Origin of the sequence: Acinetobacter sp. SWAC5 (assembly GCF_003419885.1) — a bacterium.
In the GTDB taxonomy this organism is placed as follows: Bacteria; Pseudomonadota; Gammaproteobacteria; order Pseudomonadales; family Moraxellaceae; genus Acinetobacter; species Acinetobacter cumulans.
In genome coordinates this window covers 57672-113261 of the sequence record NZ_QUWR01000011.1, presented here as the reverse complement: position 1 = coordinate 113261, position 55590 = coordinate 57672, and the positions used below count along the sequence as shown (strand labels likewise).

Below are 55590 nucleotides of genomic sequence, written 5' to 3'. Positions count from 1 at the left end.
AGGCAAAGTTATAGGTTTTAGCCCACCAGCTTTTGTACTACTTGTGCCAAACGTTTACCTTGCTCTTCACACAAGATTTTTTCATCTTGACTGATAGATAAATCATGACGTGGCCCACTCACATGACTTGCCCCATACGGCGTACCACCAGTTTTCGTATTCGACAGCGCTGGGGCTGAATTGCTTAAGCCTAAAATCATCATGCCGTGGTGGAATAATGGTGGAAGCATAGTTAACAGCGTGCTTTCTTGACCACCATGCATTGAACCTGACGACGTAAAGACACACGCGGGCTTGCCATGCAATGCGCCATTTAACCAAAGGCTGGTGGTTTGATCGAGGAAGTATTTCATTTCCGATGCCATATTGCCAAAACGGGTTGGTGAACCCAAAGCCAACCCAGCACAATTGGCCAAATCATCCAAGCTACAATAAATATCCCCTTCTTCTGGAATGCTGGCTGCAGCTACAGTCACCACGGTGGACAATTGAGGAACTGTGCGAATTTTTACTTGCATGCCTGTAGACTCAATACCATTTGCAATCAAGTGTGCCATTTCTTTGGTTGCGCCATTTTTACTGTAATACAGAACTAAAATATAAGGTTGCATGGTGATTTAGGCGGTGTAATTAAAAAATAAACTATACGGTATTTTGTCCAGTTTTTGGTTAAGCTTAGAGCCGAATATTGAAAAATGATGATTAGAACAATTGAGGCTGTAATTTATGATTGCCGAATATTTCAAGAAACTTCCCTTTTATGACAAAAAATGGTTTCAGTTTGTTTTATTCGTTATACGGCGTTTTGAAGCCGATCGTTGTCGTGAACAAGCAGGTTCTTTGACCTATACCACGCTGTTTGCTGTCGTGCCGATGCTGACAGTATTTTTGGTGATTATCTCTTCCATTAAAGCACTTGAACCTGCGCGCCAACAGCTCCAGCAACTGATTTATAGTAATTTTTTACCTAAAACAACCATTGCCTTTGATAAAGCACTCAATGCATTCACTGATAAATCGAGTAATTTAACCGTTATTGGTATTCTATTTTTATTCATCACTACCGTGATGATGTTGACCAGCATTGAAACTGTGTTTAACCGCATTTGGCGTGTAACCGAAACCCGTGGTGGTATTTTAGGCTTTATGCGCTACTGGACCATTATTTCACTAGGCCCAATCTTGTTGGGCAGCGCATTTGTCATTTCGTCTACCATGGCCTCGCTAAATGTTCTTAACAATAACTTTGCAGGCTATGAACTTGATGGTGAGTTTATATTGTGGCTCATCTCATTTGGTTTAACCATTTTAGGATTTTTCATCTTAAATTGGACCATTCCCAATCGGAATGTACCTCTAAAAGCAGCCTTAATTGCAGGCTTATTTAGCGCAACCGTATTTGAACTCCTCAAAAATCTATTTGGGTTTGTAATGAGTAACTTCACCAGCTATGAACTCATTTATGGTGCATTTGCAGCGATTCCTATTTTCCTGCTGTGGATTTTTTTATCTTGGAATATCGTGTTGTTGGGGGTAGAAATCAGTTATGCACTTACCGCCTTTGATGCCGATGCAAGTCGTGACCGCAAACGCCATCCAGTAATTATGTTGCTGGATCTGCTCGAGCTGTTCTATCAAAAGCAAAAAGTTGGTCTGAGCGTTAGTGAGTCCGAAGCTTTGGAAGTGTTAGGTCGTGATGAAATTGGTCGCTGGCCGAGCTATGTCAAATTACTCGAAAAACAAAATTTGATTACCCGTACAGATACCAATAACTTTGTACTCGCACGTAATCTGGCACAAATTGATTTTTGGACTTTTTACTCACAGCTTCCTTATCCACTGCCACATCGTAAAGATATTGGCAATATTCATGCAGATGATGAATGGATGGAAAAAATTGGCCCAGCTTTGATTGAGTCCGATGATTATTTAGCGGCTAAATTGGCCATTCCGTTATCGACGATTTTGGAATCTAAATAAATACTCAGCCTATTGAATCAAAAAGCCTCATGGATTGAGGCTTTTTGATTATTTCGTAGCTTTACATCACTTTTTAGCAACTTGGCTGTTTTGCGCGCCCAGATAAACTCACAATCAGCACGCCAAGCATTACCATACTGGTACCAATAATAAAGGCGCGTTCTAAAGGCTCATTTAAAATAACTACACCAAACAGAATACCAAATAGAGGGGTTAAAAAAGAAAAGACCCCTAAACGTGAAGCTAAATATTTTTTAAGCAACCAAAACCAAATTAAATAGCTTGCAAATGAAATCAATACTGCATGAAACAGTAGACTCGTGAGAGTCAGCATCGACCAACGGATTTCGCTTTGTCCCAATATAAATGTCATAGGTAGCAAGCAAATAAAGCCACCGAATAATTGATAAAACAAAGTTTGTGTAGCAGGTGCTTCAGACAAATTTGTTAATCGCACGGCAAGCGTTGTGGAGGCCCAAAATATACCAGCGCATAGGGCCAGTAAGTCACCCAAAATCACATGACTTAAGCTTTGCATTGATGATTCACGCTCACCTCCCAAAAAGGTGGTCACAATGCCTAAAAATGCAATTGCAATACCGCTCCACTGTTTCCAAGTCAGACGTTCTGCGGGTAATTTCCAATGTAAGCCCAATGCCACAAAGATAGGCGCTGTATATAACAAAACAACCGTATGTGAGGCTGTCGTAAAGCGCAAAGCTTCGGCCAATAAACAAAATTCCGTGGCAAATAGACCTGCAACCAATGCCCCTGAAAACCAATACTGGCGTGACCACAAGGACTGCCCCTGCGCTAACTTAATCAGTGGAAAAACCAGCAATGCAGATAAACCTGAACGCAAAGCTATTTGCATCAAAGGTGAAATATCTGCTGCAGCCAATTTCACAACAATCTGTTGTAGCCCCCACAATATACATAAGCCAAACATGATTGATGAAGCTTTGGCATCCAATGCCTGACGTTCTTGCACACCATTTACTCTTTGCTCTAAACCGCAACACAGTAGCACTGTCGTACCTAAAAAACACGAGCCAACACTGACTTTTTAATTTTTTATCACGCGAGCTTTTATTGATAGATCAAATACTTCCGAGCAGATAACGCTTACATAAAACTGTGAACTACCTGAGCAGACCAAGCTGGCTTATTTTATAAAATGAATATGCGCCCATGTACGTGCAATTTGGCGATGCAAACTTACAGTCATCACACCCAACATCACAAAGCCCGTACCCATCAGAAAATTCAGCTCAATCTGTTCATGCAAAAAAACCACACCAAACAGCATGCCAAAAATAGGCGTAAGAAATGAAAATACCCCTAAGCTATTGGCCAAATATTGGCGTAATAACCAAAACCACAGCATGAGGCTAAAAAACGACATGATCAGCACATTAAATAATGTGCTCCCCAAAACCACCCAGCTCCAATGAATCGTACTTTGGCCTGTGATATATGCCAATGGGAGTAAAATTAAAAAACTACCCAGCAATTGATAAAACAGCGTTTGAGTTGCTGGCGCATCTGCCAATTTTGTTAAGCGTAGTGAAATGGTGGTTAAAGCCCACATCATACCCGCCATTAGGGCCAAAAAATCTCCCCAAAGCGCATGTGTTAAATCACCTGCTGTGTCACCACGCCCCATAAAGGACAACACAATGCCTGAAAAAGCGAGGAAAATACCGCCCCATTGAATCAAATTCAATTGTTCTGCTGGCAATTTCCAATGTAAACCCAGCGCAACAAAAATAGGCGCGGTATACAGCAACACGACCGTATGTGAAGCCGTGGTATAGCGTAGCGCTTCAGCCACAAAAAGAAATTCGGCTGAGAATAAAATAGCCAGCCACAGACCAGGAAGCAGATAGTCTTTATGATATAAATCTGAAAAGTGCTTCAGACGAAGTAGTGGAATCACCAACAGAACGGATAAACCTGAACGAAGCGCAATTTGCATAATCGGGCTAATATCGGGCGCGGCCCACTTCAGCACGACCTGCTGAATTCCCCAAATCATACACAATAAAATCATCCAACCCGATGCTTGTGCATCGAGTGCTTTACGCTGTTCCACGGCCATTGCTCAAAACTAAAAGAGCCTGCTACTATAGACCTGTCACAAATCAAATATATAGTTTAAAACAGACAAGTCATTATTGAATTCAGGCAATTTCCAACATGCCAAATCGCACTAATGCATCACGCCCTTTGGGCATGCAACTCAAAACCAATGACCATATAGACGCTGCACTTTGGATTAGCTTCCGAGATGACCCAGCGCAATCCATTTACCCCACACATGGCCATGCATGGGGTGAGTTTATTTATGCCTTTGACGGCATTATGGAACTCAATATTGATCAAATTGATTATATCACCCCACCACCGCACGGCATTTGGTTGCCTCCAAACGTCAAACATAGTGGCTTAAATCGTACGGCGGTGTCTCATGGCACACTGTATATCCATGAAAGCCTATGTCAGGACTTACCCCAACAAGCAGGTATTTTACTGAGCTCACCTTTGGTTTCTGCCCTATTTGAACATTTAAGACAAACACCAAATGCTGTATCCAACGCCGAACACCAACGCTTACTCACTGTACTGGTTGACCAACTCAAACATGCCCAATTGGTCAGCAGTTATTTGCCTCATTCTGAGCATCCAACACTGCAAGCCTTACTCAATGATTTACACCAAGCCCCTGCCAATCATCTGTCTTTGGCTATACTTGCCAAACAATACAATATGACTGAGCGTACCCTTGCCCGACTCAGTCAAAAAGAATTAGGCATGTCATTGCATGAGTGGCGCCAGCGCCTAAAAGTGATTAAGGCCATGAGCTTACTGAACCGAGGTCATACGGTAGAAAGTATTGCCTTCGACTTAGGTTATGCTAATGCATCTGCTTTTATTAATATGTTTAAACGCTGGATGCATATTAGCCCCGATCAGTTTCGTAAAAAATTTTCCAGATAAAAACCGCTCTCTGTTTGCTCAAATTAACTGTTCTAAAGTAAATTTCGCTGTGCCTTACATTCACGCAGACATAAAAAAAGGACTGTCTCTACAGTCCCTTTTGATGAATTCAATTACTTTACAAAGGTCGTCCAAACATAATCTTGTTGCTGACCCTGTAAAGTCATACTCAACTGATCACCAGCCTGTAAGGCCGCGACACCTGCAGGTGTTCCTGTCATCACAACATCACCAGCTTCTAAGGTAAACACTTGGCTAATGTCTGCCAGCAACGTTCCTACATCAAAAATCAGCAATGCCGTATCACCCTTTTGACGGAGTTCATCATTAACTTGCAAAGTGTAATGCACATCTTTCCAGTCACTGACAACCGATGAAACATCTACCCAATCTGCCAACATGCATGAACCGTCATACGCTTTTGCACGTTCCCAAGGCTGACCTTTCTTTTTCAAATCATCTTGCAAATCACGCAAAGTTAAATCCAAACCTAAAGTTACCGCATCTACCGCTTGCAATGCCTTTTGTGGATCAGTTTCTGCTTTTAAAGTCTGCCCAATACGCAAAGTCAACTCACACTCGTAATGACAACTACCCAGGGTTTTATTCCAGTCAATTCCAGCATCTAAAGTAGATAAAGCACTCGGTGGCTTCATAAACAAAACAGGACGATCAGGTACTGCATTTCCTAACTCTTTTGCATGATCAGCATAGCTGCGGCCGACACATATAATTTTTGATGGACGTGTAGTCATGATCTTCCCTTCTGTTTTAAGCTCAATTATTTCTTAAATGTATTTTCAAAAATGCTTTGATCTGCTGGATTGCTAAACGCGCGCTTGGGAATAATCACCACTGTACGGTTTTTCATTTCCAACATATACGTCAGTTTACCTGAAGCAAAAGTTGCGACTTCGGCATAGTTGAAAATATTTTTGCGCTCATTGGCAAAAATTTCACCATGATCTTGATACAGATCAATGCCTTGCTCACTCTTACCAAATTGATACTTAATAAACTGACGCTTAAACATCATTGGTAAAAACCAATAGCGCATGAGCAATTGCATGATTAAAAAGAATGCGCCTAAAGCCACGTAATAGCGACCTACACCACTGAAACCTAAAGAAAAACCCCAAATAATAATACCAATGCTAATCAATGGCGTAATAAAGCGTGTGAACTGCCTCTTACCAAAAGTAGCTAAGGCAAAACCATCTTGAGATTCTTCTAAATTCAAGGTGTAACGTAACGACAATGCGGGTTGAGTCTCTGACATCTGCTCACATACATATTTTAAAATATAAATTGAACTAGATATTACACCAGAATAGGGTGATTTCTTATTCTTTTTAGCATCAGAAATACACACTTCGGCGCTGTTCTTTTGCTTTAAAATACGCTAAAACTGCCAACAAATAAAAAATGCATATTACAGGATGTCCTATGCAGCAGATTCAAATAAAAACATGGCTGATGCTGACGAGTCTTATCTTTGCAGGAAATGTATCTGCAAAAATTTTGCCTTGGAAAGCTCAAATTCCAAGTGCATTAACTGAATTTAATCATGATCCTCAAGCCTTAGCTTCACTCACAGGAGAGCGCATTTTGATTTATGCGCATCCTACGCAGTCCATACAATTACCCACCATGCCAGCAGGCAAAAAAACGACGGGGAAATACTACAGTGCCTCGGTGGTGATTCCAGCCAATGTCCAGCAAGTCAGCCGTTTACTGCTCAACTACACCAATTATGCAGGCTTATTTCCAACACTTAAATCGGCCAAAGTGGTTGAGCAACAAGGCTCCATTAGCCAAGTTAAATACAATATTCATATTCCAACGCCTATTCCTGTGCTGAATTTCCGTGAAACAGTACTTATGCAGCATCAGGCCGATGCCAATAGCATTTCCACGCTGATTTTGGATGCACCCGTGCCATACGCGGCGGGTAAAATTGAATGGTTTGAACTCGCGCCGAATCAGACCTTAGTAACCCTCACGCAATGGGGAGACTTAAGCCAACCCAAAGGTTTTTTATTTAGTAAAATTTTGAATGCCATACCCGATGCAAAGCTTGGCATACCTGCGGGTACCAATGCATTTTTGCTCGAATCCTTACAAAAACGCTTTAAGACCAGCCAAGCACAGCCTTTAGGCACTAGTGTATTCCCCACCGTCGGCTTAGACCGAAATGAACAACTCAAAGTGGCACAGCTCAGCCAAAACTCACAAGAGCCGGTCAGTTTTGTGCTCACGGCCAAAAATGTGCCCTACCCACACGGCACAGAGAAATTACGTTTTAGTACCAGCTATCAGTACTATGCCCATAGCCCTGCCCAGCTTCAGCAATGGCTCACACCTAATAGCTATCAACAATTATTCCCCAATCAAATTAAGCAAGTCCGTGTCCGTAAACTAGATAATAAGCAAATGGATGCGAGCTATAAGATCTCGGTGGGCCTCGGTGTCATTAACATTCCTTTTGATTTTAAAATGCGCTTTAACTACGCCACAGATTGGCAAAATGAATTTTATGCCAATGGTGGCGATTTAAAATTTGTCCGCGGTGGCATGCAGTTGACGCCAATGAATCAAGGAACGTTATTAAGTGTGACCAGTGCAATGAAAATTGATCAGGATGCCCCATTTTTATTACGTGCCATGCGAAGCATGCCTTATTCCGATATGCTACCTGCTTTAGGGGGCAATACGGTTTTTGTGCTGAAAGTAAAACAAAAGGCTGGCGCTTAAATTTTGAATTTTATTTAGAGTTATTTTAAATAATTCAGACACAAAAAAACCGCAATAAATGCGGTTTTTTCAATTTAAATCAAGTTGGTGCGCCCAGAGAGATTCGAACTCCCGACCCCTTAGTTCGTAGCCAAGTGCTCTATCCAGCTGAGCTATGGGCGCGACGTCTTGATGTGGTGCATTATACGTGAAATTTCAGCTTTGTTAAGCCCTAATTTGTATTAACACGATCAACTGCCTAGTTATTAGGCATTAATAGCTTTATTCTATTAAAAACCAAGCAAATTTAAATGATTTTATACTTTGGGATTCACTGTGGTTTTAGCCCTAAAATTGGTTTTGAGTGTAGTAGCAATACTTAGTGTTTAAGCAGTTTTTGGTTTTGCTTCGTGACTAAGCACGATTCTAATCATAAAACCGCACACAATGCAGCGGTGGATTTAAAGTCTCAGCTTAAAACATACAGCAGGATTAAACGCCTATGCTCAATTCTCAAAGCTCTATATTCTTGGTGATTATGCTTGATGCTAAAATAGTAGTGAATCTGGCTTTTGAACTGACTTTTAGTTTACGCTCCTGCGACCAACATACCGACAAGAGTTTAGATGCATAAATAGCAGGCACAAAAAAACCGCAATAAATGCGGTTCATTGTTCAAGTTGGTGCGCCCAGAGAGATTCGAACTCCCGACCCCTTAGTTCGTAGCCAAGTGCTCTATCCAGCTGAGCTATGGGCGCTTCACTTGTGTCGTCTTAAAAGACTGCGTTATGTACTTTACTTATTGGTGCGCCCAGAGAGATTCGAACTCCCGACCCCTTAGTTCGTAGCCAAGTGCTCTATCCAGCTGAGCTATGGGCGCGACATAAGTAAAGTTGGCGGTGAGAGAGGGATTCGAACCCTCGATACAGTTGCCCGTATGCATCCTTAGCAGGGATGTGGTTTCAGCCACTCACCCATCTCACCGTAACGTGGCGCCATAATACAAATTTAACCCCATACGTGCAAGCACTATCCCCCACTTTTTTTCATATTTTCGTTCAATTAAATATTTTTTATACAATTTTTCAAATTTAAGCCCAAAAATCACTTTAAAAATGCCACATTAAGCACATTAATTCAGCATTCGTTATAAAATGCCTGTCAAACACACAATATTGCAATCATTTACGTGCAGTCTGCTGTCGCATGACTTATGCTAAACCTATCTTCTGACATGAAGCCAAAGACATTATGAAAAATTGGGTCGATCCTGAAGCAAAAGCTGAAGCCGAACGTTACGAAAATCCGATTCCGAGCCGTACGCTCATTTTAGACATTATTGAACAGCGTGCGCCGTTGTCACATGCAGACTTGGTTGAGCATTTTGAAATTGCCGATCAAAAAAGTATTGATGCCCTGAGCCATCGCCTCATTGCAATGGTGCGTGATGGGCAATTAATGAAAGATGGATTTAAGTTTCAATTGGCCACTGAACAGCCGACTCATGATGCGACGGTTTATGTCAACTCAAAAGGTATGGGCAGTGCCAATATTAAAGGTGAAGACGACCTTTTATTGCCTGAGCGTGAATTACGTCAGGTCTTTAATGGTGACCGCGTTAAAGTACGTCAGACTTCAGTTGATCGCAAAGGTAAAGCATGGGGCTTTATTACTGAAGTTGTAGAGCGTCGCGTTAAACAAATTATTGGTAAAGTCTCAATCCACGATGGTGAATACTTTATTCAACCGTCTAATCCAAATGCGCATCAGCCGATTACCTTAGAAAAAGAACTGATTGAGCATGCCAAAGTAAAATTAGGCGATTCAGTCCGTGTTGAAATTGACGACTACCCAACCAAAGAAGAATTTGCGACGGGTCATATCATTCAGTCTATGGCCGATAAAGCCGATACCGAAATTATTATTCCCCAAACTATTTTAGAATTTGGTTTACCTTACGAATTCCCAGAAGAAGTTGTAAAAGAAGCAGAAAGCTTTAAAGAACCATCTGCAAAAGACCGTGAAGGCCGTATTGACCTACGCGATTTACCATTAGTGACTATTGATGGTGAAGATGCACGTGACTTTGACGATGCGGTTTATGCCGAAAAACGTCCAGGTGGTGGCTACCGTGTAGTGGTTGCGATTGCCGATGTGAGCCATTATGTGCGTATTGGTAAGCCTTTGGATGACGAAGCACAAGCGCGTGGTACTTCGGTGTACTTCCCGCATTTTGTCTTGCCAATGCTTCCTGAAGCACTGTCCAATGGTTTGTGCTCACTCAATCCAAACGTCGACCGTTTGTGTATGGTGTGTGACCTGAACCTTTCACGTGCAGGTCGTGTGACCAGTTACGAGTTCTACCCTTCGGTAATGCACTCTAAAGCACGTTTAACCTACACCCAAGTGGCACAATATTTTGATGGCGATAGTCAGGCGGTGCCTGAAGATCGTAATGTGCGTAAATCGCTCAACACTTTATTCCAGCTTTATCATGTATTAAAAGATCTACGCGCGCAACGCCATGCAATGGAATTCGAAACTGTCGAAACCTACATGACCTTCGATGAGCTTGGCGGTATTAATGAAATTTTACCGCGTACACGTAATGATGCACATAAACTGATTGAAGAATGCATGTTATTGGCCAACGTAGCTACGGCTGAATATGCATTAAAAAATGAAGTACCAATGCTTTACCGTGTACATGAGCCACCAGAGTTTTCACGCATTCAAAAAGTCCGTGATTTTGTGAAGTTATTGGGTCTTAAGTTCCCTGAGCAACCCACACAAGCTGACTATCAAGCAGTGATTGAAGCGACCAAAGACCGTATTGATGCACCAAGCATTCATGCCGTGTTATTACGTTCGATGATGCAAGCTTATTACGGCGCGAAAAATGCAGGTCATTATGGTCTAGCTTATGAGGCGTATACGCACTTCACTTCACCAATTCGTCGTTACCCTGACTTACTGTTGCACCGCGCAATTAAAGCCAGTCTCACACACAAAAAGTATCCACTTTCAGGTGCCTCATTGGATGATGCAGGTCAGCACTTCTCTGCTACTGAACGTCGTGCAGATGAAGCATCGCGCTCTGTAACCACATGGCTAAAATGTCATTATATGCAACAACATTTAGGCGCAGAGTTTGTCGGTACGATTTCTGCAGTGGCTGAATTTGGTTTATTCGTAACCCTCAAAGACCTTTATGTCGATGGTATGGTACACGTGAGCCAATTGGGTGATGACTTCTTTGTGTTTGATCAATCAAGTCAAAGCTTAGTAGGCCAAAACCGTGGCCAAAGTTTTAGTTTAGGCGATGAAGTTCGTATTAAAGTGGCTGGTGTTAATCTTGAAGAGCGTAAAATCGACTTTGAACTGATTCAACAGCTGAGCCATGCTGGTCGCCCGATTCGCAGCAAAGCACCACGTGTGACTAAAGCTAAAGTAACACGCGAAGCAACTGAAGAAGTTTTTAGCGAGCGCCCAAAAAATCATGAAGCGCCAGCTGTGAGTGAAGACGGAGAACGTCCCATTCGAAAGAAAAAGCCAAAATCAAAACCCAGCACCTACGGCAAAAAGCCTGCTAAAAAATCTACAGCAAAATCTGAAGCAAAGGCTAAAGATAAAGTAAAGAAAAAGACCAAATTAAAAAAGAAAAAGTCAAATGCGAAAGCAAAGACTGAGTAATTTTTACTTGGATTAAAAAGAGCGCTTCGGCGCTCTTTTTTATTGACTCTTTGGTCTACTAAGCTTGACTAATCTTTTGAAAACGCTATCTTTTAGCACTTTACCAGGGGGTAATATATGAAAAAAATTTCAACTTCACTACTCATCGCCAGCATGCTTTTCAGTACAGGTTGTGCGACGATGTTTAATGGTTCAAGCCAAACCATTAATATTAGAAGTAATGACACAGATGCTAAGCTTTATGTCAATGAAGAGTATATGGGCAAAAACCAAGCTGTTTATACATTCAAGAAAAAAGAAAATTATGTCATCAAAGCAGAGAAGCAAGGCTGTAAAACAACAGCCATTACACCGCAAAAAAGTTTTGATCCAACGACACTTTTAGGTCTCTTAATTGACTGGGGAATTATCTCTATTCTCGTTGTAGATGGTGCAGCGACAGGTTCTTGGCAAAAATTTGCGCAAACCAGTTATGTCGTAGATCCTGATTGTCAGTAAAATATTTAATCCAAAGAGCGCTTCGGCGCTCTTTTTCTTTTAATATATTCATATAAAAAATAAGTTACTTAAAAATAATGAATCCACAGAAGATCTCGAAATATGATTATCACAATTATGTGTTGTTCGCATTTTTCTTACTGACCATCACAGCGCTCTTTGCCATTTTTAGTTTAGATTTCACCCCAAAGGATCACGTCAAAATATGTGCTTTCATTTTAGCCATATTCATTTATTTTGTGATTTTGCTCTACTTTTATGTGCTTCATCGACAAGGTGAATGGGTCATTCCACGTACATGGAAAAATGTACAGAACAGACCAAAATTCTATTTCTTACTGCTACTGCCTCTTTTTGCTGTTTTGATTTTTTATTTAAATTTTGTGTTTTATCCCCCTCTACTGCATACCGTACTGTTAGGTACACCGACTGTTGTGACCGTTGAAGCAAGTGCTGTCAAAGGACATGGTAAAAAAGGAAGTGTCTACCATTCCATCCAAACACCTTATGACTCTACTCGTATATTTCGAATCAGTGCAGATGAATATGAACACTACAAAAATCAAAATCTGTTCATGAAGGTATCTGTCATTCAGGGGCACTTTGGCACTTACATCCAAAAGATCGAATCCATCCAAATTGTCAAACCAACACAGAATAAATAGCCACAAAGCCTTGATTTATTTATTTCAAACCCCTACATCTACTTATAACATCAGAAATTACTACGGCATTTCACAATGACATTAGAAAAGGCAACTTTGCCTGTTCCTCAATTTGATCAAATCACTTTAGATCAACTTAAAACGCAAATTGAGCAAGCGATTCAATCAGGCCAAACCTTTTTAGATGAATTAACTGCAGTTCCAGACAGTATTCAGCAACAATTAGCTGTACTCGAACAGATCGATACCCTAGAAAATAATATGAGCGAAGCATGGGGCGTACTATCACACCTCAATGCAGTCATGAACAATGCAGAAACACGTGAAGTTTATCAATCGCTATTGCCAGCACTCAGTGAATACTATACCGCTCTAGGCCAACATACCGTGTTGTATCAAACTTATCAGCACGTACGTGACGGTGCCTTGTTTGAAACACTCCCTGCCGCACAGCAAAGTGCGATCAAGTTATCTCTACGAGACTTTAAACTTTCAGGCGTGGCTTTAGAAGGTGATGCTAAAAAGCGCTATGCTGATATTTCTGCACGTTTATCACAATTATCATCAGACTTTTCCAATCATGTACTAGATGCAACCCAAGCTTTTGTACTTCCTTTAGAAGAGGCACAGCTTAAAGGCTTACCAGACAGTAGCGTGGAATTGCTAAAACAATACGGTCAGCAGCGTGAATTGCAACAGCCTGCAGCAACTTTAGATATTCCCTCTTATTTGGCCATTATGACTTATGCTGAGGATCGCGCATTACGTGAAACTTTGTATAAGGCCTATACCACACGTGCGTCTGACCAAGCCAATGCATCTGAATTTGATAACACACCAGTAATGGAGGAAATTCTCAGTTTACGTCAGGAAATGGCACAGCTCTTGGGTTTTGGCAATTATGCCGAACTTTCACTGGCCAGCAAAATGGCACCTAATGTAGAAACAGTACATCAATTTTTAGTTGACCTTGCAGAACATGCACGCCAGCCTGCACTCAAAGAAGTTGCAGAACTAAAAAGCATTGCCAGCGCAGATGGTATTCAAGACTTACAACCTTGGGATACAGGCTTCTACTCAGAAAAGCTCAAAATGCAACAGTTTAATCTGTCACAAGAAGCACTTAAGCCCTACTTCCCTGCGCCTAAAATCTTGCAAGGCCTATTTAGCATTGTCAACCGCTTATACGGCGTACAGGTTGTCGAGCGCGAAGCACCTGTATGGCATCCAGATGCACGTTATTTTGAACTTGAAGATCAAGGCACTGTGATTGGTGGTTTTTACTTTGACCTTTATGCACGTACGGGCAAACGCGGTGGCGCATGGATGAGCGGTTTCCGTTCACGCATGCAAACTGAGCATGGCCTACAGAAGCCAATTTGCTATATGGTGTGCAACTTCACCCCACCTGTTGGTGACCAACCTGCATTATTAACACATGATGAAGTGAACACCTTATTCCATGAATTTGGCCATGGTTTACATCACATGCTAACCGAAGTCGATAATATCTCTGTGGCTGGTACTCATGGTGTAGCATGGGATGCTGTTGAATTACCAAGTCAGTTTATGGAGTTTTGGACATGGGATACAGAAAGTCTAGACCTACTGAGTGAACATATCGAAACCAAGCAAGCCCTACCCGCTGATTTACTTCAAGCATTACTGAATGCACGGTTTTTCCAATCGGGTATGCAAACACTGCGTCAAATTGAATTTGCTCTATTTGATCTCAACATTCACAGCCGAACACCTGCACTCAATGCCACTCAAATTCAGGCAGAATTAGATCAAATTCGTCGCCAATTTGCTGTGGTGCCAACCGTTGCCTATAACCGCTTCCAACACGGCTTTAGCCACATTTTTGCAGGTGGTTATGCTGCAGGCTATTACTCATACAAATGGGCTGAAGTTTTAGCCAGTGACGCTTTTGATCGCTTCGAAAAAGAAGGCATTTTCAATACGCAAACAGGGCATGATTTCCGTAAAGCCATTTTAGCTGTCGGTGGAAAAGATGCTGCACTCGACGCTTTTGTAAATTTCCGTGGACGCGAGCCGAAAATAGATGCACTGCTTCGTCACCAAGGTTGGACGAACGCTTCATAAACTCTTAAACTAAGGACCTTAATTTTATAGTAGGTAAGTATGATGACCATTAAACGCCGATTTATTGCTGGCGCCAAATGTCCGAAGTGTCAAGCGATGGACCGTGTTGTCATGCTTAGCTCAAATGATGATGAATGGATTGAATGCATTGATTGCGGTTATACCGAAAACCGTCCGACGCATGTAGAAGAGCCTGAGACTCCGGCAGTGCCCGATGAAATTGGTGTCATTCAATTCAAACCTCGTCAGCCAAAATAACAATTTAGGTCTATGTATGGCAGAAGATCAAAGAAATAGCCCGAAACTTTTAATCGGGATTATTGGGGGACTCGGCGTACTGGTTGCGCTTTTTTTTGCTTATCAGTGGTTCACTTCTCCAGTAGAAGAGCTAGCGCCAGTTTATGATACGGTTGCGAGCGAAGCCTCAAGTCAGCCAACAAGTGAGGCAAGTACTGAAGAAACCGCTGCTTCTGAAATCAACCTTCAAGAAGCAAGTGCAGTAGAAGCGAATCATGCAACTCAGTCAAAGTCGCTGGTCACTGACGATATTTTAACAGCGCCTATTCCTGAAAATGCTTCTTTAGCAAAAGAGGAACAGGCACGGCTTGCCGATTTGCAAGAACAACTCGCAGAGCAAGAAAAGACCCTAAAGGCACAGCATGCTGATGCTGATCAGCTGATTAAATTAAAAGAAGAGCAACTTAAGCTACTTGAGCAACAACTGGCACAAGAACACTAAGTCATTCAATACTTAGTTTTGCATCTAAATCAGGCTAGAATATCATCAGATTTTCTGGCCTATTATTTATGTCTTCACTCCCCTCATCCAATACCACCGTTAAAGCAATTGGCTTTTTAATGCTGTCCGCCTTTTTATTTTCAATTATGGGCGTCTGTATTCGTTTAGCCTCACAGAGTGTAGACAATGCCGCGATTGTATTTTTTCGCAATGTAGTAGGCCTATTCATTTTCCTGCCCCTTATCCTCAAAAAAGGTACTGGCTTTTTTAAAACTCAAAAACTCTGGATGCATACTTGGCGCTCCATAGTCGGGCTGATCGCAATGTATGGTTTTTTCTATGCAATTGCCCATTTAAAACTATCCAATGCGATGGTGTTTACGTATTCATCCCCCATTTTTATTCCTTTAATTGCATGGTTATTTCTCAAAGAGCAAATCACTGCAAAAATGCTGATTGCGGCATTGGTCGGACTCATTGGGGTACTGTGCGTTGCAAAGCCAGATTCTGGCATGTTCAATCAATTGTCGCTCATTGGTTTAGGTGCAAGTTTTTTAGCAGCCATGGCCTTTGTGACCGTACGCGCCCTTACAGCAACTGAACCACCTGAACGCATCGTGTTTTATTTTTGCTTTTTTGGCACGCTCATTTCAGCCATTCCAATGTTTTGGTCATGGCGTCTATATACATTCACTGAATTAATGTACCTCATTTGTGCTGGGCTATTGGCCAATATCAGTCAGCTCTTTATGTCGAATGCCTATAAACTCGCACCTGCTGGCGAAATTGGACCAGTCAATTATATTGCGATTATTTTTGCGGGTGCTTGGGGTTACTTCATGTGGCATGAGCTTCCAGATCTTTATAGTCTAATTGGATTTGCATTTATTTTTATGGCAATTGTCCTCTGTAATCCTTTATTCAAACGACCGCAGTGGTTGAAGGCACGTCGCTAAAATAAAAACGTTTAAATGTCTATCTCCCATAAAAAAATGCACCCGAAGGTGCATTTTTTTATGCTGTTACTTGTACCAGCCAAATAACTTCAATACATACGGCGCATAAGTCACAATCAGTAATGATGGGAACAACACCAAAATTGGTAAGATCCAACGTTCATAACGATAGTAGAAATTGGTGTACATCGCTTTTGCTTCGGCATCCGCTTCACGAACCTCATCATCACCAACGGACAATCGTGTCAGCAAATGATTCAGCGCAACAGGTGGTGAGACATAACCCAACTCGAATGCGACCAGTACAATCATCCAGAAATGAATTGGATGGATGCCATTTTCATACGCTACAGGTGCAACTGTAGCCGCAACCAAAATAACTGCACCAAATGGGTCTGTGGTCATACCAATAATTGCCAATAGCAATGCAATAAAGGCCAATGAAATATAGATATTGCCCAAATGTGTCGGTAATAGTTCTACAACTTCAGTACGTTCAATTAAGCCACCTACACTTGCAGAGAGTGCCATAAGGATAATCAGCGCACCAATATGACCAACTGTTTCTGATGATGCAAACCAAATCGAGCTACCAAAGCCACGACGCTGTCCATCATGCTCACGCATAAATGTTGAGCTTTGAGCATGCTGTTCTGCCAAATGTGCATGTTGATCGACAGGTGTTGGAGTAAAACGATCCGCAAACCAACGGTCAAACATAATGTAAGCAATTAAAATAATTGGTAACACTACAGGTGCAGTGAACTCATCCATCTTGGTGTCTAGACCATATTTGTAGAATGCAATCACAATCAATGTGATCACAATATATGGAATGACTGGAATAAATGCGCGAAGCATGCCTGGAATTGCAACTTTCGGTGAATTCACACGGAAACGTGTTTCCGCCAAGAACAAAGAAATGCCTAAGAAAATAAATGCAGTTAACCAGAATACATAAATACCATGATCAAATAACTCATCTGAAGTGACATGACGACTGTCGAGCATTGAAATCAAAATAATTAATAAACATGGACGAATCACCACGCCGAGCGAGCCCGACATTGCAGACACGGCCAAAGCAAATTGACGACGTGAGCCAGAATTCCAAACTTCTTTATAAATAATGGCACCCGCAGCCACAACGAAGATACCAGATGCACCTGTATAAGCTGTTGGAATAGCAGCTGCAATCAAAATTAACCAAGTCAGTGTTTCAGGGGCCAAGTTCCATGGGCGTAAAATCCCCAAGAACAGATCCATCACCCGTGTTTGCGTGAGTAACATACCTGCCCAAATGAATAACGCTAGGTTTAAGAAAATACCTGAGAACTCAACCAACTGTCCCAAATAAATCCCTTGCCCCATTGGATAGTCCATGAAGAAAGTAAATGCTACGCCTGTAATAATGGCCATATAGGCATACAGTGGTACACTCAGTAATGCAAAACCAATATTCCCTGGGCCTTGTTCTTTTACCGCTGGGGTTTTAAAGAACTGGAAAATACTGATCAGCATAACTAAACCAAATAGCGCCAACCACAACCAATAGACAGCTAAGGTTTCAGTGGTCGATTTCACCCCTGAATTTAAAACCGAATTAAATTGGCTATATACAGAGAAAGTTAATAAACCATTACCTATCGCCATAAACAACGCGTATACACGGTAATCTAATTTGGTTGTTGGTGCACGTAGACCAATATGGTGGAATTTTATTGATGCAGTAATTGCAGAGACTAAAACCATCAACAATAAAATCAAGACACGGTTTTCAGAACCGAATTTGAAAATACCGAAGAATGTTGTTTCAACTGCACGATAAGTACGAATACTTGAATGATCATCCAAATATTTTTTAGCTTTGTCATAAAATTGGAATTTTTCTTCACACTGCTGCACACCCGCCATGATTGATGCACGTACATCAGACTCAGAGGCACTACCGAAGATATCTGCAAACTCATCATTTGCATTTTGCTTCATTTGGGTCTGCACCATTGCATCAACATTCGGATGACGATCACAATCAGGTGCAACAGGTTCAGCGCGTAAAAACGAGTACTGCATCCCAATCGCTTCATTGCCATACAGCTTTTCACCTGTACGCAATAATTGGCCATGAATCATTTCGCCCGTGCCAATGATTAAAGTCAACAGCAGTAAAAGCAGAACGATAAAGGTCGAGATCCAGTTGTTCCATATATAACTTAACAGTCCGAGTCCGGATCTGCTGTTTTGATCATTTTGCATGAATCTTCCTATTTTTATTTTGGGTGTGAGCGCTTTGCTTCACCCTTGTCCTTCTTTCCAAAAAATTCCTTTTTCGGTATTTCTGTTTGTTATTCCGATTTTCTTTCAATGTGCAACAATTAGGCAGATATTAAAATGACAATATGTATTTTCTTTTATGAAAAAAATGTCAACTCGATCACTTCTCTACTTATCATTTCTCTGCAATGAAATAACTCCCAATTACATAGATAACGGCCAGTACAATACCCCAAATCACCCCCAATAAATGGGCTTCGACCAATACAGGACTTCCTATAAGTTGAGCTGTCCCCATACTGCCAAAGGTATTTTCCCAAACCAATTTTGACAAAATTAATAACAGTACAAATGCAGCAAAGCGTCGCTCACGCTTATATAACAAGTGTACACAAGCAATAGATGCATAAGCCCCATGCAGCACCCCAGAAAGCCCCGCATAAGCTTCTATATCGGGTAGAAAAAAGTAAAAACTGAGACTAATTAAAGGCGGAAGTGCCAAGAGCAAGGCTACAAAGTGCCAGAGCGATGCGCGTGGAAATATAAATGGCAAACAGATAAATGCCAGCATATTCAAAAAATAATGCATCCATCCCACATGAACCCAATGAGCTGTCCATAAGCGCCAAAATTCGCTAAACAGCCCATCTTGCCAGTAGATGAATGCATCTTTATACACTTGCAAACAGGCAGAAAAAGACACAAATACTGCTAAAAAAACAATTTTTCGAATTAAAAATTGATCTTGCATGTACCTTACTCCGTTATGTTTGCGCTAAGGTCTTACACTTAGCAATTCACTTCGGTTCTATTTCTGAGGCTCATATTTACTGTGACTTACCCTCTTCAAATAAATCATCTAAATCAGAAGAAGAGCCACTATCATCCCAGAAACGTTGCATGCCATCATCTGCTGTACGTGTACCTGTATGCTCAGTCCAATAGCGATCTGAAATACCTTTCACCATCAACTCAGCCATACTATCAATCAGTTTAAACTGTGGATTGACTGGTTTTTCATCTGAACGTGCCTGTGCAAAACTCTTCAAAGCATCACGAATTTTAGCATCGTCACCACTGGCTTGTGCTGCAACGGCATACATCGCATGCGGTAAGCGGACGCCTTTTTGCTCACCAATCGTCATTGATTGTTTTAAAGTTTGGTATGGATCTGGCTTATCATCGCCCGCCCCGGGTAATAAGGTCCAAATCACAGCACGCGTTGCATTAGGCGCACCCCAAAATTTTTCATTATTTAAGCAGGTCATCCCACGCTCAACCACGGCCGCAATATCTTTAGGTACATTCACTGCACCACCAGAGTTAATATCATTGGTCATGGCCTGTAAGCCACTTAACATGCCCAATAAATAAACAGTCTGCTCTATATCACTGTTCATTTTGGCACAGCCATCACCCAATGTTTTTTTGTATTTCTTTTCATAGCGTGATTGGAACAATTGATAGCCTGTATATTGACGCTGTGCCGCTAAACCCGCCCAACGTTTTTGCTCTATACGTGCATCCTGTGCTTCAGTCACTTGATTTGATTTAGATGCTCGAAGATAACGTAACTCTGCATCTAAAGCTTTTTGCTCTGCGCACATACCAGAAGCTGAGTACATAAGTACAGCCACACGTGTTGGATCTGCACCCATATCTTTAGTCGCCATAATCGCAGGCGTCAAAGAGTTGCCGGTGTTGCAGATCATTTCTGCATCATCCATGGCTAAAATTGGCGGTACGATATGATTTTCTGTAAAACCTAATGCCACATTGGCACCTGTCTTGATCACTTGTGAACAGCCAGATAATAAAAATGTAGTTGTTATTGCGACTGCCACACCTTGGCAAATGCGTTGGACGTTCGACATATTCCTGTCCTCTATAATTTTGTTTATGTCCATCTCGACAAACATATCAGAAGCGTTTTCTGTTTAAAAGAGTATTTACTCTAATTTGAGTCTACACTGTGCCATTATTTTAATGCGTTGCAATTGACTGGAATGAAGAGGATGCCAAATTTTAGGCAAAAAAAAGCAGCATTGCGACGGTTCAGCACATGCTACTTATTAAGGGTCTAGCGCCTAAACGCTAATCATGTTGTGCAATTCGTTCCTTCAGCACCGTTCCTAGCCGTCCTACTACAATTGCCATAACAATCGCAGCTGCCAGAAGCATCCAAGTTGGATAGTCCATAAGAGACTCCTCATTTCGCTGTTGGTAGAGTTAATGTACATGTATCAAAAAATAGACAGCACAATAATTGTCAGACAATTTATATTTTCTGCCAACTATTCAGCAGTCTGTCTGACAACATTGTGAGAGATGCATTATATTCAATTGATTTTTATTGTTTTTATGATTTTTTAAAAATTTAGTCTGTCTAACAATTAGATCATTTTGGCCAATACTTTCAATGACTTCCACTGTTTGAAGGCGACTTGATCACACCAAATAATCATTGGTTTTGTACGTGCATGCTGAAAATACACCACGATATACACTTGATGATCAATAATATGACTGATTTGCACACGCTGTGGCTGACCGTACTTGGTCAAGGTCCAATCACGACCATCCAGATATTCCAGCGCACTAATATTGGGGCGCCGGCGATAAAATAAAGCATAGATGACCAAGCCCAATAGCAGAAACACACACCAAAGCCAGATGGCTAAAACCTGATAGAGCAAGGTCATTAAAACCGCAAAAATGGCAAACTGAAACACTAGCGCTATCAGACTAGGTTTCAGCTGAAAATGACGCTTATCCATGAACGTAGTGTTTTAACTTCTGAATAAAATCACGTAATTCTGGGCGTGGCGGTTCACTTACTTCCATAAACCAATCCAATAAATCTGGATCTTCCTGCGCAACCAACTCTGCAAACATGTCTTTTTCAAATTGATCTGCTTGCAAGTAGTAATTTTTTACGTAGGGATCAAAATACACATCAATTTCTTTTAAACCGCGTCGCGCACGGTAAATTACTTTGCGTTCTTCCAAGCTGATGTCATCAGTCATCGCATTCCCCAATGTTAGATTTAAACGCCGTTATTTTACCTTATTCAGCCCTGTTAATTGACACCTTTTCACAAGATTGACCGAAAGCATCAGTAAATTTTCTGCAATTGAGCATTCAGCACATTGCTGACAACTGTACATTCTTATAATTTTCAAATACACGCACACACAATAAGGATAATTCACATGCAATCTGGAGCGATTCGCCCTATTCTCAATATGCTACCGCGCAAACTGTTTAATGCTGATCATGAAGCATTCCGCGATACTGTACGCAAATTTTATGAAAAAGAAGTTGTGCCAAATATTGAAAAATATGAACAACAACAACATGTGGATCGCGATATATGGAATAAAGCAGGTGCGCTAGGTTTATTGTGTACCACCATGCCTGAAGCCTATGGTGGCTCTGGGGTAGACCGTCTGTACAGCATGATCTTAATTGAAGAACAAGCCTATGCCATGGATTCTTCAACAGGTTTTTCTCTGCATTCAGATATTGTGGCCAATTACATTTATAATTTTGGTAATGAACAACAGAAGCAATTTTGGTTACCTAAAATGACCACTGGCGAAACAGTTACCGCCATTGCGATGACTGAACCAGGCACAGGTTCAGATTTACAAGCTGTACGTACAACCGCCGTACTAGATGGCGACGACTATGTTATTAATGGCTCTAAGATTTTTATTACCAATGGTTATCTATGTGATATGGCCATTGTGGTATGTAAAACAGGTCACTCTGAAAAAGGTTCTGCAAACTTATCCTTAATTTTAGTTGAAGCAGATCGCGTAGGCTTTAGCAAAGGCAAGCCACTCAACAAAATCGGCATGAAAGGTCAAGATACCTGCGAACTGTTTTTTGATAACGTGCGTGTACCTAAAGAAAACTTACTGGGTATGGAAGGCATGGGCTTTATGATGCTAATGAAAGAGCTGGCTTGGGAGCGCATGTTGGTCGCAATTATTTGCCAAGCAGGTGCAGAAGCGTCTTTTGCACATACCGTCAAGTACACCAAAGAGCGTAAAGCTTTTGGCAAAGCAATTGGGAGCTTCCAAAACAGTCGTTTTACACTCGCTGAATTGCGTACTGAAATTGACTTCTGTCGTGCCTACTTAGACCGATGCATGGAGTTACAACTCAAAGAAGAACTCGGCATTGATGCAGCAGCAGCGGCCAAATACAAAATTTCAGAAATGTTCTCAAAGGTTGTAGATGAGTGCCTACAGCTCCATGGTGGCTATGGCTATATGCTTGAATATCCAATTGCACGTGCCTATATCGACAACCGTGCAAATCGAATCTACGCAGGAACCAATGAAATTATGAAAGAATTAATTTCACGTACGCTCTAATCTCTAAACCCCTAGCCTATCCTGCTACAGCAACGCAATTCGTTCAGCGTTGCTGTTCTCATTTTACAAGTAACTATGATTAAAACAGCTCATTGAGAAATTCTTGAATAATCTGCAAAACCAGCTCAGGTTGCTCTTTATGCGGTAAATGATGCAACCCTTCTAAAATATGCATTTCAGCGCGACCATCAACACCATCAAATAATTGCTGTGCTTGATTTATACTGCCGTATTCGTCTAATTCACCATGAATAATCAAGCTTGGACAGCTTACTTTTGGCAAGACTGTGGCCAAATTCCAGCTTTGAAACTCAGGTGCAAGCCAGGTTTCCGTCCATGCATCTAATACCCACTGTGCCTTCTGTGGATGGTATTTCTCTAAGCGTTCCAATTGACCTGCTTGTTGAAAACCTTTTTTTGCAAGCATGATCCCCTGCACTGTTTGCTCTTCTACTTCAAACTGGGCTGCAATACTCACTAAACTTACACAGCGCTCTGCTTCTTGAGCCGCAATGGCAAATGCCATAGCACCACCCACACTATGCCCCATCACCACAAAATGTGAGAGCTGAAAATAGTCAATCACAGCCTGAAAAGCCTGCTGTGCTTCACTGAGCACAAAGTCCAGTGCAGGTAAGGCCATACATGCATCAGACAATCCAAAGCCTAAACGATCATAGGCATAGACTTTACGCTTTGAAAGATGTGCCAATTGCGCAGGTAAATCTCGCCATAAATCCACACTTCCTAAAGAATCGTGTAACAAAATTATGGGTGCCAATTCAGCATTTACATCAACCGATTGCCAAGAACGAGCGTTTAATAACAAAGTGCCAAAAGGCACTTGATATTGCTGTGTTTGAATATCCATTACACTACTTCGATTTATGTCCTACACACATCTTGTCCGAATCTACAGATAAGGCAAAGTTAAATTATTGAACGCAGAATTCATAAAAAAAGGAGCTCTTAGAGCTCCTTCTCATATCCAGCTTATAATGAAGTGATGTTAATACCTCATAAAATTATCTTAAGAGACTAAACGAGGCTTTGTCACTGAAGCTGCTGATTTCTTACTAAATTTGAGCACACTATCTTCAAATCCAGCTTTTTTCAATGCTTTACGATCTGCCAAATAGTTATTGGTTACACGCCATGGCCCACTCTTACCTTGTTTCGGCATGACATCCGCAGCACGCGCAATATAACCAGAGCTGAGACTTCCCATCACCGTATCTTGCTCAATTTGTGTTGCATCGCCTTGTGGTAAAACTTCGTTATAGCCTTTCTCATCCATATAGTTCAGCAAACGACAGATATATTCAGCAGCAATATCCACTTTTAAAGTCCAAGACGCATTAATATAGCCAATAATTAGCGCCATATTTGGCACATCACTGACCATCACACCTTGATATAGCATATGCTGAGAAGTGTTCAATGGCTTACCATCAATCGTCGCTTTAATTCCACCTAAAATTTGAATATTTAAACCTGTCGCAGAAATTACAATATCTGCATCTAAATGTTTACCAGACTTCAACTGAACACCTTTGGCAGTAAACTTCTCAATTTGATCCGTTTCTACACTTGCACGGCCTTCACGCAAAATCTTAAATAAGTCACCATCTGGAACAACACATAAACGCTGATCCCAAGGATTATATTTAGGCGTAAAGTGTTTCATATCCACCTTACCCTTTAACTGCATTTTAATAGATTGCAATAAGAATTTGCGAAGCAACTCAGGCTGCTTTTGAGCGACTGCATATACAGCACGCTGCACACCAATATTACGTGCACGTGTTAATTTATAAGCCAAATCTTCAGGCAACACTTTACGCATTTTGTCATAGATCATATCCACCGAAGGAATAGATGCAATATAGGTTGGCGAACGTTGTAGCATCGTTACATGACCAGCCCCACCCTTCGACATCGCTGGTACGAGGGTAATTGCAGTTGCACCACTACCAATGATGACTACTTTTTTGCCTTTGTAATCTAAATTTTCAGGCCAATGTTGTGGGTGAATAAACTGACCTTTAAATGCACTTTGATTTGGAAAATCAGGTTGGAAACCTTTGTCATAGTTGTAATAGCCCGTACAGCCCACGACAAAATTTGCAATCCAAGTTTCTTTTTTATTGTCCGCATTTTCAATTTCAACCGACCATTTTTTCGTGTTCGAGTCATAATTTGCACTCAACACACGATGCTGAAAATGAATTTTCTGTGCCAACTGATTTTCGTCAATAACTTCAGACAAATAGCCTTTAATTGAAGCACCATCAGCCAAAACACTGGCCTTTTGCCAAGGTTTAAAATTAAAACCAAAAGTTGACATGTCCGAATCTGAACGAATACCAGGATATTTAAATAAGTCCCACGTACCACCAAAACTTTCACGACGTTCAATAATTTCAAATGAACGTTGCGGGCAATTCTTTAATAAATGCGCTGCAATACCAATACCAGAAATACCAGCACCAACAATCAGAATATCAACTTGCTTTTCCATATTGTTCTTTTAACCTATCTCAGTTTTATGGTTTTATTAAAGCACATATTTGACAATACGCAATGTCAAGTTTGATAAAATTTGATAAATTCCGTGTCATTTAAGGACAACACTTATTTTTGTCTAACAATTTTTAGGCAAAAAAAAAGACCGGCTAAAAGCCGGTCTTTCTTAGAACAACTAACGCTATTCTTGTGCGAAATTATTTAACTTCGCGATCTACAAGCTCAACGTAAGCCATCGGTGCAGCATCACCCGCACGGAAGCCCGCTTTAAGAACACGTAGATAACCGCCGTTACGTTCTTTGTAACGAGGGCCAAGAACGGTAAACAATTTACCAACAGTTGCTGCTGAACGAGTACGAGCAAACGCTAAACGGCGGTTTGCAACAGTATCGTTTTTAGCTAAAGTGATTAAAGGCTCAGCAACACGGCGAAGTTCTTTCGCTTTAGGCAAAGTTGTTTTAATTAACTCATGCTCAACTAAAGCATTTGTTAAGTTTTGGAACAACGCCTTACGGTGACTGCTTGTACGGCCTAATTTCACACCACTATTACGATGACGCATGGTGATAGTCCTACTTAATTAACGGCTACGATAGGCAAAGCGGTCGTCCATGCGTAAACTAGCTGGTGGCCAGTTTTCTAAACGCATGCCAAGCTGCAAGCCTTTCGAAGCTAGAACATCTTTAATCTCAGTCAACGATTTTTTACCTAAGTTAGGAGTTTTTAACAACTCAACTTCAGTACGTTGAACAAGATCGCCAATGTAGTAAATATTTTCTGCTTTCAAACAGTTAGCAGAACGAACAGTAAGCTCTAGATCATCTACTGGACGAAGCAAGATTGGATCAACTTCTTCACGAGGTTCTTGAGCAACTGGCGCTTGATCTTTCTGAAGATCAACAAAGATTGCAATTTGTTGTTGCAAGATTGTTGCCGCTTTGCGGATCGCTTCTTCTGGATCTACAGTACCATTTGTTTCAAGATCAATGATCAGTTTATCAAGATCTGTACGTTGTTCTACACGAGCGTTTTCCACTGTGTAAGACACACGTTTAATAGGGCTATAAGAAGCATCTAATTGTAAACGACCCACTGGGCGAGTTTCGCCTTCTGGGAAGCGTGAATCAGAAGTCTCGTAACCACGACCTTGAGAAACTTTCAGGCGCATCTTAAGATTGCCTGTAGCACTTAGAGTGCCGATCAAGTGTTCAGGGTTAACCACTTCAACATTATGAGGTAAACGAAGGTCAGCGGCAGTTACGTCGCCAGGACCTTGTTTCTCTAATGTCAAATAAGCTTCATTTTGATCGAACAGCTTAATAGACAATCCTTTTAGGTTCAGCAAGAGCTCGACGATGTCCTGCTGCAAGCCTTCCAAAGTACTGTACTCGTGCTCGACACCTTCAATTTCAACTTCAACCACAGCAGCGCCAGGTAAAGAAGAAAGTAGGATGCGACGTAAAGCATTACCAAGAGTATGACCAAAGCCACGCTCTAAGGGTTCTAGAATAACTTTTGCCGAGGTCCCGCTTGCCGCTTCGACCTTAATCGCTTGCGGAGTTAGAAACTCATTTGCAGTACGCGTCATTATTGCTACCTCAAGGATTATTTAGAATACAATTCTACAATCAAGCTTTCGTTGATTTCAGCAGGTAAATCAGAACGATCTGGAGCAGCTTTGAACGTACCTTCCAATTTAGAATGGTCAATTTCCATCCAAGAAGGAATGCCACGTTGAGCAGCTAATTCAACTGCGTTTTTGATACGCAATTGTTGTTTAGCGCCTTCGTGAACTGCAATCACGTCACCAGCTTTAACTTGGATAGACGCGATGTTAACGCGACGGCCATTTAAAGTGATAGAACGGTGAGATACAAGCTGACGAGCTTCTGCACGTGTAGAACCAAAACCCATGCGATAAACAACGTTATCTAGACGGCTTTCAAGCAATTTCAACAAGTTTTCACCTGTTGCGCCTTTAACACGAGCAGCTTCTTTGTAGTAGTTACTAAATTGACGTTCTAAAACACCGTACATACGACGTACTTTTTGTTTTTCACGTAATTGTAGTGAATACTCAGATTGTTTGCCACCACGAGCGCCGCCATGTTGGCCAGGTGCTTTAGCAGCTTTTTTTGTTTTGACGTCAAATGGTTTAACGCCAGATTTTAATTGCAGGTCTGTCCCTTCGCGGCGAGAGAGTTTGCATTTTGGACCAATATAACGAGCCATGAATGTTTCTCCTTACACGCGACGTTTTTTAGGTGGACGGCAACCGTTGTGCGGGATTGGCGTCACATCGGTAATGCTGTTAATTTTATAACCCACTGCACCTAAAGCACGAACCGCAGATTCACGACCTGGACCAGGACCTTTTACAAGGACGTCCAAGTTTTTCAAACCGTAGTCTAAAGCTGCTTTACCAGCAACTTCAGCAGCTACCTGAGCAGCGAACGGAGTTGATTTACGTGATCCACGGAAGCCTTGTCCACCAGAGGTAGCCCAAGCCAGTGCATTACCTTGACGATCGGTAATAGTCACAATGGTGTTATTAAAAGAAGCGTGAATGTGTGCAACACCTTCAGAGACGGTACGAGTGACCTTCTTGCGTGTGCGAGTATCTTTAGCCATCTTTTAGCTTCCAGAAATCTTATTTCTTAATAGGTTTGCGCGGACCTTTACGGGTACGTGCGTTAGTTTTGGTGCGTTGACCGCGGACAGGCAAGCTGCGACGATGACGAAGACCGCGGTAGCAGCCTAAATCCATTAAACGTTTAATGTTCATGGAAATTTCGCGACGTAAGTCACCTTCGGTAGGAACCTTAGCAACTTCTGCACGAATCGCATCAAGCTGAGCGTCATCTAATTCACGAATCTTAGTTGTAGTAGCGATACCTACAGTAGCTAAGATGTTCTTAGCAGTGTGGCGACCTACACCAAAGATGTACGTTAGAGAGATAACAGCATGCTTGTTATCCGGAATGTTTACACCGGCAATACGAGCCATTCAATTTTCTCCAAAAAGGCAGTTAAGATAATCAACCGCCCCACAAAAATCTTGAGGGGCGGATAATAACCTAATTAGCCTACTGAAATCAACAGGTCTTGATCAGATTAACCTTGACGCTGCTTATGACGAGGTTCAGCGCTACAAATTACGCGAATAACCCCATTACGACGGATAACTTTACAGCTACCACAAATTTTCTTTACAGAAGCTTGTACTTTCATGATGAAACCTCAAGTGCGCTTATCCCTTAGGATGAGCAGTCGTTTTTCTCATTAATGATTGATTATCGTACTGATGCGATGTGAGATGAGCTTGTAGCTGAGCCATAAAGTCCATCACAACAACCACTACGATCAGTAAAGACGTACCACCTAAGCTGAATGGAATACCAAACGAACTTTGTAGAATCATCGGCATTAAACAGATGATTGTGATATAAATCGCGCCGATAAAGGTCAATCGATTGAGAATATGATCTAAGTAACGAGCAGTTTGCTCACCTGGACGAATACCAGGCACATAAGCTCCGCTGCGTTTTAGGTTTTCTGAAACTTCTTTAGGGCTAAATACTAGCGCAGTATAGAAATAACAGAAAAAGATAATTAACGCACCAAAGAGCACCAAATACAACGGCTGTCCAGGCGACAAAACGAGTGCCAAATCTTGTAGGCCACGCTTAATAAAACCAGCATCAACATCATGACTACCTACCCACTGACCTAAGCTCGCAGGAAATAATAGCAATGAACTTGCAAAAATCGCAGGAATCACACCCGCCATGTTAATTTTTAACGGCAAATGTGTCTGTTGTGCTGTAAATACACGACGACCTTGTTGTTTTTGAGCATAGTTTACTGGAATACGACGTTGCGCTTTCTCAATAAACACAATTGCTGCCAATACTGCAATCGATAATACAGCAAAAACTGCCAAACCAATCATACTTGATTGACCATTATCGATAGAAGTAAATGATTGCAGAACCAAGTTCGGCAAACCTGCAACAATACCAGCGAAGATGATCATGGAAATACCGTTCCCCACCCCACGCTCGGTAATTTGTTCACCCAGCCACATTAAGAACATTGTACCTGCAACTAAAGATGTTACAGCGGGAACGTAAAATGCAAGACCAGAAGTCAAAGTAATATTTTGACTAATTAGACCCGCACACATCCCGATCGCTTGCACAAGTGCAAGGAACAACGTGCCCTGACGTGTATATTGGTTAATCTTACGCTTGCCTTGTTCGCCTTCTTTTTTCAAAGCTTCAAGCGAAGGAACCACAGTTGACATCAACTGCACGATAATCGATGCAGAGATGTATGGCATGATCCCTAGAGCAAGAATTGACATCCGCTCTAATGCACCACCTGAAAACATATTAAACAAACCAAGGATCGTGCCTTGGTTTGCATTAAAAAGGTTTTCAAGCGCAGCATTATTAATGCCCGGTACTGGTATATGCGCTCCTAACCGAAAAACCAACAACGCCCCGATGAGGAACATCATACGACGAATAATTTCACGGTATTTCACATGAAATGGTTGACCTTTCATCATGTTAACATGACCTGACGAGCTAGGAGACATAGACACTGGGGATTACTCCTCGACTTTGCCGCCAGCAGCTTCTAGAGCAGCTTTAGCGCCTTTAGTCAATGCAACACCTTGTACAGTGAATGCACGAGTAATTTCACCAGAAAGTACGATACGTGCACGAAGCATGTCTTTACGTACAACGTTAGCAGCTTTTAAAGTTTCTAGAGACACGATGTCGCCTTCAACTTTAGAAAGTTCTGATAAACGTACTTCAGCAGTTTTCAAAGCCATTTGGCTAGTGAAGCCGAATTTAGGCAAACGACGATATAACGCTGTTTGACCGCCTTCGAAACCTGGACGTGTACCACCGCTCTTACGCGAGTTTTGACCTTTGACACCACGGCCACCAGTCTTACCAACGCCAGAACCGATACCACGGCCTAAACGAAGGTTATCACGTTTAGCACCTTCTGCAGGTGCAATTGTATTTAAACGCAGAGTCATGGCTTATTCCTCTACACTAACCATATAGTAGACTTGGTTGATCATACCACGGTTAGAAGGTGTATCTAGCACTTCTACAGTATGACCAATACGACGCAGACCTAAACCTTTAAGGCTAAGCTTGTGATTTTTCAAGCGATGCGATGCAGATTTAGTCTGGGTAACTTTAATCGTTTTCATGATTGATTACCCTTGAATTTGTTCAACAGTAAGACCACGTTTCGCAGCAACCTTCTCAGGAGAAGTCATATCACGCAGACCGTTAAAAGTCGCGTTAACAACGTTTGCAGCGTTAGTAGAACCGTAGCATTTAGTCAATACATTGCGTACGCCAACAGCTTCTAAAACTGCGCGCATTGCACCACCAGCGATTACACCAGTACCTTCAGAAGCAGGCTGCATGTAAACACGGCTAGCGCCATGACGAGCATTGATAGGGTGCTGAACAGTACCATCAACAAGGTCAACAGTAATCATGTTGCGACGAGCAGCTTCAAGTGCTTTAGAAATAGCAGCTGGAACTTCACGTGCTTTACCACGACCAAAACCTACGCGACCATTACCATCACCCACAACAGTTAATGCTGTGAAAGAGAAGATACGACCACCCTTAACAACTTTGGCTACACGATCAACGGCAACCAGCTTTTCAACAAGACCTTCGTTTTGTTCAACTTTAGCCATGATTAGAACTCCAAGCCGTTTTCACGAGCAGCATCAGCCAAGGCTTTGATACGACCATGATATTTAAAACCAGAACGGTCAAATGCAACTTTAGTAACACCAGCTGCTTTAGCACGCTCTGCGATTAAAGCACCTACTTGTTTCGCTGCTTCAACGTTACCAGTTGTACCTGCACGTAAAGTAGCATCTAAAGTAGAAGCTTGAGCTAATACTTTGCCACCATCTGCTGAGATAACTTGAGCATAGATGTGACGCGGTGTGCGGTTTACACACAAGCGAGTCGCACCCAATGCACGAATGTGCAAGCGTGTGCTTTTCGCACGACGCAAACGGGATTGTTTCTTTTCGTTCATAAGAACCTCGCGCCTTATTTCTTCTTAGCTTCTTTACGAAGTACAACTTCGTCAGAATAACGAACACCTTTACCTTTATAAGGCTCTGGTGGACGGTAGCCACGGATTTCCGCAGCAACTTGACCTAAAGCTGCTTTGTCAGCAGATTTAAGGATAATTTCAGTTGCAGTTGGAGTTTCAGCAGTCACACTTTCAGGAAGTGCATAATCAATTGGGTGTGAAAAACCAAGGTTAAGGTTAACAACGTTACCTTTAACCGCAGCTTTATAACCAACACCAATCAATTGTAACTTGCGTTCGAAGCCTTCGCTAACACCTTTTACAAGGTTGTTTAAGACAGCGCGAGCAGTACCAGCTTGCATCCAAGCGTCTTTCGACTCTTTAACTGGAGCAACTTGAAGTTTACCTTCTTCCTGTTTAAGCTCGACCAGCGCATGCAGGTTGAAAGACAAAGTACCTTTAGTGCCTTTCACTTCGACCTGCCGGCCGTTCTGAGTAACTGTTACACCGTTAGGTACAGTTACTGGGGCTTTAGCCACACGAGACATGAGGAATCACCTATTAAGAAACAAAAGCAATAACTTCACCACCGATGCCCGCAGCACGTGCAGCGCGATCAGTCATGATGCCTTTGCTTGTAGAAACAATTGCAATACCTAAACCTTGCTTAACGCTAGGAAGTGCATCTTTACCGCGGTATTGACGTAGACCTGGACGGCTTACGCGTTTCACAGTTTCGATAACTGGTTTGCCTTCGAAATATTTTAACGTAATTGTTAAAGTTGCTTTGCCTTCAGCGTCTGCAACTTCTACGTTAGAGATGTAACCTTCTTGTTGAAGTACGTTTGCAATAGCAACCTTCAACTTAGAATTAGGCATAGAAACAGTTTGTTTCTTCGCCATTTGTGCGTTACGAACACGTGTTAGCATGTCGGCAACGGTATCTTGCATACTCATTTATAGTGCTCCTTACCAGCTTGCCTTAACAACGCCCGGTACATCACCTTGCATTACTGTATCACGTAGTTTGTTACGGCTTAGACCGAACTTACGGAAGTAACCATGAGGACGACCAGTTAAACCACAACGGTTACGCAGACGTACTGGAGACGCATTACGTGGTAATGCTTGTAATTTCATCATCGCTTCGAAACGCTCTTCGTCGCTTGCATTTACATTTGCAATCGTAGCTTTTAATTCAGCACGTTTTGCAGCAAATTTAGCAACAGTAGCTTCGCGTTTCAATTCGCGATTAATCATACCTTTCTTAGCCATATCGACCTCTTATTTGAACGGGAAGCCGAATGCACGCATAAGCGCACGGCCTTCGTCATCGGTGCGAGCAGTCGTAGTGATGGTAATATCCATACCACGAATACGATCAATCTTATCAAAATCGATTTCAGGGAACATGATTTGTTCCTTAAGACCCATTGAGTAGTTACCACGACCATCAAATGATTTCGCAGAGAAACCACGGAAGTCACGGATACGTGGGATCGCGATAGAGATCAAACGGTCTAAGAATTCGTACATTTGTTCGCCGCGTAAAGTAACTTTACAACCGATCGGCCAACCATCACGGATTTTGAAACCAGCGATAGATTTACGAGCTAATGTAAGAACTGGTTTTTGACCAGCAATCGCTTGCATATCTGCAAGAGCACCATCAAGGAGTTTTTTGTCAGCAGAAGCTGCGCCAACACCCATGTTGATCGTGATTTTAGTAATGCGAGGAATTTCCATCACATTTTTAACGTCTAATTGCTCTTTTAACTGAGCTTTTAGTTCGTCGTTGTAACGCGTTTTAAGTCTGGCCATAGCCTAAATCAACCTATTACTTCGCTGCCGCCACTGATTCACCAGATGACTTGAATACGCGAGTTTTCACGCCTTCAACTACTTGGTAACCAACACGGTCAGCCTTTTGGGTTGCAGCATTAAAAATTGCCACGTTAGAAATATGAAGCGAAGCCTCTTGAGTTACGATGCTGCCTTCAGCGCCCGTAGCACGGTTTGGCTTTTGGTGCTTCTTAACTAAGTTAAGGCCTTCAACCTTCACTTGGTCATTCGAAACAGACAATACAGTACCCTGTTTGCCTTTTTCTTTACCTGCGATCACGATTACTTGATCGCCTTTTTGAATCTTAGCCATGATTGCCTCTTATAGAACTTCAGGAGCCAGTGAAATAATTTTCATGAACTGTTCAGTACGAAGTTCACGTGTCACTGGTCCAAAGATACGAGTAGCAATTGGCGCTTTGTTGTTGTTCAAAATAACAGCTGCGTTATCATCGAAACGAATAACTGAACCGTCTGCACGGCGGATGCCGAACTTTGTACGTACAACAACAGCATTCATCACATCACCTTTTTTAACGCGTGAACGTGGAATTGCTTCTTTTACAGTAACTTTAATAATGTCGCCAACAGACGCATAACGACGATGTGAACCACCAAGTACTTTAATACATTGTACGCGGCGAGCACCACTGTTGTCTGCTACGTCGAGCATACTTTCGGTCTGAATCATTGCCCTACTCCAAAACCGAGCATCACCGGTCACAAATTCGAAAGGCTCAAAGAGTACTCGAATTTGACCGATGATGCAACTAGAACGTTAATTACTCAGCAGCTGCTTCAATAACTTCAACTAGAGTCCAAGACTTAGTTTTAGAAACTGGGCGGCTTTCTTTGATAGTTACAACGTCGCCGATTTTAGCAGTGTTGTTCTCATCATGAGCATGTAATTTTGTTGAACGGCGGATTGATTTGCCATACAACGGGTGTTGAACACGGCGTTCAATAAGAACAACGATAGACTTGTCCATCTTGTCGCTTACTACTTTGCCTGTTAACGTGCGGACTGTATTTTCACTCATTGTCCGTTCCCCTGTTTTTCGGTAAGGAGGGTCTTAATACGAGCAATTGTTTTACGAGTAAGCGCAACTTCGTGCGATTTACCCAATTGACCAGTTGCTTTTGCCATACGAAGACGGAATTGGTTAAGCTGTTGCTCATCAAGCAAAGCTGTCAACTCTTCTACCGACTTTTCACGTAGATCATTAGTTTTCATTACATTACCGTCCGAGTCACGATAGTGGTTTTAAACGGAAGTTTAGCAGCAGCAAGTTTAAATGCTTCTGTTGCCAACTCGTCGCTAACACCATCAATTTCGTACAAGACTTTACCTGGTTTGATTTCGCAAACCCAGTATTCCACAGAACCTTTACCTTTACCCATACGAACTTCTAATGGTTTATTAGTAATTGGTTTGTCTGGAAAAACACGGATAAAGATCTTACCACCACGCTTAATACGACGGCTGATTGTACGACGCGCCGCTTCAATTTGACGTGCAGTCATACGACCACGTTCGATTGATTTAAGTGCGATTGTACCGAAAGATACTGAGCTACCGCGATGTGCAAGACCAGTGTTACGGCCTTTTTGCACTTTACGGAATTTCATACGTTTAGGTTGTAACATGGATTATTCTCCTTTTTCAGCAGAACGATCATTGCGACGACCACGACGCTCTTGACCTTCACCACGACCACGACCACGTTTAGCTGGACGCTCTTCTGCAGGAGCTGGGTTCATGACTTGCTTCATGCCACCCAAGATCTCGCCACGGAAGATCCAAACTTTAACACCGATCGTACCGTAAGTAGTCTCAGCACGCATAGTTGAGTAGTCGATATCAGCACGTAAAGTATGTAGAGGTACACGACCTTCACGATACCATTCTGTACGAGCGATCTCAGCACCACCTAAACGGCCTGATACTTCAACTTTGATACCTTTAGCACCAGCACGCATAGAGTTTTGTACCGCACGCTTCATAGCACGACGGAACATAACACGTTTTTCTAATTGAGAAGCAATTGCTTCAGCAACTAGACGAGCGTCTAAGTCTGGGCGATCGATTTCATTGATACTAACTTGCGCAGGAACACCCATAATAGCTGTTAATTCGCGTTGTAGTTTCTCAATGTCTTCGCCTTTTTTACCGATAACGATACCTGGACGAGCAGTGCTAATAGTAATTTTAGCAGCGCCTGTAGGACGTTCGATAAGAATATTGCTGATCATTGCGTTCTTAAGTTTTTTAGTTAAAAACTCACGAACTTGCAAATCTTTAAGCAAGTATTCAGCGTATTGTTTCGGACTCGCATACCAGTTAGCGTTATGACGTTTCACAACACCTAGGCGGATACCGATTGGATGAACCTTCTGACCCATATCAAACCCCTACCTTAACGGTGATGTGACAAGTACGCTTAGTAATACGATCTGCACGGCCTTTAGCACGTGGCAAAATACGTTTAAGGCTCATGCCTTCGTCAACGTAGATCGTAGAAACTTTAAGATCGTCTACATCTAAACTGTTATTGTGTTCAGCGTTTGCAATCGCAGACTCTAATGCTTTCTTAACTAAAACTGCAGCTTTTTTATTGCTGAAAGTTAAAATGTTAAGCGCATGTGCAACAGATTTACCGCGCACAAGGTCTGCAACCAAACGTGCTTTTTGTGCCGAGATAGCGGCACCGCGTAATTTAGCAGTTACTTCCATCATAGCACCTATTAACGTTTAGACTTCTTGTCAACACCGTGACCACGATAGGTACGAGTTGGCGCGAATTCACCTAGTTTATGACCAACCATGTGTTCAGATACGATTACTGGAACATGGTTACGGCCATTGTGTACAGAAATTGTTAGACCAACAAAATCCGGTAAGATCATCGAACGACGCGACCAAGTTTTGATCGGCTTACGGTTATTAGCCGCGATAGCCGCTTCAACCTTAGCGAACAAGTGCGCATCGACGAATGGGCCTTTTTTCAGAGAACGAGGCATTGTCAGATTCCTTTACTTGTTACTTAACGCGACGGTCGCGAATGATCATCTTAGTCGTACGCTTATTGGTACGTGTTTTGTACCCTTTAGCTTTTTGACCCCATGGGCTTACAGGTTGAATACCTTTGTTACGCCCTTCACCACCACCGTGTGGATGGTCTACTGGGTTCATCGCCATACCACGAACGGTAGGACGAACACCACGCCAGCGCGATGCACCAGCTTTACCCAATGAACGAAGGTTGCTTTCTTGGTTAGAAACTTCACCAAGAACTGCACGGCATTCAACGTGTACTTTACGCATTTCGCCTGAACGTAGACGAATGATAGCGTAAGAACCGTCACGACCTAACAACTGAGCAGAAGTACCAGCAGAACGTACTAATTGTGCGCCTTTACCGATTTTAAGCTCGATGTTGTGAAGTGTAGAACCGATTGGCATGTTGCGAAGTGGTAAGCAGTTACCTGGACGAATTGGAGCATCGTTACCAGATTGTACTTGATCACCAGCGCGAAGGCCTTTAGGTGCAATGATATAGCGACGTTCACCGTCAGCATATTTCAATAAAGCAATATGAGCTGTACGGTTAGGATCGTATTCAATACGTTCAACTACAGCTGGGATGCTGTCTTTGTTACGTTTGAAGTCAACGATACGGTAGTGCTGTTTATGACCACCACCAACGTGACGAGTCGTAATGTGACCGTTGTTGTTACGACCACCAGTACGTTTTTTAGCTTCTACCAACGGAGAGTACGGTGCGCCTTTGTGAAGGTGATCATGAACCACTTTCTCTACAAAGCGACGTCCTGGAGACGTTGGCTTACATTTTTGAATCGGCATAATTTTCGTCCTTATTCCGCTGCGTTTTCAGCGGTATCGCCCAAGTCAGCCATTTCAACATCTTGGCCAGCTTTCAGGGTGACGTATGCTTTTTTAACATCAGAACGACGTCCTAATGTTTTACCAAAGCGTTTTGTCTTACCTTTAGTGATCGTTGTGTTAACTTTAACAACTTGAACACCAAACAGTTGCTCAACTGCTTTTTTGATTTCAAGTTTGTTTGCATTTAATGCAACTTTGAAAACTTGAACACCAGCAGTTTCGCCTAAAACTTGTGCTTTTTCTGAGAATACAGGTCCTTGTAGGACTTGATATAAACGTTCGTTGTTCATCCGAGTTCTACCTCAATTTTCTTAGCAGCAGCTACAGACATAACAACTTTATCGAACGCGATCAAGCTAACAGGATCGATTGCAGCAGCATCAACAACATCCACGTGTGGAAGGTTGCGCGCAGCAAGGTATAGATTCTCATCTACAGCTTCTGTAACGATCAATGCGCGAGTTGCATTTAAGTCGTTAAGTTTTGCAAGCAATTCTTTAGTTTTTGGAGCTGCAACAGCAAACTCTTCAACCAATACCAAGCGATCTTGACGAACAAGTTCAGCGAGGATGCATTGCATAGCACCGCGATACATTTTACGGTTTACTTTTTGAGACCAGTCTTGTGGACGAGCAGCAAAAGTTTTACCACCGCCAACCCAGATTGGGCTACGAATAGAACCAGCACGAGCGCGGCCAGTACCTTTTTGACGGAATGGTTTTTTACCACCGCCAGAAACGTCTGCACGAGATTTCTGAGCTTTAGAGCCTTGACGACCACCAGCTAAGTAAGCTGTAACTACTTGGTGAACAAGAGCTTCGTTAAAGTCACGACCAAAAGCAACTTCAGATAACTCAACAGCAGAGCCGGAAACAGTATTTAAATTCACAATATTTCCCCTCAGGCCTTGATCGTAGGACGAACAGTAACGTCACCACCAGTAGCACCAGGAATCGCGCCTTTAACAACAAGAACTGAACGTTCTGCGTCAATTGCAACAATCTCAAGACCCTGTGTAGTTACGCGTTCAGCACCTAAATGGCCAGCCATTTTTTTGCCTTTGAATACGCGACCAGGAGTCTGGTTTTGACCAGTAGAACCTAAAACACGGTGAGAAACAGAGTTACCGTGAGTAGCATCTTGAGTACGGAAGTTCCAACGCTTAACGCCACCTTGGAAACCTTTACCTTTAGACGTACCAGTTACGTCAACGATTTGACCAACTGTGAACAAGTCAACAGTTAGAGTACCACCAACTTCACGACCTTCAAGATCAGCTTCTGTAGCGCGGAATTCTTGAACTAGACGACCAGCAGCAACACCCGCTTTAGCGAAGTGACCTTTCTGAGCGTTAGTTACGCGAGATTCGCGACGTTCACCAGTAGTGATTTGAATCGCTTGATAACCATCAGTTTCAAGCGTTTTGATTTGAGTGATGCGGTTAGGATCAACCTCAATCACTGTTACAGGTACAGAAACACCAGCATCTGTAAAGATACGTGTCATACCGCACTTGCGACCGACTAAACCAATAGCCATGTGCATTAACCTCTAAAAAAGCGGCTTAATTAACTTCTATAATTCGTTAATTAACCCGAAAGCCTTAACCCAAAGCGATCTGAACATCAACACCAGCTGCAAGATCTAACTTCATCAATGCATCTACAGTTTTGTCTGTAGGTTGAACGATGTCGATCAAACGCTTATAAGTACGGATTTCGTACTGGTCACGTGCATCTTTGTTTACGTGTGGTGATGTTAAAACGTTAAAACGTTCAATGCGTGTAGGCATTGGAATTGGACCGCAAACTTGTGCGCCAGTACGTTTTGCTGTTTCTACGATTTCTTGAGATGATTGATCAATTAAACGGTGATCAAAAGACTTAAGACGGATACGAATTCTCTGGTTAGACATACCAGTTAACTCCAAGCCAAAAATATAAAGAATCACTCTTGACGCATCTCACCCCACTAATAAAGGCAAGTGTCAAGAGCAGTGAATTATCACTAAGGTCACGATCGATGCCGCGACTGTCACGATGTTAACTACTTTATTCGTAGTCAACCCCCTTCATTAAAGGGTCGCCCATTATAACTATTGTTTAATGCATAAGCAAATCTAAAATCGTTTTTTTATCATGTTTTTCAATTTAATTATGCTTTGTGACATTCAGCGAGTTGTCCTGCCACTGTTCTTTGCAATACATACGCTATTGCTTGGTTTAATATTTGATTTCCCTGAATAAATTTACTTTTACTACTTGACTTCAGCTCGCCTTCCGATTGTATATATGCCCCTGTATATCGTTCACAGGCATCATCTGTTTCCAAGAACAGATTTAAAGCATGCGGGGTAATTTCTGGGTGAAACTGGAAGCCCAAGACATTTTGACCAATCTGATACACTTGATTGCGACAACCATCGTTTTCCGCCAAATGTATAGCACCTTTAGGTATTTCAAAACTTTCGCCATGCCATTGCAAAACCTGAAATTCATCTGGCAAGGGAAAACAATGCTCTGGTACATGGGCTGTCTTACGTACAGACATCCAACCCAGTTCTTCATGCGGACTTTTACTGACTGCAGCCCCCAAAGCATTGGCAATTAACTGCCCACCCAAACACAAACCTATTGCAGGCTTCCCTTGTGCCAAATAGCGCCTTAACCAACGCTTTTCTATTTTTAGCCAAGGGAAATTAGCTTCATCATTGACACTCATTGTGCCCCCCATAATGATGAGTAAATCAACATCATCTACATGAGGTAAGGCCTCTATATCTAAAGCCAAATCGATAGGCAAGGCAAAAAACTCAGTGGCAGAAATTTTAGCATTCATACCTTTCAAATATTCATAACAACTTCCGAACCCTTCACCAGCAATATGCTGAAAATAATGTACTTTTAACTGTGGCTTCATTCACTTTCCTATATCTTTTCTCTCTTATAGATAGTGGTTTTGCAAAAATGAAGCCAACTTTTTAGCTTTCTGCTTACATTAAACAATTTATACACATTGTGGTGTATTTAGGATGAATCCCTTAAGCTCAAATACAAGATTTAACGAATGAATGAGTTTCGCTGTGAAAAATAAACCTCAAACCGCCCTCATACATGCACCACGACGTGCCCCTCAATATATAGAAACCGTTCAACCTCCCCTATTTCGTGCATCTACTATTATTTTCAACAATACTGATGCCCTATTTAATCGCCACTGGACAGATGCTTACGACTATAGTTATGGCACACATGGCACCCCAACCACCTTTACACTTGGCGATAACATTGCGCAAATTGAAGGCGGTATATATAGCCTCCTTGCACCGAGTGGCTTATCAGCGATTAACTTAGTCAATTCTTGTTTTTTAAGTCAGGGAGATGAAGTGTGGGTGGCCGATAATATTTATGGCCCAAATATGGAGCATTTACGTAACTTAGAATCACGCTACGGAATTCATGTAAAAGTTTATAACTCACTCGATGTTTCAAGCTTTAACCCTAGCTCAAAAGCCAAGCTTATTTGGTTAGAAGCTGCAGGTTCGGTCACCTTAGAATTCCCTGATCTTGCAGGATTAGTCAAAAAAGCCAAAGCTCAAAACATCTTAACCGCACTCGACAATACATGGGGCGCAGGTCTTGCCTTTAATGCTTTTGATTTTGGAGATGAGCATTTAAGTGTCGATATCACTGTCCATGCACTAACCAAATATCCAAGTGGTGGTGGCGATATTTTAATGGGCTCTGTGGTAACACGTGACCAAAAATTGCATCACAAACTATTCCGTATGCATGCCATTCAAGGGATTTCTGTTTCAGGTGATGATGTGGCACAAGTGCAACGTAGCCTTGCATCTATGCAATTACGGTATGCGCATCAAGCCAAAAGTGCATTAACGCTTTTGAATTGGCTGAAGCAACAATCTGACTTTGTACAAGTATTACACCCTGCCGACCCTGATGCTGCAGGACACGAGTATTGGAAAAACATTTGCAAACAAGGCCAAAGTGCTGGCTTAGTCAGTGTAATTTTCAAACCTGAATATGACATGGAAGCGATCCGTCGCTTTTGTGATGCATTACAGCTGTTTAAATTAGGTTTTAGCTGGGGTGGTCCCGTGAGTCTGGTGATGCTGTATAACTTAAAAGAGATGCGTGTTTTAGAACATACACATTTACAACAAGGTTTGCTGGTACGTTTCTGTATAGGACTAGAAGATCCACAAGATTTAATTCAAGATATAGAAAATGCTTTAAAACAAATGAACCAACAATTACATGAATAATGAGACAAAAGGCTAAATTATGGGTACACCAATTATTATTGCTAAAAAAACCTCGAATACACAACAAGATATCGTCCTACACTCTGAGTTTGCCAATCGCCACGGCTTAATTGCTGGTGCAACCGGTACAGGTAAAACGGTGACCTTAAAAGTGCTGGCAGAAAGTTTTTCCCGCTTGGGTGTACCCGTATTTCTGGCTGATGCCAAAGGTGATGTTTCCAGCCTTGCAAAGGCTGGATCAAGTAGTCCTAAATTTGACGCACGGCTACAAACCCTAAATATAGAAACAATTGAGTTTTCTGCTTCACCAATTGTATTTTGGGACCTGTTTGCAGATCAAGGCCACCCTATCCGAGCAACGATTTCTGAAATTGGGCCACTTTTGTTGGCACAAATGCTGAATTTAAATGATACACAAGAAGGTGTGCTCTCTGCGGTATTCCGTATTGCCGATGATCAAGGCTTACTTCTTATTGATTTTAAAGATCTCAAAGCATTACTCAGTTATGTGAGTGAACATGCTGCTGAATTCAAAGCAGAATACGGCAATTTATCCCCTGCAAGTTTAGGCGCGATACAACGTAATTTGCTTGCACTGGCAGATCAAGGCGCAGATCAATTCTTTGGCGAACCTGCTCTCAATATCATGGATTTTATTCAGACCGATGCACAAGGCCGAGGTAATATTAATTTACTGGCTGCCGATAAACTGATGAACACGCCAAAACTATATGCAAGCTTTTTACTGTGGATGTTATCAGAGCTGTTTGAACAACTCCCTGAAGTTGGAGATATGGATAAGCCCAAATTGGTCTTCTTCTTTGATGAAGCACACTTATTGTTTGATAATGCCAGCCCTGCATTACAACAAAAGATTGAGCAAGTTGTACGCCTGATCCGATCCAAAGGTGTGGGCATTTATTTTGTGACACAAAACCCTCTTGACCTACCTGAAAGCGTACTGGGCCAACTGAGTAACCGCGTACAACATGCGCTACGCGCCTTTACCCCCAAAGATCAGAAAGCAGTTAAAACCGCTGCCGATACCTTCCGCGCCAACCCGGCATTTAAAGTCGATCAGGCCATTACAGAATTAGGTGTCGGTGAAGCGCTGATCAGCTGTCTGGATGAGCAAGGCACCCCGCAAATGGTTGAGCGCGGCTGGATTATGCCTCCGCATTCCGCCTTTGACCCGATCAGCCCGGATGAACGCAAAACCATCATGACGCAAAGCATTGTCGCAGGCATTTATGATCAAGCCGTAGACCGCGACAGCGCTTTTGAAATGCTGCAGCAAAAAGTGACAGACCGTAACCAGCAGGCCGCTCAAGCTGAACAAGATAAAGCTCAAGCCAAAGAACAGGAAGCCCGAGCCAAACAGCACGCCAAAGACCAAGCAGCTTTAGAAAAACAGCAGGCACGTGAACAAGAGCGCATTGTCCGCGAACAGCAAAGAGAAGCTGAACGTGCAGCCAAACAGCGTGAAAAATTGATTCAGGATACGGTGGGCACCTTTGCCAAGAGTGCTGCACGCAGCCTTGGCGGTTCAACTGGACAGAAAATTGTCCGTGGACTCTTGGGTTCTCTCTTCAGCCAGAAATAATCTAAAAGCCCAATCAAAAAGTACAAAATTATGGAATATTTTTATATTCCATAATTTTTTTATGGTTTTTGCTAAAACATGTATTGCGAATATATTTTTAAACATGTATTTTAAATACATCTTATAAATAACAGCCATGAGAGATCAGCTATGACTCCGCAGCAAATTGACCTAGTAAAAGCGACTGTTCCTGTTCTACGTGAAAATGGTGTCGCGCTGACGAATTACTTCTATAACCGCATGTTGGGCAATAATCCTGACCTTAAAGAAACCTTTAACATGGGGCATCAGCGCAGCGGTGCTCAGGCACAAGCCTTGGCAGGCGCTGTATTGGCCTATGCTGAAAATATTGAAGATCCGTCTGTACTTTTACCGGTTGTAGAATTAATTGCGCACAAACATGTGAGTCTTAACATTCAAGCGCCGGACTATAATATTGTCGGTGAAAACTTGCTGCACTCGATCAGTGAAGTCTTAAGCATTTCAATGGAAGATCCATTAATTGCAGCTTGGGCGGCAGCATACGGACAATTAGCAGATTTGTTTATCAGCACTGAAAAAGCGATTTATGAGCAGCATCAGCAAACTAAAGGCAGCTGGTTAGGCTGGCGCAATTTCAAAATTGTGAAAAAAGTGGTTGAAAGCGATGAAATCACCTCATTCTACCTTGAGCCTTCCGATGGCGGCGATTTACCAAAATATGAAGCAGGCCAGTACATCTCAGTACGTGTATTGGTTGATGAACTGGGTTTAAAACAGCCGCGTCAATATACGCTGTCTACCAGTCCGCAAACCAACTATTTACGCATCTCCGTGAAACGTGAAGACCAAAAAGGTGATTTGGTTGCAGGCTGGGTATCCAATACGCTGCATGGCTTAGAGACCGGTTCAGAAATTGAAGTATCTGCGCCAACAGGCAACTTCTATCTCATTGATCCAAATAAACGCAATGTCTTCATCAGCGGCGGCGTTGGCTTAACTCCGATGATTGCAATGCTGAATCAGCTGGTCACTTTAGACATGCCGCAGCCTGTGACCTTTATCCATGCATGCCGCAGCAAACAAGTGCATGCTATGCATAAACACATTCAGGATTTGAAAGCAAAATATCCGCGCCTTAGCACTTTTACTGCGTATGAGTTCCCTCATGCCAGTGACAAATTAGGTGAAGATTATGACATTGCTGGCCGTCTAGACTTAGGCAGCATGGATACTGCAATCTTGCCAGTCAATGCAGATTACTACCTCTGCGGTCCAATGCCATTTATGGCTGAACAGCAGAAAGCTTTAATTGCCCGTGGCATTCCTGTGGCCAATATCCACAGTGAAGCTTTCGGCACAGGCGGTGTAAAACACTAACTCTCCCGTCCGCTTGAAATAAAATAGGGTTAGTTTAGTTATGCTAGACTAACCCTTATTTATTTCTCCTACACTTACAGTATTATCATGCAGCTGAATAAATTCACCGATTATGCCTTACGTGTTCTGATGTATATCGCTCAGCCCAAAGCGCTGCCGTATACAATTGCGGAAATTGCCGAAGATCTGCGCGTATCGCAAAATCATTTAGTGAAAATTGTGCATTTTATGGGAAAACAGGACTGGCTGATTACCGCCCGCGGCAAAGGCGGCGGCATTCGCCTTAACCCTCAGGCACTCACGCTTCGTCTTGGTGAAATTGTCCGGATTTTACAGCGTGAAAATCCGATTGTGGAATGCAATACGCCTCCCTGCGTGTTACGCAGCAATTGCGGTTTAAAAGGCATTTTAGATCAGGCGATGGAGCAGTTTTATCACAGCCTCGACCAATACAGCTTAGGAGATGTCCTCAGCACCCCGCCCTCATCAAAATACACTACGCAGTCTCCCATTCAAATGATCAATCTATGATGTGGCCGCGCCCATTTTCCATTCGATCAGCGCATCTTTCAGATCAAAGTTCGCTTGCCCGAACGAGTTCCTTTATAATGGCTGCTTGTAAATCAGTCATTGAAGTCGAGTTATGCATCAGCACAGAGGAAAATCTAGAAACAGTAAGGTAGCTCATGCGCCTAAGCAAAAGATCAGCTACGAAAAAAAAGTCGATCCAGCTATTACTGAATACTCTGTACGCGCATTAAACTGGCTGCGTAAAGCTGAATTCTTAATGAGCGCGCCAAAGCTGAATTTATGCGTTGAAGATACAGGCTATGAAATCGCTTTTGCTGGCCGCTCAAATGCAGGAAAATCTAGCGCAATTAATGCCTTAACCAATCAAAAGCAATTGGCCCGCGCATCAAAACGCCCTGGCCGTACGCAAATGATCAACTTTTTCAGCTTGGGCAATCCAGACCAGCGTTTGGTCGATTTGCCGGGTTATGGCTATGCGGCCGTACCTGAAGCGATGAAAATTGTTTGGCAAAAAGAACTCGAAAATTACCTGATTCACCGTGAAAGCCTGCAAGGCCTTGTCCTGTTAATGGACATCCGCCACCCGCTGCAGCACTTTGATGTGATGATGCTGGAATGGGCATATTCACGTAAATTATTCGTGCATGTACTTTTAACTAAATCAGATAAACTCAACCGCGGCCCTGCTTCTAAAGCGCTGCAGGAAGTTAAAGCGCAGCTGAAAAAAATGAAGCTGCAGTTCTCGATTCAAACCTTCTCATCGTTAAACAAACAGGGCTTAGAAGAACTTGCCAGCGTGATGGGCGGCCGTTTGAACTTTACCCTTGAACAGGCTGCAGAATTTGATTTGGCCAGCATTCCAGATGCCGAAGCAGATGATTTTGATGATGCTGACTTCGATTCAGAGTTTGAAGAGACTGAATTTGATGATGCTTTAGACGCTGAACTGCCTGCCGAGCAAGCGCCAAAAGATCCGTCTTAACGGTAAAATGCGTCAGATTGTCTGACCATAATCATCATTTTTTGACAACCAAATGTCCTGTATTGCTAATTACAATACAGGATATTTTTTTCATACTGACCCTATATATAAATGTGAACAGCTTCACAAAATTAAAATAAGGACCGTCAGATGAAATTGCTCTCCCGCCTGAAAAACTCAAGAATAGGCTCTTCCATCAGCTACAGCATTAAACCGCGTAAAGTCAAATTTGAGTGGCAGGATACGCCGGTTGACTGGATTCCCAACCAGCCTTTTGTCAGCTACTTTATTAATGAAATTAATATGATTTTGCCAGCAGGCGAATTTTGGTTCTGCCGCCTGTACAACAAAGTACTGCCTAAAATTACCGATGAAAAACTTGCGGAGGACGTCAAAGCATTTATCCGCCAAGAAGCCATGCATGCGCAAGCACATAATTCTGCGAATAAAGAATATCTAACGGTGCGCAATATTGATGTGAGCCGTAACTTAAAAATTATGGATTTCTTGTTTGGCAAGGTATTGGCCGATCAACCCATGGGCTTAGAAGTACCTAAAGCACTCGAACATCAATGGGATCTATTCCGCCTAGGGATTATTGCAACGGTTGAACACATGACCTGTGTGTTAGGAAAATACGTACTATATAACTCTGAATGGCAACGCTTGGGCGCAGATCCCAATATGCTGGACTTGGTCAAATGGCATGGCGCAGAAGAAATTGAACATCGCACGGTGGCTTTTGATCTTTATCGTCATTTAGGTGGTGGCTATATTTCTCGCTACTATCAAAGTTTAATTGTGATTGTGGCTGTTATTGGGCTTTGGACTGATGGTGCTGCCCATATTTTAGGACAAGATCCACGTTATGCATCAATTAAGCCTGCGGTATATAAACCTTGGATTTGGCGTGAATGGTCACGCATCGCACAAAAAGACAACCGTCTAATGCCACATCCGCTATGGTTGGTTTCTCAGCAATTGGGTTATTTAATGCCTTGGTATGATCCAGTCCATGAAGCAAAAACAGAAGATGCGATTGCTTACTTAGATCAGTCTCCTGCGGCTAAACGCGCACTACCTAAAGTTGCCGCTTAAGCGATTATCCAAAGCTAATTAGTACTATTTGGGCTGAAATAAAATTAAAAAAGCAGGCTTTGTAGCCTGCTTTTTATTGTGCTCATTTCGTGGTTAAAATGCTTTACAGCGTTACGGCGCAGAAAAAACTCAATATTGAATTAACTTTCTATTACTGTTTCAGCTTCTCGCGTATGACGATCAACCACCACACTAATCATCATATCGCCCTGTACATTAACCACCGTACGTACTGTATCTAATAAGCGGTCAATCGGCAGTAAAATCGCAATCGCTTCAGCAGGCAAACCAACAGACTGCAATACCATAATCATAGTCACCATGCCCGCACTTGGAATGCCCGGCGCACCCAAAGAGGCAATCATGGCGGTGGCACAGACAATCAATTGTTGCCCCAAACTCAAATCTAGTCCCATCAAATTTGCAATAAAAAGTGCAGCAGCCGCTTCATATAGCGCAGTACCATCCATATTCAATTGTGTGCCTAATGGAATTACAAAACCTGCAGTTTGTGGACGGACGCCTAAATTTTCCTGTGCACACTTCATAGACAGTGGCATGGTTGCAGAGCTGGAACTGGTCGCAAACGCTGTGATGAGTGCAGCACGTGTTCCCTTAAAGAATGTGATTGGGCTCATCTTGCCAAAAATCCACAATAAGAGTGGCAATACCACCGCACCATGAAAAATGGTCGTTCCTGTTACCACAGCAGCAAATTCAGCCAAACGGCTCAGCACTGAAATGTCTTCTGTCGCAATTAACTTCGCCAAGAGCGCAAAAATACCCAAGGGCGCTAGTTTCATGACCCAGCTGATCATCAGCATCATAATGTCAAAAAATTGCGCACTCAGTTTACGTACGCTACGGAATTTATCGCCACCTTGTACCAACGCCACGCCAATGAGTAAAGCAAACACGACGACTGCCAGCACATTGCCCTCGGCAAAGGCTTTAAATGGGTTAATTAATGTATTTTGAATAAAGTTGGTAAAAAAGGATGACGGTGTCAGCGTGTCTGGACTTTGATGTTGTGCCATGGCCTCTTGGAACATTTGAATGTCCACACCCTTCCCCACCTGAAATATATGTGCACAAGCCAAACCCAATATCAGTGCCAGCGTGGTCGTGGTTACACAGCAAGCCAAAGTAATTTTCCAGACACGGCCTAACTGACCACCTGCCTGTAAATTAGAAACGCCCACAACGATTGAACTGAAAATGAGAGGGATCAATAGCATTTTTAGTAAGCCAATAAAAATACTGCTCATTAATCCCAAGCCATATAAACTCGAGTTAAAGAATCCACTGTCTGGAAACAGATTCATTAAAAAGCCAAAGGCAATGCCTAAAATGGCTGCAATAAAAATTTGGGTATTTAAGCTCATAGCTGAGTCATTTTTTTCAGTACATACTTCAAGGCACTATGCCATGCGTAGGCCTAAGATTCGATATTTATTTGTGTAAAGGCCTGCAATTTTCCTGCTAAGCATCTCCAATGAACGATGTTAAGCGATAGTAAATTTCTACTACATTCGAAAAAAATATTTAAACTTTAAAGCCAGCTATACATTCTGTGAACAGCTTAAAATAAAAAAGCCGAATCGATCGATTCGGCTTTTTTAATGTACACAACTCAAGGTTTATTGCGTTTCAATTTCACGTAAACGAATTAAACCCTCTTGTGTAGTACTACATACCAACTCGCCATTTTGCCACATACGACCAAAATTCAGACCGCGCGAGCTAGCGCTTATGGTTGCATCCATGTCGTATAGCATCCATTCATCCACACGAAATGGTTTATGGAAATACATAGCATGATCAATGCTGGCACACTGTAAACTTGGCGATAAATAGCTTAAACCATGCGAACGCAGCGCCGTTGTCATTAAAGTAAAGTCTGAATAAAATGCCGCAATCGCCTGATGGAGCGAGATCTCATCTACATGATCTGCAATTTTGTCATGTGTGCGAATGTAATGTGCATAAGATGGCGCAGCAGGTTGTGGCTGGAACGGATTTTGCGGATCGATTGGGCGAATTTCCACATGACGGTCGCGCATAAATGATGCGCGTACATTTTCAGGTACAAACTCAACCAACATATTTTTAAGTTCAGCTTCTGATTTTACATCTTCAACTGCAGGATACTCTGGCTCAGCCACTTGATAATTCAAGCCTTCTTCTTGTTCTGCAAATGACACCATGCACATAAAAATGGTCTTGCCATGTTGAATAGCACGTACCTGACGGCTTACAAAACTACGGCCATCACGAATACGGTCAACTTCATAAATAATTGGCGCATTTACATCACCACCAAACAAGAAATATGCATGCAGTGAATGTGCAGGACGGTCGGTGGTATATGATGCTGCACGAAGTGCTTGGCCTAAGACTTGACCGCCAAACACACGCTTGCCCACCAAATTACGGCTTTGACCGCGAAAGATGTTTTCTTCTAGCTTTTCTAAGCTAAGCAGTTCAACTAACTCTTGAGTTAAAGCATTCATATACGACCTATTTACATGGGATCACCTGAAATCAGGCAAAATTTAAATTCACAGTTCAGCACTATATTGCCATAAAAACCCAGTAAAACCCTAAAGATTGCCTGACTGGACTGTCACATTCTTCTTCGAAATTATCTGCTAAAAATACGTTTTTTAACGATAAAATCTTACAATATGCCTATAAAATGTTAGAAAATGACATACTGTTTTTCGCTAAAATTATGCAAAAATTGTATCCCCCGAAATTTAATCGGGCTGGTTCATTCAAGTAGGAGTCTTTATGTCCAAGCCTGGCTTTGGTCAAATGTATCGTAAGCTTTCAAGTAAGCTTCTTGACCTCGTGGTAACACCACACGTTCTTGGCGAAGTGCCTACTGAACCCGCGATCGCAGAAACATCAGATACCCCGCAATCTAAAAAGATTGTCTGCTACGTATTACAAACACACTCACGTAGTAATGCCTTGGTGGTCGATGGTGAAACCCGTCGTTTAAAATTACATGCCGCGCTCGACCCGCTCAATGTAGGGACACATACTGAAAAAGCCTCAGTATTATTTTTGCAACATCGCGATGAAAATAATTTACTTAACCCACCGCCACATGCTTTTCCACCGCGCCTTTTGCGCTTAGTCGAAGCCTTAGAAAAACAACCTGATTTAGATATTGAATTTGTTCCTGTCACTTTGCTTTGGGGACGCGATCCAGAAAAAGAAGATTCTTGGTTAAAGCTTTTATTTACAGACACGTGGTCTACACCAAGCCGTGTTAAGCAGCTCATGAATATTGGCTTGCATGGACGTCAAACTTATATCGAATTCCATGAGCCACAATCACTACGTGCGCTGATCGATTATGCGAAAACCACGCATCCAAACCTTTCACCAGCCACTTATATCTTAAGCACACTAAATGACTATCTTGATGGTCAACGTGAAGTCGTTTTAGGCCCAGATTTATCTGACCGTCGCAATGTCATGCACGGTCTCATCAAAGCCCCTGATGTGCAAGATGCGATTCGCCGTGAAAGTATTCGTGGCAAAATTAGTATGGTCGAAGCTGAGCGTCGTGCGATTGGTTATTTAAATGAAATCGTGTCCGATTATTCTCACTCAACGGTGCGTTTTGCAGATATTGCATTAACACGTTTGTGGACACAGTTGTATGACGGTGTAGAAGTACATAACTTCAGTACCGTACGTGAATTGGCTAAGGACTATGAAATTGTCTATACACCATGTCACCGCAGTCATATTGACTACCTATTACTGTCTTATGTGATTTACAAACGCGGGATGATGGTGCCGTACATCGCTGCCGGTGATAACTTAAATATGCCATTTGTCGGCCAAATTCTACGTGGCGGTGGCGCATTCTTTATCCGTCGTAGCTTCCGTGGCAATGGCTTATACACCACTGTGTTTAAAGAATATTTATACAGCATTTTGTCGCGTAATACGCCTCTCGAATACTTTATTGAAGGTGGTCGTTCGCGTACTGGCCGTCTGTTACCGCCAAAAACGGGTATGTTGGCAATGACGGTACACAGCCATCTGCGTAATCCTGCAAAACCGATTGTGTTCCTGCCAACTTATATTGGCTATGAACGCTTAATGGAAGGCGCAACCTACGTTGGCGAAATGAACGGTAAGCCAAAAGAAGGCGAATCAATCCTCGGTATTGTTAAAACTTTACGTAAAATTGAACGTATTTTCGGCAAGGTGCATGTGAACTTTGGCGAGCCTGTTTTCCTCAATGATGTTCTAAAACAGCATGGCGTAGACAATGTCAAAATTGAAAAAAATGACGATGCGATGCCACCAGAAGTTTCAGAAGCTGTGACAAGCTCAGCACATGCGATTTTGGAAAACATCAACCGTGCTGCAGTAATCAATCCTGTGTCTTTGCTGTCTCTGATTTTACTAGCTACTGTAAAACATACGCTGGACGAAGAAATTTGTATTAATCAGCTTGATACCTACCGCAACCTGCTCACTGCCCTGCCGTATGATTCGCGTATGCAAGTGACACCGTTGTCAGGTAAAGAAATTATTGCTTACGGCTTAAAGCTTAAACTGATCAAACGCGTGAAGCATGTCTTGGGTGACATTATTGCCATTGAAGATGGTCAAGCCGTGTTACTGACCTATTTCCGCAATAACATTTTACATGCATTCATTTTGCCTTCACTGATTGCGGCAATGGTTGAACATAACGGCACCATCCGCCGTGGCGACTTAATCAATGTGATCCGTACTTTATATCCATTCTTAAAAGCTGAACTGTTTTTAAAATGGAAAGATGAAGAGCTGAAAGATCAGATTTGTGCTTATGCTGAAGCATTGATTCAAGCCAAGCTCATTTCTGAAGACGCCGAAGGCAACTTAGTTTCACCTGCGCCAAACAGTGAACATCACAATCAATTGGTGGTGTTGGCTGCACCTGTGATGCAGAGCCTTGAACGTTATTACATGACCTTGGCTTTAATCACCCAGCGTGGTTCAGGCAATATTTCTACGCGTCAGGTTGAAGAACTGAGCCATTTGGTTGGTCAGCGTCTATCTGTGCTGTATGAGTTCAACTCACCAGAATTCTTTGATAAAGCCTTATTCCAAAGCTTTATTAAGGTACTGACACAGCAAGGCTACATCAGTACCAATGAAGACAATGCGATTGTGTTTGATGAAAACTTCCAAAATGTTGCTCAGTACGCCAACCTTGTATTGGATGATGTGACCTTGCAAATGTTGCAACACATTACGACATTCAGCGATGATGAACTGAAAGAAGCACTGGATAAAGTCGTTGCGGAACAGGCGAAGAAACGCTTGAAGCGCAAGAAGAAGTAAATCCTTATAGCTCCTTCTCCCTTTGGGAGAAGGTTGGGATGAGGGGTGAGTTTTAAGACTTGCCCCTTTTTATTTACTTCGAAGAAAATGGATATTTCTGTTTTGGGCTTACATATGCATTTAGTATAAGAGGTCTTATGTTAAATGAATGTTACTTCCAAAATAAAATTTTCTCAAAAAAGCTTTTTTTCTGTTTATTTACAATTAACTGATTCTCAGTAATATCACCATAACCTAGAGTAATTTTGTTCTCTAAGTCATAAAAATCATTAATCAAATCAAAACCTAGATATTTATTTGATAAGTCACTTAGCAACTGTCTAGCTAAATGGTTGGTGGAATTATTTATAGAGCCAACATAATAAAATTTGTAATAATTCTCCCACTCTTCAATGTCATCCAAGGAAAAGTTTGGATCAGTTATAATTTCTTCCTTCCATTCATCATCTTCTTGATATTCATGTTCATAAGCTATTGATGCATTAAGCCATTCTTTTTCAAAGTCTTGAGGTTCACCATCCTGATAAAAAGCCTGATCTTCAGACTCAGAAACTCGCCTAACCTCTATATTATTTTTAAATATCAAATAACTGGCTACATTAAAACTATCTACACATTCAAAAAATATTACCCAATCATTCAATGAAGATTTTTTAAGCCTTTCACTCCATAAACCCTTATCTTGATAAGCAGAGAAGAAAAAGCTGTAATTATGAATAATGACCACGTTATCTTTAATTAACTCTAATTCAATAGTTTCATTTGCTTTCAAATTAGGGGCTAAAATTTCAAAGCATTTTTCAGTCCAATTGTTAACTAAGTCAACTAATTCGTCTAGATCACCTTTGAATGGAAACACCATCCCACCAGATCTATAACCCATAATTATTAATTTATTTTGATTAAAAATTTATCTTATCAAAAATTATGATTTACTAAAAACCCATTTAACACACGTTACACAAACTATTAATTTCACATAAATATCAAAACATTAAGATAAAAAACCTAATATTAAGCATACTTAAGAATCCTCATACTCCAACTGAAAGCCCGCTGATTTCATCCTGTCCGCATAAATCCGCTTCCCTGTTACCCTATCACTTTCCAAAACCAACTCAGGCAGATTCAACTCACGTTGAATATTTAAAATTTTCTGATGCAAAGGTTGTGGCATATTATTGGTACAAATATATGATTTTTCAGCATGTTCCACGTGAAGCATAAATACCAAGAAACGCGCTAAATCATCAATGTGAATCCGGTTGGACCAGTGAATATTTGGATAGCTTTTTGTTGTCTCTGCCAGCTTCTGCATTCGTGCAGATGCACCGCTATAAATCCCACTCGGGCGGATAATCACGCACTGCGCAGGAAAAGCAGTTTGATATAGTTGCTCCATCTCCAGCAGCAGCCTGCCCTGCGCATCTATAGGGTTTGGCAAGGTTTCATCATCCACACGCTCACCGGCATTTTCGCCATAGACCCGAGTAGAAGACACGACAACGATGCGTTGAATCGGATGCCCTTTTAAAGCTTGAACAATGGACTGAACCGTATCGACATAGGTCTGCTGATAAGCTTCCACAGTAGACGCATTGGGCGATAGCAATACATACACTGCATCTATAGGCGCGATACCGCTTAAATTCAAATGATGTACATCCTGAATCAGATGATTGGCATATTCATCCGTTTTCGGGCTTTGGCTGATTGTGGTAATTTGGTGGCCCTGCTCAAATAACAGTTTTGTAGCGCGCTGAGATGTTTTACCATAACCTATAAATAAAATATGCATTTAGCACCTAATCACAGACTTAACATCTGTCCAAAACAGACTGAGGGGAAATGGCTGCCGTTCATCAACTGCAAGGCGTAGGAAACGCTGCTGCCGCATTGCTTGAAAAACTGAATATTTTCACCACCGACGACTTACTGTTTCATTTGCCGCGTGACTATGAAGACCGCAGCACTATTATACCCATGAATCAGCTGACCGTTGGACGCAGCTATTTGCTCGAAGGCATTGTCAAAGGTGTCGACTTTCCGCCGGGTAAACGCAAATCGATGGCTGTACAACTGGACGATGATACAGGCAAAGTCACCTTACGTTTTTACCATATTTATAAAGGCATTACTGACCGTGCCAAATTGGGCGCCCGCCTGCGCATTTTTGGTGAAGTACGTGTCGGTGCACGCGGACTGGAAATGTATCATCCTGAGCTGCAGCTAATCACTGAACACACGCCGCTGCCACAAACACAGCTCACTGCCATTTACCCAGCAACTGATGGACTCACCCAGCCTAAACTGCGTGAATTTGTGAAGCAAGCTTTAGAAAGCCACAGCGATGACCTACCTGAACTGCTGCCGCAAAAATTCACCAATGGCTATGCGCTGAAACAAGCACTGGACTATATTCACCATCCGCCTGTAAATGCCAATATGCTGCAGCTGACACAAGGCTCACACCCTGCGCAGCAGCGTTTGATTTTTGAAGAATTGGTCGCGCATCAAGTCAGCCTGCTGACCCGCCGTGCTTATGTTCAGCAAATTGAAGCACCCTCATTCAGTCCAAGTAAAACTTTTGCTAAAGCCCTGCTTGGCAGCCTTCCCTTTGAAATGACTGGCGCGCAAAAGCGGGTTTCAAAAGAAATCGCCAAAGATTTAAAACAAAACAAGCCCATGCTACGTTTAGTTCAAGGTGATGTTGGCGCGGGTAAAACACTGGTTGCAGGCGTGGCTGCCTGTCATGCCTTAGAAGAAGGCTGGCAAGTGGCACTGATGGCACCGACTGAAATTTTGGCAGAACAGCATTATCTAAATTTTAAAAAATGGTTTGAGCCTTTGGGCTTAACTGTTTCTTGGCTTTCAGGCAAGCAAAAAGGCAAAGCCCGCACTGCCGCCGAGCAAAGCATACAAGACGGCAGCGCCAACTTAGTGGTCGGAACCCATGCGCTGTTTCAGGACAA

63 protein-coding genes, 4 tRNA genes and 1 pseudogene (1 of these 68 cut by a window edge) are annotated in these 55590 nt (G+C 42.2%); 19 read left to right on the top strand and 49 right to left on the bottom strand.

All coding sequences use genetic code 11. The annotated features are described in order from the left end of the window. Positions 1-17 precede the first annotated feature (17 nt). Complete coding sequence (gene wrbA, locus DYI81_RS09875; protein ID WP_117007449.1) at positions 18-611, bottom strand: NAD(P)H:quinone oxidoreductase; 594 nt, start codon at positions 609-611, stop codon at positions 18-20. A gap of 115 nt (positions 612-726) precedes the next feature. On the opposite strand from wrbA, the gene DYI81_RS09870 reads away from it, so the two are divergent. After that, the gene (locus DYI81_RS09870) at positions 727-1980 is read left to right on the top strand and encodes a YhjD/YihY/BrkB family envelope integrity protein (protein ID WP_106984066.1); all 1254 of its coding nucleotides are present in this window, start codon (positions 727-729) and stop codon (positions 1978-1980) included. Positions 1981-2053: 73 nt separating this feature from the next. Here DYI81_RS09870 and DYI81_RS09865 read toward each other — a convergent pair whose 3' ends face one another. Further along, positions 2054-2971 carry a DMT family transporter gene (locus DYI81_RS09865; RefSeq protein ID WP_117007466.1) on the bottom strand — a complete coding sequence of 306 codons (918 nt, stop codon included), beginning with the start codon at positions 2969-2971 and terminating at the stop codon, positions 2054-2056. Positions 2972-3145: 174 nt separating this feature from the next. Continuing rightward, on the bottom strand, positions 3146-4075 hold the full coding sequence (locus DYI81_RS09860; RefSeq protein WP_117007465.1) for a DMT family transporter: 930 nt from the start codon (positions 4073-4075) through the stop codon (positions 3146-3148). Positions 4076-4179: 104 nt separating this feature from the next. Between DYI81_RS09860 and DYI81_RS09855 the strand changes: the two genes are divergently transcribed. After that, positions 4180-4980 carry a helix-turn-helix transcriptional regulator gene (locus tag DYI81_RS09855; RefSeq protein ID WP_205669744.1) on the top strand — a complete coding sequence of 267 codons (801 nt, stop codon included), beginning with the start codon at positions 4180-4182 and terminating at the stop codon, positions 4978-4980. A 113-nt stretch (positions 4981-5093) separates the two neighbouring features. Here DYI81_RS09855 and DYI81_RS09850 read toward each other — a convergent pair whose 3' ends face one another. Continuing rightward, positions 5094-5735: a fumarylacetoacetate hydrolase family protein gene (locus DYI81_RS09850; RefSeq protein ID WP_117007448.1), complete on the bottom strand. Its 642-nt coding sequence runs from the start codon at positions 5733-5735 to the stop codon at positions 5094-5096. Positions 5736-5761: 26 nt separating this feature from the next. After that, a complete protein-coding gene (locus DYI81_RS09845) occupies positions 5762-6259 on the bottom strand; it encodes a YcxB family protein (RefSeq protein WP_117007447.1) in 498 nt (165 codons plus the stop codon). A gap of 197 nt (positions 6260-6456) precedes the next feature. Between DYI81_RS09845 and DYI81_RS09840 the strand changes: the two genes are divergently transcribed. Continuing rightward, a complete protein-coding gene (locus DYI81_RS09840) occupies positions 6457-7734 on the top strand; it encodes an SRPBCC family protein (protein ID WP_240627396.1) in 1278 nt (425 codons plus the stop codon). An 85-nt stretch (positions 7735-7819) separates the two neighbouring features. Here the strand turns inward: DYI81_RS09840 and DYI81_RS09835 are convergent. From DYI81_RS09835 to DYI81_RS09820, 4 genes are all read right to left on the bottom strand, one after another. Then, a tRNA-Arg gene (locus DYI81_RS09835) sits at positions 7820-7896 on the bottom strand. Positions 7897-8394: 498 nt separating this feature from the next. Continuing rightward, a tRNA-Arg gene (locus DYI81_RS09830) sits at positions 8395-8471 on the bottom strand. Between the two features lie 45 nt (positions 8472-8516). Then, positions 8517-8593: transfer RNA gene (locus tag DYI81_RS09825), tRNA-Arg, on the bottom strand. A gap of 14 nt (positions 8594-8607) precedes the next feature. Then, positions 8608-8697: transfer RNA gene (locus DYI81_RS09820), tRNA-Ser, on the bottom strand. Positions 8698-8961: 264 nt separating this feature from the next. On the opposite strand from DYI81_RS09820, the gene rnr reads away from it, so the two are divergent. From rnr to DYI81_RS09785, 7 genes are all read left to right on the top strand, one after another. Beyond that, the gene (gene rnr, locus DYI81_RS09815) at positions 8962-11406 is read left to right on the top strand and encodes a ribonuclease R (protein ID WP_205669745.1); all 2445 of its coding nucleotides are present in this window, start codon (positions 8962-8964) and stop codon (positions 11404-11406) included. A 153-nt stretch (positions 11407-11559) separates the two neighbouring features. Continuing rightward, positions 11560-11904, top strand: coding sequence for a hypothetical protein (locus DYI81_RS09810; protein WP_106984060.1), 345 nt, complete (start codon positions 11560-11562; stop codon positions 11902-11904). Between the two features lie 260 nt (positions 11905-12164). After that, positions 12165-12569 (top strand): hypothetical protein, encoded by a 405-nt coding sequence (locus DYI81_RS09805; RefSeq protein ID WP_227865848.1) that lies wholly within the window; start codon positions 12165-12167, stop codon positions 12567-12569. 75 nt (positions 12570-12644) lie between these two features. Continuing rightward, positions 12645-14675 (top strand): M3 family metallopeptidase, encoded by a 2031-nt coding sequence (locus DYI81_RS09800; RefSeq protein ID WP_117007444.1) that lies wholly within the window; start codon positions 12645-12647, stop codon positions 14673-14675. Between the two features lie 48 nt (positions 14676-14723). Further along, positions 14724-14933: a YheV family putative zinc ribbon protein gene (locus DYI81_RS09795; protein WP_171356348.1), complete on the top strand. Its 210-nt coding sequence runs from the start codon at positions 14724-14726 to the stop codon at positions 14931-14933. Positions 14934-14949: 16 nt separating this feature from the next. Next, positions 14950-15414, top strand: coding sequence for a hypothetical protein (locus DYI81_RS09790; protein ID WP_117007443.1), 465 nt, complete (start codon positions 14950-14952; stop codon positions 15412-15414). Between the two features lie 68 nt (positions 15415-15482). Beyond that, complete coding sequence (locus tag DYI81_RS09785; RefSeq protein ID WP_117007442.1) at positions 15483-16370, top strand: DMT family transporter; 888 nt, start codon at positions 15483-15485, stop codon at positions 16368-16370. Positions 16371-16436: 66 nt separating this feature from the next. Here the strand turns inward: DYI81_RS09785 and DYI81_RS09780 are convergent, their stop codons facing one another. The 5 genes from DYI81_RS09780 to DYI81_RS09760 form a co-directional block, all read right to left on the bottom strand. Further along, complete coding sequence (locus DYI81_RS09780) at positions 16437-18626, bottom strand: TRAP transporter large permease subunit (RefSeq protein WP_106984054.1); 2190 nt, start codon at positions 18624-18626, stop codon at positions 16437-16439. A 193-nt stretch (positions 18627-18819) separates the two neighbouring features. Continuing rightward, on the bottom strand, positions 18820-19395 hold the full coding sequence (rrtA, locus tag DYI81_RS09775; RefSeq protein WP_106984053.1) for a rhombosortase: 576 nt from the start codon (positions 19393-19395) through the stop codon (positions 18820-18822). 76 nt (positions 19396-19471) lie between these two features. Further along, entirely contained in the window at positions 19472-20518 is a 1047-nt protein-coding gene (locus DYI81_RS09770; protein WP_106984052.1) for a hypothetical protein, read from the bottom strand. Positions 20519-21037: 519 nt separating this feature from the next. Beyond that, positions 21038-21421, bottom strand: coding sequence for a protein YgfX (locus DYI81_RS09765; protein WP_106984051.1), 384 nt, complete (start codon positions 21419-21421; stop codon positions 21038-21040). Continuing rightward, positions 21414-21671: a succinate dehydrogenase assembly factor 2 gene (locus tag DYI81_RS09760; protein WP_106984050.1), complete on the bottom strand. Its 258-nt coding sequence runs from the start codon at positions 21669-21671 to the stop codon at positions 21414-21416. Before DYI81_RS09760 ends, DYI81_RS09765 begins: the two co-directional genes overlap by 8 nt. 186 nt (positions 21672-21857) lie before the next feature. Here DYI81_RS09760 and DYI81_RS09755 point away from each other — a divergent pair, with 186 nt between their 5' ends. Then, complete coding sequence (locus tag DYI81_RS09755; RefSeq protein ID WP_106984049.1) at positions 21858-23030, top strand: acyl-CoA dehydrogenase family protein; 1173 nt, start codon at positions 21858-21860, stop codon at positions 23028-23030. A gap of 79 nt (positions 23031-23109) precedes the next feature. Here the strand turns inward: DYI81_RS09755 and DYI81_RS09750 are convergent, their stop codons facing one another. The 31 genes and pseudogenes from DYI81_RS09750 to DYI81_RS09600 all read right to left on the bottom strand — a co-directional run bounded on the left by DYI81_RS09750 (position 23110) and on the right by DYI81_RS09600 (position 40318). Next, on the bottom strand, positions 23110-23901 hold the full coding sequence (locus tag DYI81_RS09750) for an alpha/beta hydrolase (protein ID WP_117007441.1): 792 nt from the start codon (positions 23899-23901) through the stop codon (positions 23110-23112). A 159-nt stretch (positions 23902-24060) separates the two neighbouring features. Beyond that, the gene (locus DYI81_RS09745; RefSeq protein WP_106984047.1) at positions 24061-25551 is read right to left on the bottom strand and encodes an NAD(P)/FAD-dependent oxidoreductase; all 1491 of its coding nucleotides are present in this window, start codon (positions 25549-25551) and stop codon (positions 24061-24063) included. A gap of 202 nt (positions 25552-25753) precedes the next feature. After that, positions 25754-26119 (bottom strand): 50S ribosomal protein L17, encoded by a 366-nt coding sequence (rplQ, locus tag DYI81_RS09740; protein WP_004641032.1) that lies wholly within the window; start codon positions 26117-26119, stop codon positions 25754-25756. Positions 26120-26137: 18 nt separating this feature from the next. Continuing rightward, positions 26138-27145, bottom strand: coding sequence for a DNA-directed RNA polymerase subunit alpha (gene rpoA / locus DYI81_RS09735; RefSeq protein WP_106984046.1), 1008 nt, complete (start codon positions 27143-27145; stop codon positions 26138-26140). 17 nt (positions 27146-27162) lie between these two features. Further along, a complete protein-coding gene (rpsD, locus tag DYI81_RS09730) occupies positions 27163-27789 on the bottom strand; it encodes a 30S ribosomal protein S4 (RefSeq protein ID WP_004691294.1) in 627 nt (208 codons plus the stop codon). A gap of 12 nt (positions 27790-27801) precedes the next feature. Next, complete coding sequence (rpsK, locus tag DYI81_RS09725; protein WP_001040166.1) at positions 27802-28188, bottom strand: 30S ribosomal protein S11; 387 nt, start codon at positions 28186-28188, stop codon at positions 27802-27804. 19 nt (positions 28189-28207) lie between these two features. Then, positions 28208-28564 carry a 30S ribosomal protein S13 gene (rpsM, locus tag DYI81_RS09720; RefSeq protein WP_106984045.1) on the bottom strand — a complete coding sequence of 119 codons (357 nt, stop codon included), beginning with the start codon at positions 28562-28564 and terminating at the stop codon, positions 28208-28210. Positions 28565-28671: 107 nt separating this feature from the next. Continuing rightward, positions 28672-28788 (bottom strand): 50S ribosomal protein L36, encoded by a 117-nt coding sequence (gene rpmJ / locus DYI81_RS09715; protein WP_000867907.1) that lies wholly within the window; start codon positions 28786-28788, stop codon positions 28672-28674. A 19-nt stretch (positions 28789-28807) separates the two neighbouring features. Continuing rightward, the gene (secY, locus tag DYI81_RS09710) at positions 28808-30127 is read right to left on the bottom strand and encodes a preprotein translocase subunit SecY (protein WP_171356346.1); all 1320 of its coding nucleotides are present in this window, start codon (positions 30125-30127) and stop codon (positions 28808-28810) included. A 45-nt stretch (positions 30128-30172) separates the two neighbouring features. Next, entirely contained in the window at positions 30173-30613 is a 441-nt protein-coding gene (gene rplO, locus DYI81_RS09705) for a 50S ribosomal protein L15 (RefSeq protein WP_106984043.1), read from the bottom strand. A 3-nt stretch (positions 30614-30616) separates the two neighbouring features. Further along, positions 30617-30793 (bottom strand): 50S ribosomal protein L30, encoded by a 177-nt coding sequence (gene rpmD / locus DYI81_RS09700; protein ID WP_004809788.1) that lies wholly within the window; start codon positions 30791-30793, stop codon positions 30617-30619. A gap of 6 nt (positions 30794-30799) precedes the next feature. After that, on the bottom strand, positions 30800-31297 hold the full coding sequence (gene rpsE / locus DYI81_RS09695; RefSeq protein WP_004786901.1) for a 30S ribosomal protein S5: 498 nt from the start codon (positions 31295-31297) through the stop codon (positions 30800-30802). 2 nt (positions 31298-31299) lie between these two features. Next, positions 31300-31650, bottom strand: a complete 351-nt coding sequence (rplR, locus tag DYI81_RS09690) for a 50S ribosomal protein L18 (RefSeq protein ID WP_106984042.1) — start codon at positions 31648-31650, stop codon at positions 31300-31302. A gap of 14 nt (positions 31651-31664) precedes the next feature. Continuing rightward, complete coding sequence (gene rplF, locus DYI81_RS09685; RefSeq protein WP_106984041.1) at positions 31665-32198, bottom strand: 50S ribosomal protein L6; 534 nt, start codon at positions 32196-32198, stop codon at positions 31665-31667. Between the two features lie 13 nt (positions 32199-32211). Continuing rightward, complete coding sequence (gene rpsH, locus DYI81_RS09680) at positions 32212-32607, bottom strand: 30S ribosomal protein S8 (protein WP_053579514.1); 396 nt, start codon at positions 32605-32607, stop codon at positions 32212-32214. Positions 32608-32619: 12 nt separating this feature from the next. Further along, positions 32620-32925 carry a 30S ribosomal protein S14 gene (gene rpsN / locus DYI81_RS09675; protein WP_106984040.1) on the bottom strand — a complete coding sequence of 102 codons (306 nt, stop codon included), beginning with the start codon at positions 32923-32925 and terminating at the stop codon, positions 32620-32622. A 9-nt stretch (positions 32926-32934) separates the two neighbouring features. Then, entirely contained in the window at positions 32935-33471 is a 537-nt protein-coding gene (gene rplE, locus DYI81_RS09670) for a 50S ribosomal protein L5 (protein ID WP_106984039.1), read from the bottom strand. Between the two features lie 16 nt (positions 33472-33487). Continuing rightward, complete coding sequence (rplX, locus tag DYI81_RS09665; RefSeq protein ID WP_106984038.1) at positions 33488-33805, bottom strand: 50S ribosomal protein L24; 318 nt, start codon at positions 33803-33805, stop codon at positions 33488-33490. A gap of 9 nt (positions 33806-33814) precedes the next feature. Further along, a complete protein-coding gene (gene rplN / locus DYI81_RS09660) occupies positions 33815-34183 on the bottom strand; it encodes a 50S ribosomal protein L14 (protein WP_106984037.1) in 369 nt (122 codons plus the stop codon). Between the two features lie 91 nt (positions 34184-34274). Then, complete coding sequence (gene rpsQ, locus DYI81_RS09655; RefSeq protein WP_106984036.1) at positions 34275-34532, bottom strand: 30S ribosomal protein S17; 258 nt, start codon at positions 34530-34532, stop codon at positions 34275-34277. Beyond that, complete coding sequence (rpmC, locus tag DYI81_RS09650; RefSeq protein WP_005012982.1) at positions 34529-34726, bottom strand: 50S ribosomal protein L29; 198 nt, start codon at positions 34724-34726, stop codon at positions 34529-34531. The genes rpsQ and rpmC overlap by 4 nt, the downstream gene beginning before the upstream one ends. After that, on the bottom strand, positions 34726-35139 hold the full coding sequence (gene rplP, locus DYI81_RS09645; protein WP_106984035.1) for a 50S ribosomal protein L16: 414 nt from the start codon (positions 35137-35139) through the stop codon (positions 34726-34728). The genes rpmC and rplP overlap by 1 nt, the downstream gene beginning before the upstream one ends. Next, a pseudogene (gene rpsC, locus DYI81_RS09640) lies at positions 35118-35895 on the bottom strand (30S ribosomal protein S3). The gene rplP and the pseudogene rpsC overlap by 22 nt, the downstream one beginning before the upstream one ends. 1 nt (position 35896) lies before the next feature. After that, positions 35897-36226, bottom strand: coding sequence for a 50S ribosomal protein L22 (gene rplV / locus DYI81_RS09635; RefSeq protein WP_106984033.1), 330 nt, complete (start codon positions 36224-36226; stop codon positions 35897-35899). Positions 36227-36237: 11 nt separating this feature from the next. After that, positions 36238-36513 (bottom strand): 30S ribosomal protein S19, encoded by a 276-nt coding sequence (rpsS, locus tag DYI81_RS09630; protein WP_004281508.1) that lies wholly within the window; start codon positions 36511-36513, stop codon positions 36238-36240. Between the two features lie 19 nt (positions 36514-36532). After that, complete coding sequence (gene rplB / locus DYI81_RS09625; protein ID WP_067762915.1) at positions 36533-37357, bottom strand: 50S ribosomal protein L2; 825 nt, start codon at positions 37355-37357, stop codon at positions 36533-36535. Positions 37358-37368: 11 nt separating this feature from the next. Then, positions 37369-37689, bottom strand: a complete 321-nt coding sequence (rplW, locus tag DYI81_RS09620; RefSeq protein WP_106984032.1) for a 50S ribosomal protein L23 — start codon at positions 37687-37689, stop codon at positions 37369-37371. Beyond that, complete coding sequence (gene rplD / locus DYI81_RS09615; protein WP_106984031.1) at positions 37686-38288, bottom strand: 50S ribosomal protein L4; 603 nt, start codon at positions 38286-38288, stop codon at positions 37686-37688. Before rplD ends, rplW begins: the two co-directional genes overlap by 4 nt. A gap of 11 nt (positions 38289-38299) precedes the next feature. After that, complete coding sequence (gene rplC / locus DYI81_RS09610) at positions 38300-38938, bottom strand: 50S ribosomal protein L3 (RefSeq protein ID WP_106984030.1); 639 nt, start codon at positions 38936-38938, stop codon at positions 38300-38302. 64 nt (positions 38939-39002) lie between these two features. Next, positions 39003-39314, bottom strand: coding sequence for a 30S ribosomal protein S10 (gene rpsJ / locus DYI81_RS09605; RefSeq protein ID WP_004725677.1), 312 nt, complete (start codon positions 39312-39314; stop codon positions 39003-39005). 239 nt (positions 39315-39553) lie between these two features. Then, positions 39554-40318, bottom strand: a complete 765-nt coding sequence (locus tag DYI81_RS09600) for a type 1 glutamine amidotransferase (protein ID WP_117007439.1) — start codon at positions 40316-40318, stop codon at positions 39554-39556. 163 nt (positions 40319-40481) lie between these two features. Here DYI81_RS09600 and DYI81_RS09595 point away from each other — a divergent pair, with 163 nt between their 5' ends. The 6 genes from DYI81_RS09595 (at position 40482) to DYI81_RS09570 (ending at position 47257) form a co-directional block, all read left to right on the top strand. After that, positions 40482-41684 (top strand): PLP-dependent transferase, encoded by a 1203-nt coding sequence (locus DYI81_RS09595; RefSeq protein WP_117007438.1) that lies wholly within the window; start codon positions 40482-40484, stop codon positions 41682-41684. Between the two features lie 19 nt (positions 41685-41703). Next, positions 41704-43287, top strand: a complete 1584-nt coding sequence (locus DYI81_RS09590) for a helicase HerA-like domain-containing protein (RefSeq protein ID WP_117007437.1) — start codon at positions 41704-41706, stop codon at positions 43285-43287. Between the two features lie 150 nt (positions 43288-43437). After that, positions 43438-44646: an NO-inducible flavohemoprotein gene (gene hmpA, locus DYI81_RS09585; RefSeq protein ID WP_117007436.1), complete on the top strand. Its 1209-nt coding sequence runs from the start codon at positions 43438-43440 to the stop codon at positions 44644-44646. 87 nt (positions 44647-44733) lie between these two features. Then, on the top strand, positions 44734-45177 hold the full coding sequence (locus tag DYI81_RS09580; protein ID WP_106984026.1) for an Rrf2 family transcriptional regulator: 444 nt from the start codon (positions 44734-44736) through the stop codon (positions 45175-45177). A gap of 112 nt (positions 45178-45289) precedes the next feature. Beyond that, positions 45290-46159 carry a ribosome biogenesis GTP-binding protein YihA/YsxC gene (yihA, locus tag DYI81_RS09575; RefSeq protein WP_106984025.1) on the top strand — a complete coding sequence of 290 codons (870 nt, stop codon included), beginning with the start codon at positions 45290-45292 and terminating at the stop codon, positions 46157-46159. Between the two features lie 150 nt (positions 46160-46309). Then, positions 46310-47257: a metal-dependent hydrolase gene (locus tag DYI81_RS09570; RefSeq protein WP_117007435.1), complete on the top strand. Its 948-nt coding sequence runs from the start codon at positions 46310-46312 to the stop codon at positions 47255-47257. Between the two features lie 140 nt (positions 47258-47397). Here the strand turns inward: DYI81_RS09570 and DYI81_RS09565 are convergent, their stop codons facing one another. Both DYI81_RS09565 and DYI81_RS09560 read right to left on the bottom strand, forming a co-directional pair. Next, positions 47398-48642: a dicarboxylate/amino acid:cation symporter gene (locus tag DYI81_RS09565; protein ID WP_117007434.1), complete on the bottom strand. Its 1245-nt coding sequence runs from the start codon at positions 48640-48642 to the stop codon at positions 47398-47400. A 255-nt stretch (positions 48643-48897) separates the two neighbouring features. Next, positions 48898-49770: an acyl-CoA thioesterase II gene (locus DYI81_RS09560; protein WP_117007433.1), complete on the bottom strand. Its 873-nt coding sequence runs from the start codon at positions 49768-49770 to the stop codon at positions 48898-48900. Between the two features lie 280 nt (positions 49771-50050). Between DYI81_RS09560 and plsB the strand changes: the two genes are divergently transcribed. Further along, positions 50051-52618 (top strand): glycerol-3-phosphate 1-O-acyltransferase PlsB, encoded by a 2568-nt coding sequence (gene plsB / locus DYI81_RS09555; protein ID WP_106984021.1) that lies wholly within the window; start codon positions 50051-50053, stop codon positions 52616-52618. Between the two features lie 151 nt (positions 52619-52769). On the opposite strand, the gene DYI81_RS09550 is transcribed toward plsB, so the two are convergent. After that, a complete protein-coding gene (locus DYI81_RS09550) occupies positions 52770-53501 on the bottom strand; it encodes a hypothetical protein (protein ID WP_117007432.1) in 732 nt (243 codons plus the stop codon). A gap of 141 nt (positions 53502-53642) precedes the next feature. Continuing rightward, positions 53643-54416 (bottom strand): NAD(P)H-binding protein, encoded by a 774-nt coding sequence (locus DYI81_RS09545; RefSeq protein WP_117007431.1) that lies wholly within the window; start codon positions 54414-54416, stop codon positions 53643-53645. Between the two features lie 50 nt (positions 54417-54466). Between DYI81_RS09545 and recG the strand changes: the two genes are divergently transcribed. Next, positions 54467-55590, top strand: partial view of an ATP-dependent DNA helicase RecG gene (recG, locus tag DYI81_RS09540; RefSeq protein ID WP_117007430.1) — the 5' portion only. The gene runs 922 nt beyond the window's last position; 1124 of the gene's 2046 nt are visible here — the first part of the coding sequence; the start codon lies at positions 54467-54469; the stop codon falls past the right edge of the window.

What these genes read in the sequence shown, in the direction of transcription:
- wrbA (WP_117007449.1), bottom strand. Translation starts at nt 611, where the DNA reads ATGCAACCTTATATTTTAGTTCTGTATTACAGTAAAAATGGCGCAACC.
- DYI81_RS09870 (WP_106984066.1), top strand. Translation starts at nt 727, where the DNA reads ATGATTGCCGAATATTTCAAGAAACTTCCCTTTTATGACAAAAAATGG.
- DYI81_RS09855 (WP_205669744.1), top strand. Translation starts at nt 4,180, where the DNA reads ATGCCAAATCGCACTAATGCATCACGCCCTTTGGGCATGCAACTCAAA.
- DYI81_RS09850 (WP_117007448.1), bottom strand. Translation starts at nt 5,735, where the DNA reads ATGACTACACGTCCATCAAAAATTATATGTGTCGGCCGCAGCTATGCT.
- DYI81_RS09845 (WP_117007447.1), bottom strand. Translation starts at nt 6,259, where the DNA reads ATGTCAGAGACTCAACCCGCATTGTCGTTACGTTACACCTTGAATTTA.
- DYI81_RS09840 (WP_240627396.1), top strand. Translation starts at nt 6,457, where the DNA reads ATGCTGACGAGTCTTATCTTTGCAGGAAATGTATCTGCAAAAATTTTG.
- DYI81_RS09810 (WP_106984060.1), top strand. Translation starts at nt 11,560, where the DNA reads ATGCTTTTCAGTACAGGTTGTGCGACGATGTTTAATGGTTCAAGCCAA.
- DYI81_RS09800 (WP_117007444.1), top strand. Translation starts at nt 12,645, where the DNA reads ATGACATTAGAAAAGGCAACTTTGCCTGTTCCTCAATTTGATCAAATC.
- DYI81_RS09790 (WP_117007443.1), top strand. Translation starts at nt 14,950, where the DNA reads ATGGCAGAAGATCAAAGAAATAGCCCGAAACTTTTAATCGGGATTATT.
- DYI81_RS09785 (WP_117007442.1), top strand. Translation starts at nt 15,483, where the DNA reads ATGTCTTCACTCCCCTCATCCAATACCACCGTTAAAGCAATTGGCTTT.
- DYI81_RS09780 (WP_106984054.1), bottom strand. Translation starts at nt 18,626, where the DNA reads ATGCAAAATGATCAAAACAGCAGATCCGGACTCGGACTGTTAAGTTAT.
- rrtA (WP_106984053.1), bottom strand. Translation starts at nt 19,395, where the DNA reads ATGCAAGATCAATTTTTAATTCGAAAAATTGTTTTTTTAGCAGTATTT.
- DYI81_RS09770 (WP_106984052.1), bottom strand. Translation starts at nt 20,518, where the DNA reads ATGTCGAACGTCCAACGCATTTGCCAAGGTGTGGCAGTCGCAATAACA.
- DYI81_RS09765 (WP_106984051.1), bottom strand. Translation starts at nt 21,421, where the DNA reads ATGGATAAGCGTCATTTTCAGCTGAAACCTAGTCTGATAGCGCTAGTG.
- DYI81_RS09760 (WP_106984050.1), bottom strand. Translation starts at nt 21,671, where the DNA reads ATGACTGATGACATCAGCTTGGAAGAACGCAAAGTAATTTACCGTGCG.
- DYI81_RS09755 (WP_106984049.1), top strand. Translation starts at nt 21,858, where the DNA reads ATGCAATCTGGAGCGATTCGCCCTATTCTCAATATGCTACCGCGCAAA.
- DYI81_RS09750 (WP_117007441.1), bottom strand. Translation starts at nt 23,901, where the DNA reads ATGGATATTCAAACACAGCAATATCAAGTGCCTTTTGGCACTTTGTTA.
- DYI81_RS09745 (WP_106984047.1), bottom strand. Translation starts at nt 25,551, where the DNA reads ATGGAAAAGCAAGTTGATATTCTGATTGTTGGTGCTGGTATTTCTGGT.
- rplQ (WP_004641032.1), bottom strand. Translation starts at nt 26,119, where the DNA reads ATGCGTCATCGTAATAGTGGTGTGAAATTAGGCCGTACAAGCAGTCAC.
- rpoA (WP_106984046.1), bottom strand. Translation starts at nt 27,145, where the DNA reads ATGACGCGTACTGCAAATGAGTTTCTAACTCCGCAAGCGATTAAGGTC.
- rpsD (WP_004691294.1), bottom strand. Translation starts at nt 27,789, where the DNA reads ATGGCTCGTTATATTGGTCCAAAATGCAAACTCTCTCGCCGCGAAGGG.
- rpsK (WP_001040166.1), bottom strand. Translation starts at nt 28,188, where the DNA reads ATGGCTAAAGATACTCGCACACGCAAGAAGGTCACTCGTACCGTCTCT.
- rpsM (WP_106984045.1), bottom strand. Translation starts at nt 28,564, where the DNA reads ATGGCTCGTATTGCCGGTGTAAACATTCCGGATAACAAGCATGCTGTT.
- rpmJ (WP_000867907.1), bottom strand. Translation starts at nt 28,788, where the DNA reads ATGAAAGTACAAGCTTCTGTAAAGAAAATTTGTGGTAGCTGTAAAGTT.
- secY (WP_171356346.1), bottom strand. Translation starts at nt 30,127, where the DNA reads ATGAAAGGTCAACCATTTCATGTGAAATACCGTGAAATTATTCGTCGT.
- rplO (WP_106984043.1), bottom strand. Translation starts at nt 30,613, where the DNA reads ATGACTCTGCGTTTAAATACAATTGCACCTGCAGAAGGTGCTAAACGT.
- rpmD (WP_004809788.1), bottom strand. Translation starts at nt 30,793, where the DNA reads ATGAAAACGATTAAAGTTACCCAGACTAAATCTGCATCGCATCGCTTG.
- rpsE (WP_004786901.1), bottom strand. Translation starts at nt 31,297, where the DNA reads ATGGCTAAAGTTGAACAAAACGAAGGTCTTGTTGAAAAGCTGGTTGCC.
- rplR (WP_106984042.1), bottom strand. Translation starts at nt 31,650, where the DNA reads ATGAACGAAAAGAAACAATCCCGTTTGCGTCGTGCGAAAAGCACACGC.
- rplF (WP_106984041.1), bottom strand. Translation starts at nt 32,198, where the DNA reads ATGTCTCGTGTGGCTAAAGCCCCAGTAACTGTACCTAACGGTGTAACA.
- rpsH (WP_053579514.1), bottom strand. Translation starts at nt 32,607, where the DNA reads ATGAGTATGCAAGATACCGTTGCCGACATGCTAACACGTGTTCGTAAC.
- rpsN (WP_106984040.1), bottom strand. Translation starts at nt 32,925, where the DNA reads ATGGCTAAGAAAGGTATGATTAATCGCGAATTGAAACGCGAAGCTACT.
- rplE (WP_106984039.1), bottom strand. Translation starts at nt 33,471, where the DNA reads ATGGCCAGACTTAAAACGCGTTACAACGACGAACTAAAAGCTCAGTTA.
- rplX (WP_106984038.1), bottom strand. Translation starts at nt 33,805, where the DNA reads ATGGCTAAGATTCAAAAAGGCGATCAAGTAATCGTGATCGCAGGTAAA.
- rplN (WP_106984037.1), bottom strand. Translation starts at nt 34,183, where the DNA reads ATGATTCAGACCGAAAGTATGCTCGACGTAGCAGACAACAGTGGTGCT.
- rpsQ (WP_106984036.1), bottom strand. Translation starts at nt 34,532, where the DNA reads ATGAGTGAAAATACAGTCCGCACGTTAACAGGCAAAGTAGTAAGCGAC.
- rpmC (WP_005012982.1), bottom strand. Translation starts at nt 34,726, where the DNA reads ATGAAAACTAATGATCTACGTGAAAAGTCGGTAGAAGAGTTGACAGCT.
- rplP (WP_106984035.1), bottom strand. Translation starts at nt 35,139, where the DNA reads ATGTTACAACCTAAACGTATGAAATTCCGTAAAGTGCAAAAAGGCCGT.
- rplV (WP_106984033.1), bottom strand. Translation starts at nt 36,226, where the DNA reads ATGGAAGTAACTGCTAAATTACGCGGTGCCGCTATCTCGGCACAAAAA.
- rpsS (WP_004281508.1), bottom strand. Translation starts at nt 36,513, where the DNA reads ATGCCTCGTTCTCTGAAAAAAGGCCCATTCGTCGATGCGCACTTGTTC.
- rplB (WP_067762915.1), bottom strand. Translation starts at nt 37,357, where the DNA reads ATGCCGATTCAAAAATGTAAGCCAACGTCTCCAGGACGTCGCTTTGTA.
- rplW (WP_106984032.1), bottom strand. Translation starts at nt 37,689, where the DNA reads ATGAACAACGAACGTTTATATCAAGTCCTACAAGGACCTGTATTCTCA.
- rplC (WP_106984030.1), bottom strand. Translation starts at nt 38,938, where the DNA reads ATGGCTATTGGTTTAGTCGGTCGCAAGTGCGGTATGACACGTATCTTT.
- rpsJ (WP_004725677.1), bottom strand. Translation starts at nt 39,314, where the DNA reads ATGTCTAACCAGAGAATTCGTATCCGTCTTAAGTCTTTTGATCACCGT.
- DYI81_RS09600 (WP_117007439.1), bottom strand. Translation starts at nt 40,318, where the DNA reads ATGAAGCCACAGTTAAAAGTACATTATTTTCAGCATATTGCTGGTGAA.
- DYI81_RS09590 (WP_117007437.1), top strand. Translation starts at nt 41,704, where the DNA reads ATGGGTACACCAATTATTATTGCTAAAAAAACCTCGAATACACAACAA.
- hmpA (WP_117007436.1), top strand. Translation starts at nt 43,438, where the DNA reads ATGACTCCGCAGCAAATTGACCTAGTAAAAGCGACTGTTCCTGTTCTA.
- DYI81_RS09580 (WP_106984026.1), top strand. Translation starts at nt 44,734, where the DNA reads ATGCAGCTGAATAAATTCACCGATTATGCCTTACGTGTTCTGATGTAT.
- yihA (WP_106984025.1), top strand. Translation starts at nt 45,290, where the DNA reads ATGCATCAGCACAGAGGAAAATCTAGAAACAGTAAGGTAGCTCATGCG.
- DYI81_RS09570 (WP_117007435.1), top strand. Translation starts at nt 46,310, where the DNA reads ATGAAATTGCTCTCCCGCCTGAAAAACTCAAGAATAGGCTCTTCCATC.
- DYI81_RS09565 (WP_117007434.1), bottom strand. Translation starts at nt 48,642, where the DNA reads ATGAGCTTAAATACCCAAATTTTTATTGCAGCCATTTTAGGCATTGCC.
- DYI81_RS09560 (WP_117007433.1), bottom strand. Translation starts at nt 49,770, where the DNA reads ATGAATGCTTTAACTCAAGAGTTAGTTGAACTGCTTAGCTTAGAAAAG.
- plsB (WP_106984021.1), top strand. Translation starts at nt 50,051, where the DNA reads ATGTCCAAGCCTGGCTTTGGTCAAATGTATCGTAAGCTTTCAAGTAAG.
- DYI81_RS09550 (WP_117007432.1), bottom strand. Translation starts at nt 53,501, where the DNA reads ATGGGTTATAGATCTGGTGGGATGGTGTTTCCATTCAAAGGTGATCTA.
- DYI81_RS09545 (WP_117007431.1), bottom strand. Translation starts at nt 54,416, where the DNA reads ATGCATATTTTATTTATAGGTTATGGTAAAACATCTCAGCGCGCTACA.